This is a genomic window from Caulobacter segnis (assembly GCF_031454995.1).
GTDB classification, from domain to species: domain Bacteria; phylum Pseudomonadota; class Alphaproteobacteria; order Caulobacterales; family Caulobacteraceae; genus Caulobacter; species Caulobacter segnis_E.
In genome coordinates this window covers 55,387-111,093 of the sequence record NZ_JAVDRV010000009.1, presented here as the reverse complement: position 1 = coordinate 111,093, position 55,707 = coordinate 55,387, and the positions used below count along the sequence as shown (strand labels likewise).

Below are 55,707 nucleotides of genomic sequence, written 5' to 3'. Positions count from 1 at the left end.
CGGGCGGTCGGCGGCCGCAAGGGCGCCAAGGTCCACCCCGCCACCCGCTCGTTCCAGGGTCTGCGCATCGCGGTCAACGACGAGCTGGGCGAACTGGAGGCGGGTCTGGTCGCCGCCGAGCGCGTGCTGAAGCCTGGCGGTCGTCTGGTCGTGGTGACCTTCCACTCGCTGGAAGACCGTATCGTCAAGGCGTTCCTGGCCGAGCGCGCCGGCCGCACGCCCGGCGGTTCGCGCCACGCGCCGCCGGTGCAGGCGGGCGCCCAGCCCAGCTTCCAACTGATCTCGAACAAGGCGATCGCGCCGGGCGAGGCCGAACTGGCCGCCAATCCGCGCGCCCGCTCGTCCAAGCTGCGCGCGGCCGTGCGCACGGAAGCCCCCGTCTGGGAGGCCGCCGCATGAGCTTCATGGAGCTCTTCAATCGGCGGGTGCGTGGCTTCCGGGTCGTCGAGGTCGTGGGCCTGGGCCTGCTCTTGACCCTGGTCACCAGCGTCTATCTGGCCAAGACCTTCGCCGGCCGCGAGCGCCAGGAGATCGCCCGCATCCAGCAGGAGATCGACGACGAAGCCGTGCGCAAGCGCCTGCTCGAGGCCGAGGTCGCCCACCTGGAGCAGCCGCGCCGCATCGAGCAGCTGGCGCGGATGATGCAGTTGCAGCCGATCGCGCCCGATCGCGAGATCACCGAGGACGCCCTGATCGACGTGGCGCGTCGCCGCGAGCTGCCCCGCGCGCCGGTCACGGCCGCGCCCGAGGCGACCGACGTGATGGCCGCCGACGCGCCCGAGCCGCTGCCGGAAGACGCGCCGCCGCCGCCGCCCTCTTCGGGAGGCCCGCGATGAGCCTGTCGAACCTCGGGCCGGGCGGCTTCCATTCTCCCGCCTGGCGGTGGTTGATCGAGCGTGTCTGGCGCCTGGAGCACGCCTTCGAGCGATCGCGCGCCGCCGCCAAGCCGCAGGACGACACGCGCATCCGCATCTTCCTGGTGATGGTGTTCTTTGGCCTGTGCTTCGTGGGCGTGGCGCTGGGCGCCGGCTGGTCGGCGTTGTTCTCGAACGCCGGGCGCGGCAACGGTTACGCTCAGGGCACGGAAGGCGCGCGTGGCGATCTGGTCGACCGCAACGGCAAGCTGCTGGCCGTCGACCTGGCCCACTACGCGCTCTATGTCGACCCGCGCGAGGTCTGGGACGCCAAGGAAACGCGCCGCGCGCTGGGCAAGGCTCTCCCGCAAGTGCCGGCCAAGCGCCTGGACAAGATCGTGTTCGGCGACCACCGCACCTTCGTCGTCGGCGGCCTGACCCCCGACGAGAAGGACGCCATCTTCAACCTCGGCCTGCCGGGGATCTCATTCGAGGAACAGGAACGGCGGATGTATCCGCTGGGGCCGACGGCCGCGCACCTGGTCGGCTTCGTCGATAGTGGCGGCAAGGGGCTGGCCGGCGCCGAGCGCGCCCTGGACGATCCGATCCGCAAGGCCATGGGCGGCGAGGGCGGTCCGGTCCAGTTGTCGATCGATGTCCGCGTCCAGGCCGCGCTCGAGGACGAGCTGCGCAAGGCCGCCGCCGAGTTCACGCCCAAGGGGGCGGTGGGCCTGGTGACCAATGTCCATACCGGCGAGATCCTGGGCCTGGCCAGCCTGCCCGACTACGACGCCAACAAGGCTGGGCAGGCCACGGATGACCAGCGCCTGAACCGCGCCGCCGCCTCGGTTTACGAGATGGGCTCGACCTTCAAGGCGTTCACGGTCGCGATCGGTCTGGACACCGGCGTGGCGACGCCCGCCTCGACCTTCGACGCGCGCGAGCCCTACAAGCTGGGCTATCGCACGATCCACGACTACCACGCGGCCAAGGCCATTCTGAATCTGGTGGAGGTCTTCCAGCACTCGTCGAACATCGGCACCGCCATGCTGGCCGAACGGGTGGGCGGCGAGCGCCTGTCGCAATACTTCGCGGCCCTGGGCCTAACCAAGCCGGCCAAGGTCGAACTGATGGAGTCGGCGCGGCCCCTGACCCCCCGCAAGTGGGACATGGACGCCGTCGCCTCCACCTCGTTCGGCCACGGCATCAATGTCAGCCCTCTGGCCCTGGCCCAGGCGATGGGCGCGCTGCTGAACGGCGGCAAGATGCTGCCGCTGACCATCAGGAAGATGCCGGACGGCGTGCGCCCGGAAGGGACGCGCGTGCTTTCGGAGAACACCTCGGCCGAGATGCTGAAGATCATGCGCGCCAACGTCATTCCGGGCGAGGGCGGCAGCGGCGGCAAGGCCGACGTGCCCGGCCTGTCGGTCGGCGGCAAGACCGGCACCGGCGAGAAGTACGACCCGTCCATCCGCGGCTACAACCACCAGCGCCAGGTCTCGTCGTTCGCGGCGGTGTTCCCGACCGAGGGCCCGCTGGAGGCCGACCGCTACTTCGTGCTGATCCTGATGGACGAGCCGCACGGCACGGCCGCTTCTTTCGGCTTCTCGACCGGCGGCTGGGTGGGCGCGCCGGCGGCCGGCAAGGTGATCGAGCGCATCGCGCCGTTCCTCGGCGTGCGCAGGAAGCAAGACCTGGTGACCCTCGCCGCTCCCCCCAAGAACGCCGCTCCGGAGGCGGGCCTATGACCAAGCGTTTGTCCGAACTGTTCAACCGCCCCTTCGCCAACGACCCGGTGATCGCCGGCGTCACCGCCGACAGCCGCAAGGTCACGGCCGGCTGGCTGTTCGCCGCCCTGCCGGGGACCAAGGTCGACGGCCGCGACTTCGCCGAGGGCGCGGTGGCCAAGGGCGCCGCCGCCATCCTGGCCCCCGAGGGCGGTCTCGAAGGCTTGGGCGTTCCGGTGGTGCGCTCGGAAGACGCCCGTCGCGCCTACGCCTTGGCCTCGGCGGCCTTCTGGGGCAAGCAGCCGGACATGTGCGTCGCCGTCACCGGCACCAACGGCAAGACCTCGGTCGCCGGCTTCTGCCGCCAGATCTTCGCCCAACTGGGCCACAAGGCCGCCAGCATGGGCACGCTGGGCGTCGTGGTCAGCGAAGCGGGCCAGCCCGACCAGCAACTGACCCCGCCGGGCCTGACCACGCCGGACGCCGGCGACGTCGCCGAGATGATCGCGCGCCTGGCCGACATGGGCGTCACCCACCTGGCCCTGGAGGCCAGCTCGCACGGCGTCGACCAGCGCCGCGTCGATGGGGTCAAGCTGCGCGCCGCCGGCTTCACCAACTTCACCCAGGATCACCTCGACTATCACGGCTCGATGGAGGCCTATCGCGCCGCCAAGCTACGCCTGTTCGACACGCTTACCCCCGCGGGAGCGATGGCCGTGCTGAACGCCGACAGCGAGGCCTTCCCGACCTTCGCCTCGGCCGCCGTGACCTCGGGCCAGAGCGTGTTCTCGGTCGGCGAAGACGGGCAGGGCCTGCGCCTGCTGTCGCGCACGCCGACCCCGGCCGGCCAGGATCTGGTGGTCGAGACGGGCGGCCAGACCTATGAGATCCGCCTGCCGCTGGCCGGCGCCTTCCAGGCCTCGAACGTGCTGGTCGCGGCGGGCCTGTGCGTGGCCGCCGGCGAGGACGTCGGCAAGGTTCTGAAGGCGCTGGAAAATCTCGAAGGCGCCGCCGGTCGCCTGCAGCGCGTCGGGCGCGGTCCCAAGGGCGGCGAGGCCTATGTCGACTACGCCCATACGCCGGATGGCCTGCAAACGGTGCTGGAGGCCTTGCGTCCGCACACGCGCGGCAAGCTGATCGCCGTCTTCGGCGCGGGCGGCGATCGCGACCGGGGCAAGCGGCCCCTGATGGGCGCGATCGGCGCGAAGCTCGCGGACATCGCCATCGTCACAGACGACAATCCGCGCTCGGAAGACCCCGCCTCGATCCGCGCCGCCATTCTCGAGGCCGCCCCGGGCGCGCGCGAGATTGGCGACCGCCGCGCCGCCATCCGCGCCGCCGTCGAGCTGCTGGCCGACGGCGACGTGCTGGTCGTCGCCGGCAAGGGCCACGAGCAGGGCCAGATCGTCGCCGGCGTGGTCCATCCGTTCGACGACGTGGCCGAGACCCTCGCGGCCCTGGAGGGCGTTGATGCGTAACGCCCTCTGGACCGCTGACGAGATCGCCCAGGCGGTCGGCGGCCAGGTCGCCGGCGACTTCGCCGCGACCGGCGTCTCGATCGACACCCGCTCGGTGGAGCAGGGCGACCTGTTCGTGCCGCTGGTCGGCGCGCGCGACGGTCATGACTTCGTCCCGCAAGCCGTGGCCAATGGCGCGGCCGGCGTCCTGGCCGCCAAGCCGGTGGACGCCCCGGCGGTGATGGTCGCCGACACCTTCAAGGCGCTGGAAGCCCTGGGCGTCGCCGCTCGCGAGCGCGCGCCCCGGTGCAAGCGCGGCGCGGTGACCGGCTCGGTCGGCAAGACCAGCGTCACCCGCGCGGTCGAGGCCGGCCTGCGCCTGGCCGGCAAGGCCCACGCCTCGGTGAAGAGCTACAACAACCACATCGGCGTGCCGCTGACCCTGGCGCGGATGCCGCGCGACACCGAGCGGGCGGTGTTCGAGATCGGCATGAACCACGCGGACGAGATCGTCCCGCTGTCGGGCTTCGTCCAGCCGCACGCGGTGGCGATCACCACCGTCGGCCCGGTGCACATCGAGAACTTCCCGGACGGCGAGGCGGGCGTCGCTCGCGCCAAGGCCGAGATCTTCGCGGGCCTCCGGCCGGGCGGGATCGCGGTGCTGAACGCCGACAACCGCTGGTTCGACTATCTGAAGGGCGAGGCCGAGAAGGTCGGGGCGAGCGTCTGGAGCTTCGGCGAGGCCGCCGGCGCGACCGCGCGGCTGACGGGCTTCTCCGTCGAAGGCGAGGGGGCCACGGTCTCCGTTGATCTGCGCGGCGAGGCGCTGAGCTTCCCGATCCGCCAGACCGGCGTCCACTGGGGCCCCAACAGCCTGTGCGTGCTGCTGATGCTGGAAGCGCTGGACGTGCCGCGCGAGACCGCCCTGGCGGCGTTGGCGGCCTTCGCCCCGATCGAGGGGCGCGGCGCCGAAAAGACCGTCCGCATCGGCGGCGGCGCCTTCACCCTGGTCGACGAGAGCTACAACGCCAATCCGGTCTCGATGCAGGCCGCCTTGAAGACGCTGGGCGCGCGCAAGGTCGCCGGTCGAAGGATCGTGGCGCTGACCGACATGCTCGAATTAGGCGAGGACTCCGCCCGGTTTCACGCCGAGCTTGCGGAGCCCATCGCGGCTGCAAACGTTGACATGGTTTTTCTCGCGGGCGTCCACATGAAATCGCTGTGGGAGGCGCTTCCGCCGACTCGGCGGGGCGGTTACGCGATGGTTACCGAAGAGTTAATGGCGAAGCTGGCGGGGGCGATCCGGCCCGGCGACGTGGTGATGGTGAAGGGGTCGAACGGCTCCAGGGCAGGGCTTCTGGCTCAGGCCTTGGCGACGCTCGATCTTGAGGAACGGGTCTGATGTTGTACTTCCTGTATGAATGGCTGGCGCGCTCGCAAGAGCACGTGCCCATGCTTAACCTGTTGAAGTACCTGACCTTCCGGTCCGGCATGGCCATGCTGACGGCCTATATCGTCGCCGTGGCGATGGGTTCGCGCTTCATCCGCTGGATGAAGACCAAGCAGGGCAAGGGCCAGCCGATCCGCACCGACGGCATCGCCCGTCACGTCACCGAAAAGGCCGGCACGCCCACCATGGGCGGCTTCATGATCCTGGCCGGCCTGTTCGTCGGCGCCCTGCTGTGGGCCGACCTGCGCAACGTCCACGTCTGGGTCGTGCTGCTGGTCACCGGCAGCTACGGCTTGCTGGGCTTCATGGACGACTACGCCAAGGTCACCAAGCAGACCACGGCCGGCCTCTCCAGCGTCCAGAAGCTGATTGCCCAGTTCATCGTCGCCATCGCCGCCACCGTGATCCTGATCCTGTTCGCGCCGAAGTCGCCGATGACGCCGGGCATGGAGACCAGTGTGGTCTTCCCGATCTTCAAGGCGCTGGTGATCAATCTGGGCTGGTTCTACGTGGCCTTCGCCGCGATCACGATCGCCGGCTTTTCCAATGCGGTAAACCTGACGGATGGGCTCGATGGCCTGGCCATCGTGCCGGTAATGTTCGCCGCCTCGACCTTCGGCCTGATCGCCTACCTCGTCGGCAACTACAAGTTCGCCGACTATCTGAACCTGCACTTCGCGCCGGGCGTCGGCGAGCTGGCGGTGCTGTGCGGCGCGATCATCGGCGGAGGCATGGGCTTCCTCTGGTACAACGCCCCGCCGGCCAAGATCTTCATGGGCGACACCGGCTCGCTGGCCCTGGGCGGCGCCCTGGGCGCGATCGCCGTCTGCGCCAAGCACGAGCTGGTTCTGGGCATCGTCGGCGGTCTGTTCGTGGCCGAGGCGCTGAGCGTCATGATCCAGGTCGCCTACTTCAAGAAGACCGGCAAGCGGGTCTTCTTGATGGCGCCGATCCACCACCACTTCGAGAAGCTGGGCTGGGCCGAGTCCACCGTCGTGATCCGCTTCTGGATCGTGTCGATGATTCTGGCCTTCGTCGGCCTCGCCACCCTGAAGCTACGGTAGGGGAGGCGCGTCGATGATCCCGGTCCGTGGTTTCGAGGGCAAGACCGTCGCGGTGTTCGGCCTGGGCCGCACCGGGCTCACGGCGGCGCGCGCCCTGATCGCGGGCGGGGCCAAGGTCGCCCTCTGGGACGAGAAGGTCGCCAGCCGCGAGGCCGCCGCCGCCGAGGGCTTCCCGGTCGTCGACCTCGAGGCCGCCGACTGGCGCCAGTTCGATGCGCTGATGCTGTCGCCGGGCGTGCCCCTGACCCATCCCAAGCCCCATTGGACCGTCCAGAAGGCCAAGGCCGCCGGCGTCGAGATCCTGGGCGATATCGAGCTGTTCGCCCGCACGGTCGCCGCCGCGCCGGTCCACAAGCGCCCGAAGATCATCGCCATCACCGGCACCAACGGCAAGTCGACGACCACCGCCCTGATCGGCCACCTGTGCGCCTCGGCCGGCCGCGACACGCGGGTCGGCGGCAATATCGGCCAGGGCGTGCTGGGCCTGGAGGACATGCACGGCGGCGCGGTCTACGTGCTGGAGCTGTCGTCCTATCAGCTGGACCTGACCTCCAGCCTGCATCCCGACGCGGTGGTGCTGCTGAACATCTCGCCCGACCACCTGGACCGCCATGGCGGCATGGACGGCTACATCGCCGCCAAGCGCCGGATCTTCCTGAACCAGGGCAAGGGCGACACGGCGATCATCGGGGTCGATGATCCCTGGTGCCAGCAGATCTGCACCGAGATCACCGCCGCCAACCGCCGCACCATCTGGCCGATCAGCGCCGGCAAGGCCATGGGCCGGGGCGTCTACGCCCTGCAGGGTGTGCTGTACGACGCCACAGGAGAGCGGGTGGTCGAGGTCGCCGACCTCTTGCGCGCCCGCAGCCTGCCGGGCCGCCACAACTGGCAGAACGCGGCCGCCGCCTACGCCGCCGCGCGGGCGATCGGCATTCCGATGCAGGACGCCGTCGACGGGCTGATGACCTTCCCGGGCCTGGCGCACCGGATGGAGACGGTCGGCAAGATCGGCAAGGTCCGCTTCGTCAACGACAGCAAGGCCACCAACGCCGACGCCGCGCGCCAGGCGATGTCCAGCTATCCGAAGTTCTATTGGATCGCCGGCGGCGTCGCCAAGGCTGGCGGCATCGACGACCTGAAGGACCTCTTCCCGCGCGTCGCCAAGGCCTATCTGATCGGCGAGGCGGCCGAGCCGTTCTCCTGGACCCTGGCCGGCAAGGCCGAGGTCGCGATGAGCGGCACGCTGGAGAGGGCGGTCCAACAGGCCTATGCCGACGCCGCCGCCAGCGGTGAGGAGGCAATCGTCCTGCTTTCGCCCGCCTGCGCTTCGTTCGACCAGTTCAGCGACTTCGAGGCGCGGGGCGAGGCGTTCCGCGCCGCCGTCAATGGCCTGGTCGGCGGCGGCAAGGCCGCCGTGGCCTAGACGATCATGAGCGAGCCGGCGGAGACGACCAACCCCGACCCCGCCGCCGCATCCCATCCTTGGCGCCGGGTCCTCCGCGTCGCCCTGACCGAGCGAGCCACCTTCCGCGACGCCCGCCGTCACGCCTTGCCGTGGCTGGCCTGGCTGCGCCGCCGCACCCGCTCGTCGGAGCTCTGGCTGATCGCGGTGGCCACGGTCGTGGGCATGACCGCCGGCGCCCTGGCGGTGCTGCAGGCCAAGCTCGCGCACGGAACCCAGGTCTGGCTGTTCGCCTTCGATCCCGACGAGCGCCTGTCGGCTCAGGCCATGGTCGAGCCTTGGAGGTTGCTGGCCATTCCGCTGGGCGGCCTGCTGCTGGGCTTGTTCACCGCGCTCGTCCTGCGCTTCCGCCCCAGTCCCGCCGTCGACCCCGTGGAGGCCAACGCCCTGCACGGCGGGCGGCTATCGATCCGCGACAGCGCCTTTATCTGCGGCCAGACCCTGATCTCCAACGGCTGCGGCGCCTCGGTGGGCTTGGAGGCCGCCTACGCCCAGGCCGGCGGGGCGGCGGCGTCGTGGGTGGGCCAGAAGCTCAGTCTGCGACGGGGCGACCTGCGGATCCTGGTCGGCGCCGGGGCGGGCGCGGCCATCGCCGCGGCGTTCGGCGCGCCACTGACCGGCGCCTTCTATGCGTTCGAGATCGTCATTGGCGCCTACACCGTCGCCAACATCGCGCCCGTCGCGGCCGCCGCCCTGGCCGGCGTGCTGGTCGCCAAGGCGCTGGGCTCCACGCCCTATCTGATCAAGACCTCGGTCGTGACCATCTCGTCCTGGACCGACTACCTGCTCTACGGGCTGCTGGGCCTGGTCGCGGCGCTGTTCGGCGTGGCGCTGATGCGGGCCGTGGCGGTCGCCGACCGTTGGGTCGCCAAGGCCGCGCCGCCGCGCTGGGCCCGGCCGGCGATCGGCGGTCTCGCGCTGGCCGCCATGGCCATGGTCACGCCCCAGACCTTGTCCGGTGGTCACGGCGCGCTGCATCTGGATCTCAATGGCGACCTGCCGCTGAAGCTTCTCCTGGTCCTGATCCTGATGAAATCGGTGGCCTCGATCATCTCGCTGAGTTTCGGCTTCCGGGGCGGCCTGTTCTTCGCGGCCCTGTTCCTGGGCGCGCTGATGGGACAGTCGTTCTCGGACCTCGTGAGCGTGGTGGCCGGGGAGGGGCGGCTGGATCCGATCGCCGCCTCGCTGGTCGGCATGGGCGCGCTGGGCGTGGCCATCGTCGGCGGACCTTTCACCATGTCGTTCCTGGTGCTGGAGGCCACGGGCGACTTCACGATCACCGCCGCCACCCTGGCCGCCTCGCTGATCGCCAGCGCCGTGGTGCGCGAGACCTTCGGCTATTCGTTCTCGACCTGGCGGCTGCACCTGCGCGGCGAGACCATCCGCAGCGCTCACGACGTGTCGTGGATGAGAAACCTGACCGCCGGCAAGATGATGCGCCGCGACGTCAAGACCGTCCCCGCCGCCACCAGCCTGGCCGAGTTCCGCCGCCGCTTCCCCCTGGGCTCGACCAAGCGCGCCGTTCTGACCGGCGAGACCGGCCGCTACGCCGGGATCGTCGCCACGGCCGCCGTCTACGCCCAGCCGCCCGAGAGCGAGGCGCCGCTCGCGTCGCTGGCCGCCAACGCCGACGTCGCCCTGACGCCCGAGCTGTCGATCAAGGCGATCATGACCGCCTTCGACGAGACCGGCGCCGACGAACTGGCCGTGGTGGACGAAGGCGGCGAGGTCATCGGCCTGATCACCGAAGCCCACGTCACGCGGCGCTATGCGGAAGAGCTGGAGAAGGCGCGGCGGGAGCTGACGGGGGACACGGGGTAGGGGGCGGCTTGCGACCCTAGGCGGCCACTAAGGCGTTCCGTTTTTTCCGAGCGGGGCCTCCGCGAGAGCATAAAGAACGTGTGCTTGCCTAATCGGTCACCCGGTTCGAGAACTACGTCATGATGGTCTCGATTTCACCAGCCGACGGAAAATCCGCGAGCGTTGTTCAAGATTTATGTGCGGAGAGTATGACGCCTCAAGCTGCGAGTGACTTCAGACGGTTTGGTCCCATCACGCAAATCAGCGGGACTGTCCTGCTGATTTTGCTAGCGTTGCTCTTCAGTGCGATCCTGTTCAGCTTGTTCGGCACCACCCGGCTTTCCATGGTTTTCCTTGGCGCTGTTCTTCTAGCAGCGCTGGCGTTTGGGGCCCGATCCGGGCTGTTTGGCGCCATCTTGGCGTTCGCTTGCTACAACTTCACTTTGACTGAACCCCGTTTCACTTTCGAGTTCGCCGGACCGGAAGATGTGCTGACTCTAGCCCTGTTTTTGGTCGTGGCGCTGACGACCGGGGGCTTGGCCGGGCGCGTCCGGGAAAGTGAGCGCATCGAGCGTGAACGAGCCGACCAGTTGGCCGCCCTGCTGGAAGCCAGTCAGGCCCAGACCGCGACCGACGAGCCGGAACAGATCCTGGCCGACCTTCAGCAGAGATTGGCGACCGTCACCTGCGGCCCCGTCGTTGTTTGCCTGCCGGGCGGAGACAGACCCTCCGAGGAGATGGATGATGTCGCGTGGCGTGGGCTGATCGACAGCGAGAGCGGCCCCGCGACAACCCGGCGAAGCGGACCATGGCGTGCGCGTCGGCTCGGATCGAGCCCCGATGCGCCGGTGGCCGCATGGCGCTCTGCCGACCCAGCGGATCCGCGAACCGAGGCGCTTTGCAAGGTGCTCGTCGATCTGGCCGCGGTCTCGCTGGAGCGCGCCCGGCTGAGCCAGATCAGGAGCCGCACCGAGGCTGACCGCCAAGCCGCCGCCCTCAGGGACGCGGTTCTGGCCTCGCTGTCGCACGACCTGCGCACGCCCCTGGCGTCAATCCTCGCCTCAAGCACCAGCTTGCGGGACTACGATGACCGCTTCGATCCGGCGACGCGACAGGGGCTGGTCGCGGACATCATCGGGGAGACCGACCGGCTCAATCGCTACGTCGGCAATCTGCTGAACCTGACCCGCATCCAGGCGGGAGCGCTGCGGCCGACTGTATCGCCGGTCAACCTCGCCGATCTGCTCGACCAAGCCGCTCACCGCGCCGGGCGGCCCACACTGGGCATTGCGGGATCGGCCGGGAAGACCGTCATGGTCGAGGCCGATCCGCTGTTGCTGGAACAAGTTCTGTTCAACGTCATCGACAACGCCCTCACCCATGCCGGTGCGGACGCGCACATCGACGTCGACGTCGCGACGGATGGTCGTCAGGTTGATTTGTCGATCATTGATAACGGACCCGGCGTGCCGCTCGAGGACACGGCGCGCATCTTCGAAACCTTCATGCAGGCGAGACCGACGGACGGTCGCCGTGGAGCAGGTATCGGGCTGTCGGTCGCTCGGGGCTTCATGAAGGCGATGGGCGGCGGGATTTCCGCCGGGCCGCGCGAGGACGGCGCCTCGGGACTGGTTGTCACCCTGCGGCTGAAGGGAAGCGTAGCCGATGCCTAGGCTGGTTCTCATCGAAGACGAGCCCGCGATCATCCGATCCTTGTCACCCGCTCTGTCGGCCGAGAATTGGTCGGTGTCCGGCTGCGAAAGGGGCGCGGAAGGATTAAGGCTGATCGCCCAGGAGGGCTGCGACGTCGTCCTGCTGGACCTCGGATTGCCCGACATGGATGGCAAGGAGGTCATCGCACGGCTGCGCGAGTGGTCCGAGGTCCCGATCATTGTCCTGAGCGCGCGCCATCAGGAGACGGAAAAGATCGCCGCGCTCGATCTCGGCGCCGACGATTTCGTCAACAAGCCCTTCGCCGTGGGCGAGCTGATGGCGCGGCTGCGGGCGGTGATGCGAGGGAGGGAACGGCGGTTCCTGTCCCAGTCCAGCTTCAACCTGGGGCCTCTGTCGATCGACTTTCTGACGCGGACCGTCCGGATCGAGGACCAAGAGATACACCTGACCAAGCGCGAGTACGACTTGGTCCGGACGCTGGCGCTACACGTCGGCCTGATCGTCACCCACCGTCAGCTGGCGGATTCGGTCTGGGGCCCGGGGATGAATGTCGAGCAGCAGGCTATCCGGGTCCTGGTCGCCCAGACGCGGCAGAAGCTGGAGCACGACCCGTCCCGGCCTCGATTGATCCTGACCGAGCAGGGGCTCGGCTATCGGCTGCGCGATCCGTCAGACTGACCCCGCGCGTTGCTTGGAGGTCTCGTCGCGGGCCTACGCCGATGCCGACGTGCTGGTGTTTGGGACGATGTAGCGCGCGTTCTCCTCGCGGATCTTCGCGGCCGCGTCGTCGTAGAAGAAGGGCAGGAAGGCGTAGCGGGTTCCCCTCGTGACCGGCGTGGCCTCATGTAGCAGCGAACAGGAGAAGATCACCGCGCCGCCCGTGGGGGGGCGGTATGTGCGCCGCCCGAACTCGGCGAAGCGCAGGTCCCCGCCCTCGAACTCCTCGGCGTTCAGGTTGATCGAGCAGGCGAAACGGCGATGGGCCGTGCCCTTCGACGTGTTGTCGCGGTGCGCCCGGAAGTAGCCGCCGTCCTGGGCGGAGTAGCAGGCTACGATATAGCGCTCCATGCGCGTGGCCTTGAATGAGAAGGCGCGCTCGATTTCGGGCAGCAGGTTGTGAAAGACGCGGTTCTGAATGGTCTTTTGCAGCGTCTCGTCGGTAATGGTCGCGTCCCGGCGCTTTTTGAAGGTGTCGAGCACCCCTACCGTCATGCCGTTGATCTCGCGCATCACGCCCGACGGGTCTCCGCCGTCGGCTCGGTAGTAGTCGATCAGGGTCCGGCAAAGCTCCGGCTCGAACACCCGGGGCACGATCAAGACTGGGGCGTGGATCGGCACGCCGGCGTAGTTTTCCGCTGGACCCGCCACGCGCAGACGATCGAAGATCGGCTGGCTTTTCTCCAGCGGCGCGGCCAGGACGACCCGCAGCGACGGGTCCAGCAGAAACCAGTGACCCAGCGTCCCGCCTCCGGGGGCGCGCACCCCGAACCGATCCGCGATGGAACCGTCGGGGTCGTGGAAATGACGAATGCCGGGCAGCTCGGGCTCCAACGCCAGAAAGGCCGCCTCGTCCCGGGTCACGGTGAAAGCGACGCGATTCTCGTCGTCGAGCAGGTCGCGTTCCGCGCGCAGCGTCCGGAGCGCGGCCGCCGCCCGATCCGGCGCCTCCGGCAGGAAGAGCATGACCGTATACAATCCCCCGAGGCTGCCGAACGAGAAGTCCGGACGCGCGTGGGTGACGGCCTGGAAGAACTCAGGCCGCCGACCTGGAAGTAGAGGCGAAGTGAGGCGGGTCATGGGATGGTGCAGTAGCCGTCACCCCGCGCTCGCCACAAACGTAAGAAAAGTATAAGGACAGCCCAAGCCACATGCTGTCGAGGCTTTGGGTCTGCCGGTTCGGCTTTGTCCGCCATCCACCCATGGAAGACATCGAAAAGGTCCGTTGTTCCCGCCTCCATGGCGGGCGTAACGGGACAAGGGCGGGCCGGGCCTCGATCCGCCCAGCTCCTCACCCCAGCGGCATGAACGCATCCGCCTTGTCCAAGGCCGACAGGGGCGCGTCGATCGAGCAGCGCAGGCCGTCGGGGCGGTAGTCCACCGACACCGTGCCGGCCAGCTCCCCCGGCAGGGCGGCCTCGACGATCCGCGAACCGAAGCCTCGGCGTTCGGGCTGGCGCACGGGCGGGCCGCCGCGCTCGCGCCATTCGATATGCAGATGATCCTCGGGCTCGATCGTCCAGGTAACGTCCACATGGCCCGCGGCCGCCGACAGAGCGCCGTACTTCAGGGCGTTGATCGCCAGCTCGTGGAAGGCCAGGGCCATGACCACGGCCGTCTTGGGCGAGACCTTTAGGTCGGGGCCGGCCACGGTCAGCTGGCTCGGGTTCGAGCGGTAGGGGATCACCGAGCCGTCGACGATCTGGCGCAGGCTGGCGGCGGACCAGTTCTGGTCGGTCAGCACGTTGTGGGTGGCGGCGATCGCCATCAGCCGGCCCTCCAGCGCGTCGCGCACGGCGCTCTCGACGCCGGCGTTGCGCAGGGACTGCTGGGTGATCGACTGGATGGTGGCCAGGGTGTTCTTGACCCGGTGGTTCAGCTCGTTGACCAGCAACTGGCGATGGCGCTCGGCCAGGCGCGCGCTGGTCACGTCGCGCGAGGTCGCCAGGACGCGTACGACCCTGCCGTCCACCAGAATGGGCGAGACCGTGGTCTCCCACCATCGCGGCGCGCCCTTGGCGGTCGGGTTGTAGGCGCGGAAGGCCACCGCGCGGCCCTCTAGCGCGGCCTGGAGCGCCGTCTCGACCGCGGCGCGACTTTCCACGTGCCACATGTCCGGCCAGTAGCGATCACGGTTGTGGGCCTCGAAGTCGTCGATTTCCAGTAGCTGCTTGCCGCGGGTGTTCATGTATTCGATGCGACCGGCGGGGCTAATGACGCGAATGCAATCCTGGCTGGCCTCGACGACGCTCAGGAAATACGCGCCGACGCCTTCGAGAACCGTTTCGTCAGAGCCGCCGTCCGCCACAGATCGCTCCCCCATGGGGGCATGATTACCTAGCCGTGTGGGAATTCAAGCGAAGCCTTGTCCGGATGTTCTCCGGAGCAAGGCCCCACCCTCTAGGCGTCGCCGTTGGAAGCGTCCTCGTCATTGGCCGGCGGTCGCTTGGCGGCCGCCTTCTCCGCGGCCTTGGCGGCCTTCTGACGCTCGCGCTCCTTGCGCTCGAAGTCGTAGTTCGGTTTGCGGGCCATGGATCAACGCGCCTTGCGAGCGGCGTAGCGCGCGTCGCGCTTGGCCTTGGCCTCGGCGGCGGACAGAGCCTTGCGCTCCTTGCGCTCGCCACGCTTGGCCGCCAGGGCGTCCGCGGCGAGAGCATCGGCGGTGTCGACCAGCGCCTGGGCGGCGTCCGCCACGGCCTGACGGTGCGACGCCCTGGCTTCGGCGCGGTCCCGCCGGACCTGGCTGAGTTCCGCGGCGCGCAGGGCGGCCCTTTCCTCGAAGCGTGGATCGACGCTGGCCTCGCGCGGCTTGAACTTGGCCAGAAGCGCCGCCTTGGCCTCGGCGGCGGTTTTCTGTCGCTGCGTGTGACCGATGTCTTGTGATGAGAACATGGATTCTTTCGTGAAAAACGACGCGGACGCGCCGATCGCATAATCTATCGGGGAGGAAATTCGATCCGCGAAGCCAGATAAATGGGCGCGGATCAATTTCGAAATCACGGCTATATGCCGCCCAATTGTGGCCAACTATCCCGGTAATGGCAAGATTTTTTGAGTTTTATTTTTGCTTGTCGCGAATTTTGTCCTAAATACTCTTCTTAAATCGAGGAATTTACATGGGTATGATCAAGGTTGCGAAAGCGCCTCGTACGGGGCTCGGCGCCCTGGGACTGTCGGGCGAGGAGCAGCCGGTGGCGTTCTCGATCCTGTTCGCGGACGGGCAGACCGCCAAGAAGGGCGGCAAGGGTAGCGTGGTGGCCGAGCCAGACCTTCTGCGACGCGCCTTTCGCGCCGGAGAGTGCCGGCTGACCCTCGATGACGGTTTGGTGCTGCGGGTGGCGGTAATCGCCCATACCGAGGGCGGCGACACGGCCTATTTCGAATTGCGCTGACGGGCTAGATTGCGCGCGCTTTTCCACGGTCTCGCCGTGGTCAAGCAAGGTTTGATTAACCCTGCGCCCCGACTCTCCGCCCATGGCCTCCAACGCGACACACGCCTTCGCCCGCACCGACCGCACCGCGATCGGCCTGTGGTGGTGGACGACGGATCGCTGGCTGCTGGGGGCGACCGCCATCCTGGCGACGCTGGGCATGCTGCTGTCGTTCGCCTCGAGCCCGGCGGCGGCGCAGCGCATCGGCATCGAGGACCAGTTCCACTTCGCGCTGCGCATGTGCTTCTTCGCCAGCGCCTCGACCGTGCTGATGCTGGTGGTGTCGATGCTGTCGCCCAAGGGCATCCGGCGCGCGGCCTTCTTCATCTATATCGGCGCGATCGCGATCATGATCGCCCTGCCGTTCATCGGCCATAACGCCAAGGGCGCCACGCGCTGGCTGCAGTTCGGCGGCTTCACCCTGCAGCCCTCCGAGTTCATGAAGCCGGCCTTGATCGTGCTGGTCTCGTGGATGTTCTCCGAGGGCCAGAAGGGCGAGGGGGTGCCGGGCGTCTCGATCGCCTTCCTGCTCTATTTCATCGCCGTGGCCCTGCTGCTGGTGCAGCCGGACGTGGGCCAGACCGTCCTGATCACGGTCGCGTTCGGCGCGGCCTTCTGGATGGCCGGCGTGCCGATCTCTTGGATCATGGGACTGGGCGGGGTCGCGATCGCGGGCCTGTGCTCGACCTATTTCCTGTTCGACCACGTCCATGCGCGGGTGCAGAAGTTCCTCAGCCCCGACCAGGCCGACACCCACCAGATCACCCGCGCCGCCGAGGCCATCCGCGCCGGCGGTCTGTTCGGCCGGGGGCCGGGCGAGGGGGTGATGAAGCGCCACGTGCCCGACCTGCACACCGACTTCATCTATTCGGTCGCCGCCGAGGAGTACGGCTTGGTGTTTTCCTGGGCCCTGATCGCGCTGTTCGCCTTCGTCGTGGTGCGCGGCCTTTACAAGGCCATGAAGCTGAACGATCCGTTCGAACAGGTCGCGGCTGCCGGCCTTTTCGTCCTTTTGGGTCAGCAGGCCATCATCAATATCGCGGTGAACTTGAACATGATCCCGACCAAGGGCATGACGCTGCCGTTCATCAGTTACGGGGGCTCTTCGATGCTCGCGATGGGTTTGACGCTGGGCATGGCCCTGGCCTTGGTTCGCAAGCGCCCCGGCGCCTACGGTATGACGGGCGAGCTCGCCCAGCAGAGCGCCTACGCCTGATATGAGCAAGCTGGCTGTCGTCGCCGCCGGAGGAACCGGCGGACACCTGTTTCCCGCCCAGGCCCTGGCCGAGGCGCTGGCCGCGCGCGGCTGGCGGATCGTGCTGGCCACCGACGAGCGCGGCGCGCTCTACGCCGACAAGTTCCCGGCCCAAGAGCGCCTGGCTCTGTCGGCCGCCACCGCCAAGGCCAACGATCCGCTGGGCATGGTCAAGGCCGGTTTCGTCGTGCTGCAAGGCGTGCTGGAGGCGCGGGCGGCGTTCAAGCGGCTGGATCCCGCCGTGGTCGTGGGCTTTGGCGGCTACCCCGCCTTGCCCGCCCTGCTGGGCGCGCTGAGCCAGGGCCGCCGCACCGTTATTCATGAACAGAACGCCGTGCTGGGCCGGGTTAACCGCTTCCTGGCGCCGCGGGTCGACGAGGTCGCCTGCGCCTTCCCGATCCTGGAGATGGCCAAGCCGGCCGTGAAGGCCCGCGCGCACGTGGTCGGCAACCCGGTTCGTCCGCCCGTGCGCGAGCTCTACGACACGCCGTATCTGCCGCCGGAAGTGCAGCTGCGCGTCCTGGTCACCGGCGGCAGCCAAGGCGCGCGTCTGCTGTCCGAACTGATCCCAGAGGCCGTGGCCAAGCTGCCCGAGGACCTGCGCTCGCGCCTGAAGGTGTTCCAGCAGGCCCGTCCCGAGAGCATGGAGCAGGCTCGCAAGACCTATCGCAACGCCATGGTCGACTGCGAGGTCGCGCCGTTCTTCCGCGACATGGCCGGCTATCTGCGCCAGTCGCACCTGGTGATCGGCCGTTCGGGCGCCTCGACCTGCACCGAGCTGGCGGTCGCGGGCCGGCCCTCGATCCTGGTGCCGCTGAAGATCGCCGCCGACGACCATCAGCGCTTCAACGCCAAGCTCCTGGAAGAGGCGGGCGGCGCGGCCGTGTGTCTCGAGGACGAGCTGACGGTCGACGCCATGGCCGGCGCCTTGAACGCCCTACTGAAGGATCCGGAGCGTCTGGGGCGGATGGCGGCCGGCGCGCGCTCGGTGGCCAAGCCCGACGCCGCCCAGGCGCTCGCGGATCTCGTGGAAAGGACGGCCCGCTAAACGCGTGGCCGTCCGCGTCGCGGCTTAAGCTTAATGTCCGCGCGCCATTCACTATGTTCGCGAACAATTAACCGCGATGCTTGGCCGTTCATTAGCTCTTCTCTGCGACAAAGCGCCCATCAGTTTGGTTCGCCGCACACAAGGGATGGGCGTCTTATGAAATTCTCTATCGCGATCGCGGCGGGTCTCGCCGGCAGCTTCTTCGTCGCTCAGGCCGCTTCGGCCGCCGGCGGCTTCGAAGACCAAATGGGCCGCTGCCTGCAGCAATTCGCCAACACCCGCGACGCGGCCCAGGTGATGCTGGAATGCAACGCCGTGGACGGCAAGCTGTCGGACTGCAAGGTCGTCGACAACAGCGCTGGCGGCAAGGGCTTCGACAAGGCCGCCATGTGCATCGCCGAAAAGCTGCCGATGGGCGCCAAGACCGGCACCGTGAAGGTCCCGTTCCGCTTCCCGGGCGGCGCGTAAGCCTCGCTTAGGTTTCGCGACAAAACAGCCCCCGCCGGTCCGCCGGCGGGGGCTTTTTCGTGTTCAGGGCTCGGCGCCGGTGTCGATCAGCGGCCGGCCGCTCTACTCTGGGCCACCATGGCCTTAGCGGTTGCTCGATCCTTGGCGATATTTCCGCTGGGAAGCTGAACCTTACCGCAAACGACATCCGCGACGCGGGAGGTCATTGTGCGCTCGCGCACGGGTTTGGTTGGCTCCTCTTCAGTCCAAAGGACTTCCTCGCCAGCGGCATTGTATTGTGACGAGCCAAGGCTTTGATAGTTCTGCGCGTCACAATCGAAGCGCTGCGCTTCGGCTTCTTCAGTGATGGTTGGACCGCCTTCAAGGACGCGCGGTGGATCGAAAACTCGATAGACGAGAACCACAGCGCCATGGCTATCCCTCGCCATGTTGTCGAGGCTGATCATTACCGCGCCCATTTGATTGGTGGCGACGAGTAGCATACGTCCTTCGGGCAACTTTACCGCCCCTCTGTCGATGGGCGCGGAAAAGGCGCTTCCGGCTTGGCCAATCATCAGGCCTAGGCTGAGGAAGGCCGTTGCTAGACGCCGCACGGAACGCTCCTATTTTTGCTGCTCACGGCTCAGCGCCGCTCTCGATGAGTGGACGCCCGGTAGCTACAGCTAGCGCTACGCTAGTTGAGACCGGTATGGTTGCATAGGGCCGCCAGCCGTCGCAGACCACCTTGGCGACGGCCTCGTCCGCGCTGCCCGCTGGCAGGGGCTGGGCCGGACGCTGGTCGCCGGTCAGCGGGCCCTCGCGGCCGCCGGCCCGGATGCTGGAAAAGCCCGCGTGGGCGATGGCGCGGGCGTCGCAGTCGATGACCTCGTGACGCCAGCCGCCCCAGAATTCCTCCGCCCCCGCCTTGAAGCCGCCCTCGGCGACCTGCAGCACGCGAAGCTTGGCCACGCGGCCCGTCCACTGGACGCCGCCCATGTCGACAAACACGGCGAAGCGGCCGACGTCGGCCAGCCGCAGCTCAAGCGGGGCTGGCGGGGAGGCTGTTTGGGCCATCGCCGGCCCCGTCCACAAAGTGATGGCCAACAGGGCGTTTCGCGCCGCGCGGAATTGGTCTAATCGGCTCGTCATGATCCAGCGTCGACGCCCCGTCCCCTTCGAACTCGGCCCCGTGCACTTCATCGGCATCGGCGGCATTGGCATGTCCGGCATCGCCGAGATCATGCTGCGTATCGGCTACACCGTTCAGGGCAGCGACGCCAAGGCCAGCGCCAACACCGAACGGCTCGAGAAGCTCGGCGCGCGCATCTTCATCGGCCATGACGCCGCTCACGTCGAGGGCGCCTCGGCCATCGTCTATTCGACGGCCGTGAAGGCCGATAACCCGGAAATGGTCGCCGGCCGCGACAAGCGCCTGCCGCTGGTGCGCCGCGCCGAGATGCTTGCCGAGCTAATGCGCCTGCAGTTCTCGATCGCGGTGGGCGGCACGCACGGCAAGACCACCACCACCTCGATGGTCGCCACCCTGCTGGACGCCGGCGGCATGGACCCCACCGTCGTCAACGGCGGCATCATCAACGCCTACGGCACCAACGCCAAGGTCGGCGAGGGCGACTGGATCGTCGTCGAGGCCGACGAAAGCGACGGCTCGTTCCTGCGCCTGAAGTCGACGGTGGCGATCGTCACCAACATCGACGCCGAGCACCTGGATCACTGGGGCGACTTCGACGCGGTGAAGAAGGGCTTTCAGGACTTCATCCAGAACATCCCGTTCTACGGTTTCGCGGCCGTCTGCACCGACCACCCGGAAGTGCAGGCCCTGACCTCGCGGATCGAGAACCGTCGCCTGGTCACCTACGGCACCAACCCGCAGGCCGAGGTGCGGGTCTCGAACATCGAGATGGGCCCGGACGGCGCCAAGTTCGACATCGTGGTCTCGCCGCGCGACGGCGAGGTCGTCCGCTATGACGGCCTGAAGATGCCGATGGCCGGCCACCACAACGTGCTGAACGCCGCGGCCGCCGTCGCCGTGGCGCGCGAGCTGGGCGTCGACGCCGCCTCGATCGCCAAGGGCCTGGCCGGCTTTGGCGGGGTCAAGCGCCGCTTCACCACGACCGGCGTCGCGAACGGGATCCGCGTGGTCGACGATTACGGCCACCACCCGGTCGAGATCGCCGCCGTGCTGAAGGCCGCCCGCGCCGTGTCGACCGGCAAGGTGATCGCCGTGGTCCAGCCGCACCGCTACACCCGCCTGCGCGACCTGATGACCGAGTTCAGCTCGTGCTTCAACGACGCCGACACGGTGATCGTGGCCGACGTCTATACCGCCGGCGAGCAGCCGATCGAGGGTGTCAATCGCGACGCCCTGGTCGAAGGCCTCAAGAAGTTCGGCCACCGCCGGGCCTTGCCGCTGGAAAGCCCGACGGCCCTGCCGCGCCTGATCGCCGCCGAGGCGACGAGCGGCGACCTCGTCGTGCTGCTGGGCGCCGGCGACATCACCACCTGGGCCTACGCTTTGCCGGGCCAGCTGGAAGCTTTGACGAAGTGAGCTGGAAGACCGATCTCCCGACCGTCCGCGGCAAGCTGCTGATCGACGAGCCGCTGGCGCCGTTCACCTGGTTCCGCGTCGGCGGTCCGGCCGACGTCGTGTTCCTGCCGGCCGACGAGCAGGACCTGTCGGACTTCCTGAAGGCGCTGGATCCCAGCGTGCCGGTGATGGCGATCGGCGTCGGCTCGAACCTGCTGGTCCGCGACGGCGGCGTCGACGGCGTGATCATCCGCCTGGGCAAGGGTTTCAACACGGTCGAGCCCCTGGGCGACAACCGCATCAAGGCCGGCAGCGCCGTGCCCGACGCCATCCTGGCTCGCAAGGCGGCGGAAGCCGGGATCGCGGGACTGGAGTTCTACGCCGGCATTCCCGGCACGATCGGCGGGGCGGTGATCATGAACGCCGGCTGCTACGGCTCCGAGACCGTCAACGTGGTCAAGTCGGTCCGGGTCATGGACTGCGGCGGCGTCGTGCGCGAGCTCTCGGTCGAGGATCTCCATTACACCTACCGCCACAGCGCCCTGCAGGACGGCGAGACGGTGATCGTGCTGGACGCGATCTTCGAGGGGACCGCCGACGCGCCCGAGGCGATCAAGGCCCGCATGGCCGAGATCACCGCCCGCCGCGAGACCACCCAGCCGATCCGCGAAAGGACCGGCGGCTCGACCTTCAAGAACCCGCCGGGCCACTCGTCCTGGAAGCTGGTCGACGAGGCCGGCTGGCGCGGCAAGCCGTTTGGCGGCGCGATGTTCTCGCCGCTGCACAGCAACTTCCTGATCAACACCGGCGAGGCGACGGCGGCGGACCTGGAAGGCCTCGGCGAGGCCGTCCGCGCCGACGTCAAGGCCAAGACCGGCGTCCAGCTGGACTGGGAAATCAAGCGGATCGGGCGCGCGGGGTAGGGCATTCTCCTTCTCTCCTCCCCCATCGGGGGAGGGGGACCCGCGAACGCGGGTGGAGGGGGCTCTGCGCGGCGGGGATACATCCTGTGGTCTGCGGGACGCGCGCTATTCTGATCTGACGGGGGCGTCGCCGGTTCGGCTGGCCCCTCCACCGCCGTTCGGCGGTCCCCCTCCCCCGGAGGGGGAGGAGAGCCGGATTACGAGCGTTCGCGGCGCTCTATGATCCGCGTATCCGGAATCGAACCGAACGATTTCAATCACTTCTCACTTTTACACGCCGCTCTGTGATCCGCGTTGAATCCCCCGCCATACTCTTCCTCACCCGATGGCTTGGAAGGGACGTCCGGCCGGCGATCGTGACGGCTGTCGGGGGTGGTCGAGCGGGATCAAGGTTCGGGCTGAAATCGCCCGGACGGTCCGGGGACCGGGTCGCCAGCCCGGCCCGCCCGCCGGGGGCCTCTTTCGGAAGCGGGTTAAAACCCCGCGCGTCGAAGGCTCACCGGATAACGACTGCGCGGAGCGTTCGAGCTTCGTCGAAACGGTACAAACTCAAACCCTACTCCGGGCGTCGCCCGGGCGCTCCGCATCCCCTTCCATCCCTTCAGCGGGCCACCCGCGTGAAGCGGCGATGTCGCGCGCCTGCCCAGTTCCTGGCCAAGCCGCCGCTTTCGCGCCCGCCACCCCATTGCTGACTCCCCGCGGCGTGAACCGGTGCTATGACTTCCGCGTCATTGGGGAGAGTTCTTGCTTATGTATCGTCGCTTGCTGGCCGCTTCGGCCGTTTTCGCCCTCCTGTCGGGCGCCGCCCACGCTCAAGACGTCCGCACCGCCGAAGCGCTGCGCGACAAGGCGCTGCTGGACCGCACCGCCTGGGACATCACCGAGGACCTGACCACCAGCATCGGCCCGCGCGTCGTGGGCTCGCCGGCCATGGAGCGCGCCAAGGACTGGGGCGTGGCCAAGTTCAAGGCGCTGGGCTTCACCAACATCAAGGTCGAGGAATTCGCCAAGCCGTCGTGGACGCGTGGCGAGGAGAGCGCCCAGCTGGTCGCCCCCTATCCGATGAAGCTGGACATCGTGGGCCTGGGCCGCACCGTGCCGACCCCGCCCGCCGGGATCGAGGCCGAGGTCGCCCTGTTCCGCACCTATGCCGAGATGATCGCCGCCCCCGAGGGCGCGCTGAAGGGCAAGATCGCCGTGATCACCCAGCCGATGGTCCGCGCCCAGGACGGCTCGGGCTATGGCGTGGCGGGCATCTCCCGCCGCTTGGGCCCGACCGAGGCCGCCAAGCGCGGCGCGGTCGCCTTGCTGATCCGTTCGGTCTCGACCTCCGACTCCACCGTGCCGCACACCGGCGTCACTGGCTTTGGCGAGGGCGTGGTCACCATCCCGGCCGCCGCCATCGGGGTGCCCGAGGCCGAGCAACTGGAGCGCCTGGCCAAGAAGGGGCCGCTGCGCATCAAGCTGAAGTTGGCCTCGACCACCGATCCCAACGACGTGGCCTGGAACATCTCGGGCGACATCAAGGGCTCGGAAAAGCCGGACGAGGTGATCGTCATCGGCGGCCACCTGGACAGCTGGGACGTCGGCACCGGCGCGCTCGACGACGCCACCGGCATCGGCATCACCACGGCCGCCGCCAAGCTGATCGGCGACCTGCCCAAGCATCCCAAGCGCACGATCCGCGTCGTCATGTGGGGCTCCGAAGAAAGCGGCGGTTCGTCCGACGCCTACATCGCCGCGCACAAGGACGAGGTCTCCAAGATCGTCCTGGCGGGCGAGAGCGACAGCGGCGCCGACCGGATCTATGCCCTGAACCTGCCGGCCGGCGCGACCAGCCACCCGCTGGCGACGACGGCGGCGAACGTGCTGGCGCCGCTCAAGATCTACGTGAGCCGTCAGCCCGCCACCCATGGCGGCGCCGATATCGCGGGGCTGGAGCAGGCCGGGGTTCCGTCCTTCGCGCTGGAGCAGGACGCCAGCCGCTACTTCGACTACCACCACACCGCCGACGACACGCTGAACAAGGTCGATCCGCTGCAGCTGGCCCAGAACGTCGCCGCCTGGACCAGCCTGATCTATCTGGTCGCCGACAGCGACATCGACTTCCGCGCGCTGAAGCCGGCGGCGGCTTCGGCGGCGCACTAAGGCAAAGTCACCTTCGCCAAACATCGGAAAATACAGTGTCATCCCGGACGGCCCGCAGGGTCGATCCGGGACCCAGGGGCCAAGCGCTATGTGGCGGCCCCTGGGTCCCGGCTCTCCGTTTCACTGCGGCCGGGATGACACGGCTTTGTTGCGCGTCTTGCGGTTGGCAGGCGCGTCCGGGCTGACTAGGAGTGGCTGAACGCCACAGCCTTCCAAAGAGTCTCCCGCCAAATGACCCAGCAGCCCCTCTCTGGCCGCCATATCGCCGTCCTGCTGGGCGGGCCCTCGTCGGAACGCAAGGTCAGCCTGGTCTCGGGCGCCGAATGCGCCGACGCGCTGGAACGGCTGGGAGCCAAGGTCACGCGGATCGACGCGGGCCCCGACATCGCCCAGGTGCTGACGGCGGCCAAGCCGGACCTCGTCTTCAACGCCCTGCACGGCGAATGGGGCGAGGACGGCTGCGTCCAGGGCGTGCTGGAAACGCTGAAGCTGCCCTACACCCACTCCGGCGTCCTGGCCTCCGCGCTCGCCATGGACAAGGCCAAGGCCAAGGCCGTGCTGGCGGCGGCCGGCGTCGTCGTGCCCGGCGGCGGCCTCTTCAACCGCCACGACGTGGCCCGCGACCATGTCCTGCCGCCGCCCTACGTGGTCAAGCCGAACGCCGAGGGCTCCTCGGTCGGCGTGTTCATCGTCAAGGAAGGCGCCAACCGTCCTCCGGAAGACGTCGGCGCGCCGTCGTGGACCTTCGGCGAGGAGGTCATGGTCGAGCCGTACATCCGCGGCCTGGAGCTGGCGGTCGCCGTGATGGGTGAGGCGAAAGGTCCCAGAGCCCTCGCGGTCACCGATATTCGTGCATCCACAGGTTTTTATGACTACGAGGCCAAGTACTCCGAAGGGGGCTCGATCCACGTCCTGCCGGCCCCAATCCCCGATGGCGTAAGGGATCGCGCCATGCGGATGGCCGAGTTGGCCCACACCGCTCTTGGTTGTCGAAGTGTGACCCGGTCCGATCTTCGTTATGACGACATTAACGACATTCTGGTCCTTCTAGAGGTCAATACGCAGCCCGGCATGACTCCGACCTCGCTCGCTCCCGAGCAGGCCGCCCACGTCGGGATTCCGTTTGATCAGTTGGTTCTATGGATCGTGGAGGACGCTTATGCCCGCCGTAACGCGGGGGGGACCGCCTAAGCCTAGGCGACCCCGGGCCGAAGCGCCCGCAAGTCCGAGCAAGGGTCGGGCCGCGCCGCGAGGCGCGCAGCCGGCCGCCAAGCTGCACGCCGCCAAGGGCGTGGGCCTATCGCCCACGGTCGCCCTGAGCGTCGCGGGCGCGGCCTTGGGTCTCGGATTGGTGGTGATGTTGGCCACGGGGCACCGCGCCGAGCGTATCGGCGCGGCGATGGCTCATGGCGTCGACGGCGCGTTCGCGTCCGCCGGGTTCAAGCTGAAGACGGTCCACATCCGGGGAGCGTCCTCGGCGGCCCAGGCGGATATCCTGAAGGCTTCCGGCCTTTATCTCGACCAGCCGACGCTGGGCATGGACCTGGCTGGCGTGCGCGCTCGGCTCCAGGGCGTGGGCTGGGTCAAGGACGTCCAGGTCGTGCGGATGCTGCCCGACACCGTGCTGATCTCCGTCCAGGAGCGGCCGGCGCTGGCGGTCTGGCAGAACCAGGGCCGGATGAAGGTGATCGACGCCGAGGGGCGGGTGATCAGCGAAGCCGACCCCGCCCGTTTCCCCCAGTTGCCGCTGGTGGTGGGGCAGGGCGCCGACCAGGCCGCGGGCCTGATCTTGCCGGCGGTGGCCTCGCGTCCCCGCCTGCGTGATCGGCTCGAGGCGCTGGTGCGGGTGGACGACCGTCGCTGGGATCTTCGATTGAAGGACGGCTCGCTAATTCAGCTGCCGGCCATTGACGAAGAATCCGCGTTGATTCAATTGGATCAGCTCGACCAGCGGCAGAGAATCCTGGACATGGGTTTCGCGCGGATCGATCTGCGCGACCCCGAAATGGTGGCTGTGAGACCTCGCGACGCGGCGCTGCCTGGGCAGCCCGCGGCCGGCGGGGCGTAGTGGAATTGATGGGCTGAGGTGACGATAGCGATGTCGCGAATGGAGGACCGGAAACAGGCTCGCGAGGGCCTGAAGGCGACGCTTGTGCGCCAGCCCGCCATCGCGGCCGTCGATCTGGGCGCGTCCAAGGTGACGTGCTTCATCATGAAGCCTGACGGGGTCCACCGCGAGAACCGCACACTGACGACCTCGGGCGTCGGCTACGTCCAGTCGCGCGGCGTGCGCGGCGGCGCGATCGTCAATCTGGACGAAGCCGCGCAGGCGATCGCTCAAGCCGTCGAGCGCGCCGAGACCGTGGCCGGCGTCAACGTCCAGGGCGTCAGCGTCTGCACGGCCGGCGGCCAGCTGGCCAGCCACCGCGTCCACGCCCAGGTCTCGCTGGGCGCCCGTCCGATCTCGGACGGCGACCTGTCGCGCGCCATCGCCTCGGCCCTGGCTCAGGTGCGTATTCCCGGCCGCAAGCCGATCCACCTCTTGCCGATCGCCTGGTCGGTCGACGGCCAGCGCGGCATTCGCGACCCGCGCGCCATGTTCGGCCGTTCGCTGGGGCTCGAGCTCCTGGTCGTCTCGGTCAACGAGAACATCTTCCACACCCTGGCCCACTGTGTCGAACGCGCTCACCTGAGCTTCGAGGGCGTTGTCGCCGCGCCGTTCGCCTCGGCCCTGGCGGCCCTGGAAGAGGACGAGATGGACCTCGGCGCCGTCTGCATCGACATGGGCGGCGGCTCGACCTCGGTGGCCGTGTTCAACAACGGCGCGCTCTGCCATGTCGACAGCCTGGCCGTCGGCGGCGGACATGTCACGCAGGACATCGCCCGCGGCCTGCAGACCTCGGTGATCGGCGCCGAGCGCATCAAGACCTTGCACGGCAGCGCCATCGCCTCGGCCAACGAGGACCGCGAGATGATCGAGGCGCCGCCGCGCGGCGACGATCCGGGCGCGGGTCCGGTGATCGCGCCGCGCTCTCTGCTGAAGGGCATCATCCAGCCCCGCGTCGAGGAGACGTTGGAGCTGCTGCGCGAACGCCTGAAGGCTTCCGGCGCGCCGGTCGAACCGGGCGCGGGCATCGTGCTGACGGGCGGCGCCAGCCAACTGGCCGGCGTGCGGGAAGTGGCCGTGCGGGTCTTCGATCGCCCCGTGCGCCTGGGCCGTCCGCGTAGGGTTCCTCATTTGGCCGACGCCGCTTCGGGCCCCGCCTTCTGCGCCGCCGCTGGCACGCTGCACCGCACCGCCTTCGGTCCGCGCGAGGCCGTGTCCTCGAAGGCCTTGGCTGGCGGCGTCGCTCGCAAGCGTCCCCTGGATCCCAACGCCAGCCCGATCTCGCGCGCCGCCGCTTGGTTGCGCGACAACCTCTAGACTGGGGCGCGACCGCGGTCTCGAACCTTAAGCGTGATTAACTGTACTGTTTAACTTTAAAGGCCCCTCCGAGCATCTCGGATGGGCCTTTTTGCTGCTCTAAACGCCTTATATTCATGAGATGAGGCGGTCAGCGTCGTTCGGTCGCACTCGGCTGTGGATAGTTGTAGAGCCCTTGGTTCCCTTGGGTTTTCTGTTGATAGACCACAATTTATCCCACGGCCGCGCTCGACCAGACCCCGACTCAGATTATGCAGTTAACCGCCGATTAACGATGGTGGTTGTTCTGTTAACACGATCGTCGAGGCGCTCCCCGGCGATTGGTGTCGCCGAGGTCTAATTTGACGATTTCGGCGTAAGGACGCGAGGGTCCCATGGCTATTTCTCTTTCCGCGCCGCGTACGACCGAGCTGAAGCCGCGCATCGTGGTCTTTGGTGTTGGCGGCGCTGGCGGCAACGCCGTGAACAACATGATCGAGGCTGGCCTCGAGGGTGTCGAGTTCGTGGTGGCCAACACCGACGCGCAGCAGCTGCAATTCGCCAAAACCGATCGGCGGATCCAGCTGGGCGTGCAAGTGACCCAAGGCCTGGGCGCCGGCGCGCACCCGGAAGTGGGCATGAGCGCCGCGGAAGAGTCCTTCCCCGAGATCGGCGAGCACCTCGACGGCGCGCACATGGTGTTCATCACCGCCGGCATGGGCGGCGGCACCGGCACCGGCGCGGCCCCGATCATCGCCAAGTGCGCCCGTGAGCGCGGCATCCTGACCGTCGGCGTCGTGACCAAGCCCTTCCACTTCGAAGGCCGTCACCGCATGCGCCTGGCCGACAGCGGCATTCAGGAACTGCAGCGTTACGTCGACACCCTCATCGTCATTCCGAACCAAAACCTGTTCCGCGTCGCTAACGAGCGCACGACTTTCGCCGAAGCCTTCGGCATGGCCGACCAGGTGCTGCACTCGGGCGTCCGCTCGATCACCGACCTGATGGTCCTGCCGGGCCTGATCAACCTCGACTTCGCCGACGTCCGCACGGTCATGACCGAGATGGGCAAGGCGATGATGGGCACCGGCGAGGGCACCGGCGAAGACCGCGCCCTGATGGCCGCTCAGAACGCCATCGCCAACCCGCTGCTGGACGAAGTCTCGCTGAAGGGCGCCAAGGCCGTGCTGGTCAACGTGACCGGCGGCATGGATATGACCCTGCTGGAAGTCGACGAGGCCGCCAACGCGATCTCGGACCAGGTCGATCCGGAAGCCAACATCATCTTCGGCGCGGCCTTCGACCCGTCGCTGGAAGGCGTGATCCGCGTGTCGGTGGTCGCCACCGGCATGGACGGTGCCTCGATCGCCCAGATCGAGCCCAAGCCGGTCACCCGCAACACCACCACCCAGCCGCTGATCGCCGACACCACCCGTCCGGCGCCCCAGCCTGAACCGGCGCGTCCGACCGCCCGCTACGAAGCGGCGCGTCCGGCCGAGCGTCCGTCCACGGCGTTCTCTTCGGCCTTCGCCCAGGCTCCGGAACCCGCTCAGGCTCCCGAGCCCGAGATCGTCATGTCGGCGCCGCAAGCCGAACCGGAAGCCGAGCTCTACTACGACGAACCGGTCGCCGAGGAGCCTCGTGTCGCCCAGCCGGCCGCTCGCCAGGTGAACCGCATCGTCGACCCGCTGGTCGACGAGGTCGCCGAAGAGCCGCTGTTCCCGGAGAGCAACTTCTACGAAGAGCGTCGTCCGCAAAAGCAAGGCGGCTGGCTCTCGATGTTCGGCGGTGGTCGCCAGCGCTATGAGCAACAGGCTTCGGCCCCGCAGCCTCAAGCGCGCGCCACCCAGAGCGTTCGCCCGCAGCTGGCGCCGATGGAAACGCCTCAAGCCGACGACGGCGAGGACTTGGAAATCCCGTCCTTCCTGCGCCGCCTGGCCAACTGAAAAGCGGACCCCAAACGGGGACCCAAATGACGAAGCGCCCCGGAGGAAACTCCGGGGCGTTTTGCGTTTCAGAGTTCGGAATGCAAAGTGTTATAAGATAACATTTCCGATTGAGGCGGCCCTCGAGAAGCGCTAGTTGTGTTACATTGTAACGCATGAGGCGCGCGTGACCGTCCAAGCTTCCAGGCCTTCGGGCCGTATCGACCGGCGTCTTCCCGTGACCGTGCTCTCGGGCTTCCTCGGCGCGGGCAAGACCACGCTTCTGAACCATGTCCTGGCCAACCGCGAAGGCAAGAAGGTCGCGGTCATCGTCAACGACATGAGCGAGGTGAACATCGACGCGGCGCTAGTCGCCGAGGGCGGGGCAGACCTGTCTCGCACCGACGAGACCTTGGTGGAGATGTCGAACGGCTGCATCTGCTGCACCCTGCGCGACGACCTGCTCAAGGAGGTGCGCCGCCTGGCCGCCGAGCGCCGCTTCGACTACCTGCTGATCGAGTCCACGGGCGTTTCCGAGCCCATGCCGGTCGCCGCGACCTTCGATTTCCGCGACGAGGCCGACCAGAGCCTGTCGGACGTGGCGCGCCTGGACACGATGGTCACCGTGGTCGACGCCTTCAACTTCCTCCGGGACTACGGCTCGCGCGACAGCCTGGCCGATCGCGGCGAAACGGCGGGGGAGGGCGACGAGCGCACGGTCGTTGATTTGCTGGTCGAGCAGATCGAATTCGCCGACGTCATCGTGCTGAACAAGACCGACCTGGTGTCGGCCCAGGACCTGGGGCGGCTAGAGGCGATCATCGCCACCTTCAATCCGCAAGCACGGATCGTCCGTTCCGAGCGTGGCGCGGTGGCGCTGGACGACGTGCTGGACACCGGCCTGTTCGACCCCGTCCGGGCCGAGGGCGCGGCGGGCTGGCAGAGGGCGCTGATGGGCGAGGTGCTTCCCGAGACCGAGGAGTACGGGATCAGCCACTTCGTCTATCGCGCGTCCAAGCCCTTCCATCCCGAGAAGCTGAAGGCCTGGCTGGACAGCGAATGGCCGGGCGTGATCCGGTCCAAGGGCTTCATGTGGCTGGCCACCCGCCACGATCGTGTCGGCGGCTGGAGCCAGGCCGGCGCGGTCACGCAGTTCGGCCCGCATGGCCGCTGGTGGGCCAGCGCGCCCGAAGCGTACTGGCCCGAAGACCCCGCTTGGCGCGCGGCGATCCAGAAGGTCTGGAAGCCCGCTCATGGCGACCGCCGCCAGGAGATCGTGCTGATCGGCCAGAACATGGACCGCGAGGCCCTGACCCGGGGCTTCGACGCCTGCCTGTTGTCCGATCTTCAGTTCGGCTTCGGCCCCAAGGCCTGGACCAAGCTGCCGGACCCGTTTCCGGCATGGGGATGAGGCCGGACGAAGACGTGGCCGATGACGACTTCCACGAGCCTTCGGCGGACTGGGTGGCGCGGCGGTTTGGCGTCAGCCTGGAGGAGGCCGAGTGGGTGCTGGTGCTCTACCGGTTCCAGGCGCTGTATCCGGAGGGGCCAGAGCCTGGGCGCTTCTATTGCGAGATTCTCTGACGCGGCCGCCTAGGCCTCGATCTCGACGGTGAAGCGGGCGTGATCGCCAGCGGTCAGGCCCGCCCGTCGGCGCACGTCCGCCTTCAGCGGCAGGAGAAAGCTTCCTGACCGCGAGTCCGGAAAGACCGATGTGTTCCAGCGGACCGGTCCGGCTTCGGCTTGAACCCGTATGGAGCCGAACCCCGTCCGCCTCCCACACAGAGCGCGCAGACCCATCGCGGCGTCGGCGGGAAGGGTCACGAAGAACCAGGCGCCGGCGCCGCCGCTCGCGGCCCAGACCTTGGCGTCGAACTCGTATCGCATGCGGGGGTCTCCGTTGATCCGTCGAAGACCATGGCGCGCGCCGCGCCTCGGCGTGTCAGGAACCCCTAGTCGATCTTCACGAACGGCGTTGAACCGCCGGTGACCTTGGGCAGTTCGCCGTTCCACTTCTCGATCGCCAGCTGCTGGAGGACCTGCGGGTTGGCGCGCAGCGCCTCGCCCTTGATGCGGATGGCCTCGGCCTCGCCGCGCGCCTTGGCGATCGCGGCGTTGGCGAGCGCGGTTTCCTTGGCCTCCAGCGCCTTGGCGGCCAGGGCTTCCTGCTCAAGCTGGGTCTTGGCCTGCATCTGCTGGATGATGGCGTTCGGATAACGGATCGAGCCGATCCAATCGAGCTGGCTGATATTGACCCCGTGCCGGGCCCACTTGCCGGCGACGCGGGCGTAGGCCTTCTGGATCACCATCTGGCGACCGCCGCTGTAGAGCGTTTCCACCCCGACCTTCTCGGCCTCGGCCGCCACGGCCGAGCGTACGTCGTTGCGGATCGGTCCATCCAGCAACTGGTCGAAGGACAGGCGATAGGTCTGATACAGGTTCGGGGCCGAGGCCGGATTGACCTGCAGGGTCACCGAGATGTCCGCCGTCATCGGCAGGCCGGTGTTGTCCGAGAAGGTGATCTCCTCGTTCTCGTTGCCGCGCTCATCGGCCTCGCGCGTGTAGCTGTAGGTGCGCTGGATCACTGGATATTGGATGATCCGTTCGCCGATACCGCGCAGGTACCAGCGGGCGGGCAGGGGCTCGGGCGCGACCCCGGCCGAGGCGCCGAGCGTGCGGATCTTGACCCCGACATTGCCGGGTTCGACCGTCGTGCTTTGAGTGACGACCGCGCACGAGCCCAGGAGCAACAGCAGGACTCCCGCCGTCCAGACCATGGCCTGCCGCGCGCCCATCTGTAACGGAGACTTCGACGGTTTGCTGGGCGGAAGGGCGAAAGGGCTGTCGGGCATGCGGCATCCTCGCGTGACGTCTTGCGCTCAATGGTAGAGCGGCAAGCGGGGCCGCGCGCAAGGCGTCTCTCCCCAGGGGCGGCTAAATCGGCTAGTTCGTCACTTTATGCCAATCCTGGCGGGAAAGCGGTCACGATGAAGCTCACGCGCGCCGATCGGAAGATCCTTCAGATCCTGCAGGAGGACGGCAAGATCTCGAACGTCGACCTGGCCGAGCGGGTGGGGCTGTCGCCCAGCCCCTGCCTGCGACGGGTCAAGCAGTTGGAGGCCTCGGGCCTGATCAGCGGCTATGTGGCGTTGCTGGACCGGCGCAAGGCCAAGCTGGACGTGCTGGCCTATGTCGAAGTGCAGGTGGACCGTCACAGCGAGGAGGCGGCCGAGGCTTTCAAGCAGGCGGTGTTGCGCGAGCCCGAGGTGGTCGGCTGCTATGTCATGACCGGCGGCTACGACTATTTGCTGAAGGTCGCCGTGCCCAACCTCGACGCCTATGCCGACTTCACGATGAAGCGCCTCTTGAAGATGCCGGCGGTGAAGGACATCCGCTCCTCGTTCGTGCTCGACACGCTGAAGGATTCCACGGCCCTGCCGCTCGACTATCTAGACTGATCACTTTGATGAAGATCAAGCGGCATGATTGGCATGATGTGACCTGAACCAGGTCCGATTGGGTCATGATTGCCACGTTCTGACTTCGGCTTCGCGATAAGCTGCCGCTTCTCATTGTTTGGAGCGGCCGCATGTTGGTTCTGGATCGCAAGCCCGTCAGCCCGGCTCTCGCCTCTCCGATGCGACCGGCGCTGGATAGCGTTCAGGCCTATCGCTCCGGCATGACCCTGGCCGAGGCCGGGCGTCGCACCGGGCGCTCGCGGTTCTCCAAGCTTGCCAGCAACGAGAACCTGTTGGGCGCCAGCCCTAAGGTCGCCGCCGCCGTGGCGGCCGCCATCGCCGAGCCCGAGCTCTATCCGGACCCCTATTGCGAGACGCTGCGCGCCGCGATCGGCGGACGGCTGGGCGTCGATCCCGCACGCGTCGTGGTCTCTCCGGGTTCCGAAGCCCTGATCGACTATCTGTTCCGCGCGGTGCTGCACCCGGGCGACACGCTGCTGATGTCTAGCCCGACCTTCCCGGCCTACGACATCTTCGCTCGTTGCGCCGAGGCCAAGATCGTCGACGTGCCGCGCCTGGCCAACTTCGACCTCGACGTGCCGGCCTTCAAGGCGGCCGCGGCGCTGGGGCCCAAACTGCTGGTCCTGTGCACGCCGAACAATCCGACCGGGAACGCCCTGACGGCTTCGGACATCGAAGAGATCCTGTCGGTTACGCCCCGCTCTACCCTGGTCTTCGTCGACGAGGCCTATCGTGAGTACCACGAGGCCTTCGACACCTTCGCCCTGCTGGACGCCTGGGGCGGTCCGTGGGTCTCTGCCCGCACCTTCTCCAAGGCCTATGGTCTGGCCGGCATGCGGGTGGGCTACGGGATCGCCTCGTCGGCCGAGCTGGTCGGTTATCTCGACCGCCTACGGCCGGCCTTCAACGTCACCGCCGTCAGCCAGGCCGCCGCCTTGGCCGCCTGGGACGACCAGGCGCATCTGGCTCGCACCGTCGCCCTGACCATCGCCGAGCGCGGCCGCATCGAGGCGGCTCTGGACGATCTGGGCGTCGAGCACACGCGCGGCGAGGCCAACTTCGTCTTCCTGCGCGCCCCTGCTGGCCCCGACGCGACCGCCGCGCGTTTGTTGCAGGAAGGCCTGATCATCCGCCCGACGCCGGTCGCCGGTGGCTGGGTCCGGATCACCATCGGCCGCCCGGCCGACAACGACGCCCTGATCGCCGCCCTGCCGGCGGCGCTGGCGAAATAAGAATTCTCTAGGGAGAGAGCCGCCCATGACCCTCGTCACCGACCAGAACCCCCTGGGCCTCGACGGCTTCGAATTCGTCGAGTTCACCAGCCCCGATCCGGCCGCCATGAAGGCCCTGATCGAGCAACTGGGCTTCGTCGCCGCCAGCCAGCATCCGACCAAGGCCGCGACCCGCTACAAGCAGGGCCGTATCAACCTGATCGTCAACGAAGAGCCGGCCGGCCAGGTCGCGGACTTCCGCGCCGAGCACGGCCCGTCGGCCAACGGCATGGCCTTCCGCGTCGAGGACGCCGAGGCCGCCTATGCCGAGGCTATCAAGCGCGGCGCCAAGCCGGCCGACGCCAGCCGCTCGCTGCTGGGCGAGGGCGCCAAGGTGCTGGAAGGCATCGGCGGCTCCTTGCTCTATCTGGTCGACCGCTACGGCGACGCCGGCACGATCTATGACAGCTGGGAGCAGGTTCCGGGCGCGGCCCTGGCCGAGGCCAAGAACAATGTCGGCCTCGACCTGCTGGACCACCTGACCCACAACGTGAAGCGTGGCCAGATGCGCACCTGGTCGACCTTCTACAATCAGGTCTTCGGCTTCGAGGAGCAGAAGTACTTCGACATCAAGGGCCAGGCGACCGGCCTGTTCAGCCAGGCGATGATCGCGCCCGACAAGGCCATCCGCATTCCGCTGAACGAGAGCCAGGACGACAAGAGCCAGATCGAGGAGTTCATCCGCCAGTACAACGGCGAGGGCATCCAGCACCTGGCCCTGACCACCGACAATATCTACGACACCGTCGAGAAGCTGCGCGCCCGGGGCGTGAAGCTGCAGGACACGATCGAGACCTACTACGAGCTGGTCGACAAGCGCGTGCCCGGCCACGGCGAGGACCTGGAGCGCCTGCGCAAGAACCGCATCCTGATCGACGGCGCGGTCGGCGAAGAGGGCCTGTTGCTGCAGATTTTCACCGAAAACCTGTTCGGCCCGATCTTCTTCGAGATCATCCAGCGCAAGGGCAATGAGGGCTTCGGCAACGGCAACTTCCAGGCGCTGTTCGAGAGCATCGAGCTGGATCAGATCCGGCGCGGGGTCATCACGGTCGAGGCTTGATCCAAGCCTAACCTTGCGTGTCATCCCGGCCGTAGCGCAGCGAAGAGCCGGGACCCAGGGGCGATCGCAGTGTGCCGGCTCCTGGGTCCCGGATCGGCCTTGCAGGCCGTCCGGGATGACACTGTAATTGTGCTCAAGAAATTGAGAGGGGCGTCGATGGACCTCCGCTACCAAACCGGCTTCGGCTCCTACTTCGAGACAGAGGCGCATCCCGGCGCCCTGCCGGTGGGCCAGAACTCGCCGCAGAAGGTTCCCTTCGGCCTCTATGCGGAGCAGCTGTCGGGCTCGGCCTTCACCGCGCCGCGCCACGAAAACCGCCGGAGCTGGCTATACCGCCTGCGGCCGAGCGCCGGCCACGGGCCTTACGCGCCCTATGCGCAGGACAAGCTGGTCTCGGCCTTCGGCGGGCCGGTGACGCCCAACCGGCTGCGTTGGGACCCGCTGGAGATCCCGGCGCAGCCGACGGACTTCGTCGACGGCCTTGTGACGCTGGCCGGGAACGGCGACGCCGCGACGCTGTCGGGCATCGGCGTGCACATCTATCTGGCCAACGCCTCGATGCGGAACCGGGTGTTCTACGACGCGGACGGCGAGCTGCTGATCGTGCCGCAGCAGGGCGTTCTGACCCTGGTCACCGAGTTTGGCGTCCTGACCGCCGGTCCCGGCCACATCGCGGTGATCCCGCGCGGCGTGCGGTTTCGGGTCGAGGTCGAGGGGCCTTCGCGTGGCTATGTCTGCGAGAACTACGGCGCGGCCTTCCGCCTGCCGGAGCTGGGGCCGATCGGCGCCAATGGCCTGGCCAATCCGCGCGACTTTGAGACACCCGTGGCGGTCTTCGAGGACGTCGACACGCCGACGGAGGTGATCCAGAAGTTCCAGGGCGCGCTGTGGGCGGCCGAATGGGACCACAGCCCGCTGGACGTCGTGGCCTGGCACGGCAATCTCGCGCCGTACCGCTACGACCTGTCGCGGTTCAACACGATCAACACGGTCAGCTTCGACCATCCCGATCCGTCGATCTTCACCGTGCTGACCTCGCCCAGCGACACGCCAGGCGTGGCCAACTGCGACTTCGTGATCTTCCCGCCGCGCTGGATGGTGGCCGAGCACACCTTCCGCCCGCCCTGGTTCCACCGCAACGTGATGAGCGAGTTCATGGGGCTGGTGGACGGCGCCTACGACGCTAAGGAAGGCGGCTTCGTGCCGGGCGGCGCGTCCCTGCACAACTGCATGAGCGACCATGGCCCCGACGTCGCCAGCCACCGTAAGGCCACGGAAGCCGAGCTGGCGCCGCACAAGATCGACGGGACCCTGGCCTTCATGTTCGAGAGCCGCTGGGTGATCCGGCCGACCAAGTTCGCGCTGGAGACTTCGGCGCTTCAGGACGACTATGACGCCTGCTGGTCGGGCTTCCCCAAGGCTCGCTTGCCGTAACAACAACAAGAAGGAAGCGCCAATGAAGCTCGCGTCTCTCAAGGGCGGCCGCGATGGCCGGCTGGTGGTGGTGTCCAACGACCTGGCCTGGTTCACCGACGCGGGCACGGTCGCGCCGACGCTGCAGGCCGCGCTCGACGATTGGGAGCGTTGCGAGCCGATGCTGCGCGGCCTGGCCGAAAGCCTCGAGCACGGCGCGGTGCCGCGCGAGCGCTTCCACGAGCACGACGCGGCCAGCCCCCTGCCGCGCGCCTATCAGTGGGTGGACGGCTCGGCCTATGTGAACCACGTCCAGCTGGTGCGAAAAGCGCGCGGGGCCGAAATGCCCGAGACCTTCTGGACCGATCCGCTGATGTATCAGGGCGCTTCGGACGGCTTCCTGGCGCCCCGCGATCCAATACCGCTCGCCGACGCCAGCTGGGGCTGCGACCTGGAAGGCGAGATCGCGGTGATCACCGGCGACGTGCCGCTGGGCGCCAGCCGCGAGGAGGCCCTGGCCGCCATTCGCCTGGTGATGCTCTGCAACGACGTCTCCCTGCGCAACCTGATCCCGGCCGAGTTGGCCAAGGGCTTCGGCTTCCTTCAATCCAAGCCCGCCAGCGCCTTCTCGCCGGTGGCGGTGACCCCCGGCGCGCTGGGCGAGGCCTGGAAGGACGGCAAGCTGCACGGCGCCCTGCTGGTCGAGCTGGACGGCAAGGACTTCGGTCGCGCCGACGCCGGCGTCGACATGACCTTCGACTTCGGGACCCTGGTGGCCCACGCGGCCAAGACGCGTCCGCTGTGCGCCGGCACGATCGTCGGCTCGGGCACGGTCAGCAATCGCGACGCCGACGGCGGCCCCGGCAAGCCGATCGGCGAAGGCGGCCTGGGCTATTCGTGCCTGGCCGAGTTGCGCACCGTCGAAACGATCGTGCATGGCGCGCCCAAGACGCCGTTCCTGCTGGGGGGCGACACGGTCCGCATCGAGATGAAGGACGCCAAGGGGCACTCGATCTTCGGCGCCATCGAGCAGACGGTCGAGCGGATTTGACGGACGAGACGGCGACCGCCGACGCCTCGGTTTCCGGGGGGCGGATCTGGGAGACGCGGGCCGGGATCAATCTCGGCCCCCTCGATCTGATCCCCGACGGCGGCGCGCGCAACTACGTCCTGCGGATCGGCGAGAAGCGCTTTCACGGCTTCGTGGTGCGAAGAGGCGAGGCGGTGTTCGGCTATGTCGACCGCTGCCCGCACGCGGGCCTGCCCCTTGCTCAGGAGCTTGACCGCTATCTGACCCCGGACGGCGCGCTGATCGCCTGCTTGTGGCACGGGGCCGTATTCACGGTGGAGGAGGGCGCCTGCGTCGGCGGGCCGTGCGTGGGGGCGAAGCTGTCTCCGTGGCCCGTCGAGGCGCGCGACGGACGGATCCATACCGCTTAGGGCGTGTCAGGGATCAGGATCTCGCCTGGTGGATTTCCCGACGCCGGCGCCATCGAGGGATTGCCGGGATAGTGTTCGCCATTGAACCGCAGGCGGGCCTCGCGCGGCTTGGCGCCGCCGCCCGAGACGAAGACGCCGATATCTCGCCAACCTCGCGTCCCGCTCGCCAGGCGCCGGATCGGCGCCTGGGCCACGCTGGCGCGCAGCACCACCCGATAGCCAGCCCCTTTCGGGGAGAGGACATAGAGGTTGCAGCCGCCGCTCCCGCACGTCTCTCGTCCGGTGGCGTAGACAAAGACCTCAAGCGCCTTGTCGCCGTTCAGGTCCGCTTGCGCGCTGGCATAGGTCTCCGCCCGCAGAACATCCCGGATATAGGCGCGGGCGGCGGCGGGGAGCGGCGGCGAAGCTGACGAGAGGAGCGCGATGGCGGCCAGGGCGATCATGGAGCGCATGATAGGCCGCTGGAGGCGCCGGCCAAGAGCGGCGTTCGCCGGGACAAAAAAGAACGGCCGCCTCCCAGGAGGAGAAGGCGGCCGAGTCATTGGGAGGAAACGCCCTAAAGGGCTGAATTCCATATAGCCGCTTGAAACGGCCGCGACAACGTTGTCAGGAAAATTATTTCGCGTAGCGGTGAAATCCGTCGCCCGCGCTTTTCGCGGGGCGACGGCGCCCTGGCGACTACTTCTTCTTCGCCGCCTGGACCTCGATCTCGACCAGCATGCCGTCCTGCACGAGGGCGGTGATCTGGCTGGTGATGCGGGACGGCTTGTTGGGCTGGGTCGCGGTGCCGAAGTAGGTCTTGTAGCCCTCCATCATGCCGGCGAAGTCCATCTTGCCGCCCTTGGCGGGATCGCCGACCAGCAGGACGCGCATCATCACGACATCGGCCATGGTGGCGCCCTGGCTCTTCAGGGCGGTTTCGATGCGGCCCAGCACGCCCAGGGTCTGGGTCTTGGTGTCGCCGAACTTGGCCACGCCCGTGGCTTTGTCGTCGATGACCGGCGGGGTCATGCCCGAGACGTAGATGGTGTCAAAGCCGGCCGGCACGGTGACGACGCTGGCGATCGGCGACTTGGGGTCGCCGCCGCGCACGATTTCCTGGGCGTTCGCCGCGCCGGCGAGAGCGCAGGCGGCGAGGGCGAGGGTGATGAGGCGTTTCATGGTTTCTTCCCTGGATTGAGTGTTGAGGATCAGTGGGCTTGGAGGCCGCGGGCCTTGGCTTCGGCCCTGGCCGCGGCGCGGGCGGCGGAGACTTCGGCGGCTTTGACGCCCGGCGCCTTGTTGCTCCAGGACGAGCGAACATAGGTCAGGATGGCCGCCAGATCAGCGTCCGAGAGGTCATCCTTGAAGGCGGGCATGCCCGCGCGGCCGTTCAGCACCGTGGTGATCACCACCTTGGGCGGGCCCTTCACGAGCGGCGCGCCGTCCAGGGGCGGGAAGGCGCCCTTGACGCCCTTGCCGTTGGCCTGGTGGCAGGCCGAGCAGTTGTCCATGAACAGGGACTTGCCGTCGGCGGACGCGATCGCCGGAGCGGCGAGGCCGCCGACGAGCGCCAGGGCGGCGAGACGATAGGCGAAAGTCATGCGTTTCCCCGGTACTTCTTAAGCTTGCTGGACGCGGGCGTGGATCTTGGCGATCTGCTGCCAAGCCGACTCGATGGCGCCGGCCTGCCACCCGCCTAGGTAGCTCATGTGCTCGCCGGCCAGATAGAGGCGGCCGTCTGGCTCGCAGAGCACCGGATAGGCCTCCTTGCGTCCGGTCGGGCTCCATTCGGCCCAGCCGCCAAGATTGTGCTCCGCCAGGTGCCAGCAGAAGGAAAAGGCGTTCTCGTAGTTCTCGGCGTATTCGGGGAAGACCTTCTGGCCCGCCGCGACGGCGTAGGCCGCGCGGTCGGCCGGGCTCTTGGCGCTGATCCGGGCCGCCTCGCCGCCGAACATGTAGAAGCCCAGCAGCACGCCTTTCTGACCCTGCCAGCCGTAGGAGGGGAGGGTGATCGAGTTGATGGGCATGTCGGTATAGACGTGGCCGCCGTAGATGTGGTGCTTCTCCTCCCAGAAGCGCGACTTCATCTGCAGGCCGATCTTGTTGACCGGCGCGTAGGCGACGCCCGCCATCGCCGCCTTGAATGGCGCTGAGGCGTCCAGGTCGATCTGCTTCAGCACGCTGAGCGGGATGGTGCACAGGCAGTAGTCGGCGGTGACCTCGCCGGTCTTGCCGTCGGCCCCCTTGAACGAGACCGTCACGCCGCTGGGCGACTGCTTGATCTTCTCGACCACGGTCGAGTAGCGGATCATCGACCCGACGTGCTTCTCGAAGCCCTTGGCGATCTGGTCCATGCCGCCGATCGGCTGCAGCATGGTGCGCTGCTGCTCGTAGCCGGTGACCGAGCTGAGGACGCGCCAGGCGTTGCTGTCGAGCACGTCCTTGAAGGCGAACGGCGGCAGTTCCTTGCCGGGGCCGGGATCGACGCCCGCGCCCGGGTGCACCGAGAAGCCGCGGCCTTCGGTGCCCTTGTAGGTCAGGTCCGACTTCGACAGGCGGCCTTCGTTCACGAGGTAGGCGATGAATTTCTCGCGATCCAGCCCCGAGAGCGGCGCGTCCAGTTGCCCCTGGCTGGCCGCCTTGGCGACCACCTCGGCGGTGTAGCCTCGGATGTCGGCGGCGATCTCGCCCTTTCGCACGGGCTTGCCGGCCAGCGGTCCCGTCGCCTTTTCGAAGTAGACGTAAGACGCGTCGTTGTCGTTGACGAAGCTCTCCAGCGGGACGCCGAACGTCTTGGTGTAGTGCAGGGTCGAGCGGTGGTGGTACGGGATCCGCCAGGGGCCGTGGTTGATGTAGTGGCCTTCGTCGAACTCGCAGGTCTGGGTGTTGCCGATCAGGTCGGTGTGCTTGAAGCCCTTGCGCGCGGTCTGGCAGCGGCCGCCGGCGAACGAACGCGCCTCCAGCACCTGCACCTGATAGCCGGCCTTGCTGAGCTCGTAGGCCGCGGTCATGCCCGCCAGGCCCGCGCCCAGGATCACGACCTTGGTGTTCTTGGCGCCGCCGGTCAGCTCGGGCGGCAGTTCGGTGGCCGAGGCCTGGGAGAAGCCGAGGGCTTCCATGCCCGACAGAACCAGAGACATACCGCCGACGGCGGCCAGGCTTTCGAAGAAACGCCGACGCGTGAGAACGCCACTCGCCGGTACTGAATCCAATCCGCTCATCAATCCCCGCCCTTGTTGTTGGCCCGACATCGACGAGACGTCCGGCGCCGCCGCGGCAACCTCGCGCCGCGACAGGCCGTATCTCGAAATCCCGCCCCGCCGACGTGCAATCCGTTTTCAGTCGAGACGTGGACTGACATCTTGGACGCCTGACCATTGGGCGCCTAAAGCAGGCTTTGAGCGATCGGTGAGCGAGGCTGAAAGATCGCCAGGGACTCGCCGAATCCTTGTTTTTCTGGCGCGTTCGCACGCTCATGGGAGTCTCATGACCTTGGCCGCCAAACCCCTTCGTCTGCGTCTCGCCCGCTCCGAGGACATGCCGGTTCTGTCGGCGCTGATGGATAGGGCGATCGGCGAATTGCTGCCCGCCTTCCTGCCGCCCGAGGGCGTCACGGCGTCCTACGAGGTGATGGGCCTCGACACCCAACTGATCGCCGACGGGACCTATTTCGTGGTGGAGGACGGCGAGGAAATCGCGGGTTGCGGCGGTTGGAGCCGTCGCGCCACCCTGTTCGGCGGCGACCACTCCGCCGGTCGCGACGCGGCGTTGCTGGATCCCGCCACGGACGCGGCAAGGGTGCGGGCGATGTACACCCATCCCGATCACACGCGGAAGGGCGTTGGTCGGATGATCCTCGAGGCCTGCGAGAACGCGGCACGAAGCGAGGGTTTCGCGCGGGCCGAGATGGCCGCGACCATGGGCGGCGCGCCGCTGTATCGCGCTTGCGGCTATCACGACATCGAGCCGTTCGAGGCCGCGACGTCCAGCGGCTATCGGGTGCCTTTGATCCGGATGGGCAAGGCGCTGTAGGCCTCCATGCAAAAGGGGCGGATCTTTCGATCCGCCCCTTCGCGTCCTGGCGCAGGCTCTCGTCTAGAACGAGAAGGTCAGGCGACCATAGTAGTAGCCGCCGTTGATGCCGTAGGGCGAGAACGACGGATATTGGGTGACGCAACCGCCGCCGCTGGCGACGCAGGCGGCCTGATAGGCGGCCGTGAACTTGTCCGGATACTTGTTGAACAGGTTGTTGGCCCCGATCGCGGCGACGACGCCCATCGGGAACTTGTAGGAGAGTTCCGCGTCGGTGATCGCCGTGGCGCTGGCCACGTTGTTCTGCAGCGGACCCGTGCCGGGGTCGGACAGGGCGGAAGCCTTGCCGTAGAAGGTCTCGGTCACGTTTAGGGTCAGCTTGCCGTACGAATAGAGACCGTTCAGCCCGACCTTGTACTTCGGCGCGGCCTTCTCGAGCAGCGAGGCGGCGTTGCCGGCGAACAGGACCTGGCCGGTCGGGAAGGCGGTGGAGGTGACGCCCAGGGCGGCCGGGGCGGCCTTGACCTTGGTGATCTTGGTCTTGTTGACGTTGCCGCTCAGCGTCCAGTCGATCCGCCCGTAGTCGCCCAGGTCGGTCGGGTACGAGACCACCACGTCCAGGCCGCGGGTGCGGGTGTCGAGGCCGTTCGAGAAGATGTTGATGCCGGTGCTGGTCACCGTGCTGTCCAGCACGTTGCCGTTGGCGGCGATCGCGGCGTTGACGTTCGGGTTGACGACCACGCCGTTGCGAATGCCGTAGACCGCGCTGGAACCGAAGATCCGGTTCTTCAACTTGATCTGGTAGGCGTCGATCGTGGCCGTCAGCTTGGGCAGCGGGTGAGCCACGATCCCCAGGCTGAAGTTGGTCGACTTCTCGGGCTTCAGCTCGTCGATGCCCAAGAGGCGAGCGGCGCTGGAGTTCGGGGCCAACTGAACGAAGGCGCTGGTCGGCGAGACGTTGGTGGCCGAGTAGAACGACTCCGCCAGGGTCGGGGCGCGGAAGCCGGTCGAGACCGTGCCGCGTACGGCGAACATCTCGTTGAAGTCGTAGCGGCTGGTCAGCTTGGCGACGGTGGTGTCGCCAAAGTCGCTGAACTTCTCGTAGCGCAGGGCCGCGTCGACCTTCCAGGCCTCGACCGGCGAGGCGGCGACGTCGGTATAGACGGCCCAGCTGGTGCGCGAGTGGCCGCCGGCGTCGGTCTTCGAGAAGCCCGGATACGACTGCGAGCCTTCCTTGTAGGTCGAGGCCGCGTCGCCGGCGCCGATGCGGTAGGTGTCGCGGCGCTGCTCGTAGCCGAAGGCCACGTCCAGAGGCGCGGACAGGCCGACGTCGAAGCCGCGACGGACGTCCAGGTTGTTGGTCCACTGCGTGGTGCGCCAGCTGCCGGCGTGGAACGAGGTCGGGGTGAAGCCCTTGGACGTCAGGGTCGAGGTGTCGGCGTAGAGGCTGGCGTTGGCCGAGTCCTCGACGCGGACCTCGATGTCGTCCTTGCCGTAGGTCGACGACAGGTCGACGTCCCAGCCGGCCACCTTGCCGGATACGCCCAAGGTCAGGCCGTAGTCGTCCTCGATAATGCGCTCGCGGGGGCTGAAGCCCAGCGGGAAGGGCCGGTCGGCCGCGCCCTGCTTGCCCTGCACGCGGTTATAGCGGCGATAGTTTTCGTAGGCCGAGGCGTCCTTGTGCCCATAAGTGCCGAACGAATAGACCTCGAAGTCCCCCGGCAAATCCGCGCCGGCGTTGAAGGCCAAGTTCTGCATCCGGTACTCGGCGTCGCCCGAGATCAGGTTCAGGTTCGGATAGCCCGGGATCTTGCTTTCGATCGCGTTATGGGCTGCCGAGTAGCTGGGGCTGGCGGGGTTGAACACGCGCTGATCGGGCAGGCCGCGGTTGGAGAAGCCGTGGTACTTGGCCTCGACCGTGATGTTCAGATAGCTGCTCTCGGTCGGCGACATGCCGATATTGACCGAGCCGCCGGCTGTCTTGCCGCCGCCATCGAAGTACTCGCCGCCGGTGGCCGAGATCGAGCCGCCCGAGCTGTTCTTCTTCAGGATGATGTTGACGACGCCGGCGATGGCGTCGGTGCCGTACTGGGCGGCCGCGCCGTCGGTCAGCACTTCGATGCGGCCAATGCCGGCCATCGGAATGAAGCCGAGGTCCGCGGCGGCGGCGCCTTGGTAGACGCCCGAGAGGACCGCCAGGTTGCCGGTGGTGTGGCGGCGCTTGCCGTTGACCAGCACCAGGGCCTGGTTAGGCGACAGGCCGCGCAGGCGGGCCGACAGGGTCAGGTTGGCGGTGTCGCCGCCAAAGGCCTGCGCGTTGAACGACGGCACCAGATTGGCCAGGCCCAGGCGTAGGTCCACCTGGCCGGTGCGCTCAAGCGTGGAGGTGTCGACGACTTGGACGGGGGCGGGGCTGTCGATGACACGCAAGCCCGTCTGGCGCGTGCCGGTGACGATGATTTGGTCGACCTCGGTCTGGTCGGGCGGCGTGGCCGCGGCGTCGGCCGCGAAAGCCTGTGCAGAGTATCCCATAGTAACCGACAAAGCGGAAATGCCCGCCAACAGTGCGGGTTTAAAACGTCGATTCATAAACTACCCCCTCATTCTATTTATTGATGCGCCTAGATTCCCTTCTCCATGGCGTTTTTCTCCCGACGATTATGTTTTTTGACGCGGGCACTGAAAATCATCGGCAACTGGCCGATCTATTCATTGGGGGGAGAAGTTTCGGCGTTCGGCAATGCGGGGGCGGTCGGAAAGCGCGATAACCGCGCCGGCGCCCAATGGGCGCCGTTTTGCGCGGCGGTCGGTCTCGGATTTTAGGCAGAACGTCGTTTTTGTTCGTGGTCGGAAATCACGCGGAGCGTGTGCGATGGGTCGTGCTCACGCGCAAAGGCGCATCGGTTCGGCCATTTCATCGGTCTCTTCGGTCTCGAAGAGATCGAAGGCCTCTTCCCAGGCGGTGAGGCGGGAATCGCGCAATTCGGCGTCGTCGGTGACCCGCACGATCTGGTCCTCGCGATCGTTCCACACCAGGCCAATGTCGGTGACCCGCTCGGCGTCCCGGCCCAGCAACAGGAAGATGTCGGCCTTGGCGGCGCGTTCGTGGCTGATCCGGCGCAGGGTGCGACCGCCGCCCAGGTCGCGATGGATGTCGGCATAGTCGAGCACGGCCGAGATCATGGCGGCGTTGACGGGGGCGATGGCCCAGGGGGAACAGGCGAAGCGCGACATCAAGGGCTCCTCTCCAATCTCGATGTTCGAAGATTGTTCGCGCGCTGCGACAGAAACGGTCGTATAAGCTCTCGCCATGCGACACGAGAAAGCGACCCGCCTGTTGGACTTGGCCCGGATGCTGGCTGGATCCGCGGAAGGGATGACCCTGGATGAGATGGCCCAGGCCCTGGATGTAGGCCGCCGGACCGCGGAGCGGATGCGGGACGCCGTCTGGGCGGCATTTCCGCAGATGGAGGCGATCGACGATCCGCCAACCAAGCGATTCCGCATTCCCTCCGGCCTGGACGGCGTGTTTCAAACCCCGACGGCCGAAGAGCTGGCCGCCCTGCGCTCGGCGGCCGACAACTACAAGGCGTCCGGCGCCGACACGCGCGCGGCTTCTCTCTATGCTCTGGAGGCCAAGCTGCTGGCCGCCTTGCGCGGCTCCGCGCGCCGACGGGTCGCGCCGGACGTCGAGGCCCTGGTACAGGCCGAGACCATCGCCGTTCACGCCGGTCCGCGGCCGTTCGAGGACGCGGCGGTGCTGTCGACCATCCGCAATGCGATCAAGGGGCTACAGGCCCTGTCGTTCCGCTACGAAGGCGGCAGCACGCCGGGGCGAACGCGCGAGGTGACGCCCCTGGGCGTCCTGTTCGGCCGCAGCAACTATCTGGTGGCGATGGAGGGCAAGGGCGGCAAGCCGCGGTCGTGGCGGCTGGACCGGATGAGCGACCTGACGCTGCTCGACAAGCCGGCGTCGCCGCCCGAGGATTTCTCGCTGCAGGCCTTCGCCGACGAGAGTTTCGGCATCTATCACGACGAGATCCAGGACGTGGTTCTTCGCATCAAGAAGAGCCGCGCCGAGGACGCGCTGCGCTGGCGCTTCCACGCGACTCAGCGAGTGACGCGGGAGGCCGAAGGCTCTGTGTTGGTCACCTTCCGCGCCGGCGGCATGCGCGAGCTTTCCTGGCACCTCTTCACCTGGGGCGGCGACATCGAGATCGTTGGGCCACCGGTCCTGAAGGACATGATGGTCCAGGAGCTGCGCGAGGCTGGCCGCGCGCACGGGGCGTGGTAGGGACGGGGATGAACTACCGCCACGCCTTTCACGCCGGCAATTTCGCCGACCTGCACAAGCACACGATCCTGCTGGCCATTCTCTCGGCCTTGCAGGCGGAAAGCGACGCGCTGGCGGTTATCGACACCCATGCCGGCGCGGGCGCCTATGATCTTTCCGGCGAGATGGCGCGACGCTCGGGCGAGGCCCAGGCGGGGATCTTCCGTCTGAAGGCGGCGAGCGACGCGCCGGCGGTGTTCGGGCCCCTGCTGGCGGCGGTCCTCAAGATCAACAGCGGCCAGGAGGGCGATCTCTATCCGGGCTCGCCGCTGCTGATCGCGCGCGCGCTCCGCAAGACCGATCGCTACGCCGGCTGCGAACTGCGGCCCGACGACATGAGCTTGCTCGCCAAGACGCTGGCGCCCTACGCCAACGCTCAGGCCCTGGAAGCCGACGGCTACGCCACCGCCGCCGGCCAGGCGGGCAGGGGCGGGCGGGCCTTCGTGCTCATCGACCCGCCGTTCGAGCGCCCGGACGACTATGCGCGGATCGTGGAGACCACGCGCGCCGTTCTCAAGCGCGCGCCAGACGCGGTTCTCGCGATCTGGCTGCCGCTCAAGGACCTCGAGACGTTCGACGCCTTCCTGCGCGCGATGGAAACCGTCACCCCAAATAGCGTAGGGGGGGGCTTGCTAGTCGCCGAGCTTCGTCTCCGGCCTCTCACGGACCCGATGAAGATGAACGGCAGCGCGATGGTGATGGTCGGGGCGCCCACGGGTGTCGAGGCGGCGGCGGCCGAGGCTGGCGACTGGATCGCCGCGCGGCTTGGCGAGCCTGGCGGCCGCTCGCGCGTCTGGCGGGCCTGACTTGAGGCTCAAGGCGGCCCCCAGCTTGGCTGAAGCCCTGCCGGTCTGGCTCAAGATTGGCCTGCTGGGCTTTGGCGGCCCCGCCGGCCAGATCGCCCTTCTGCATAAAGAGATCGTCGAGACCCGCGACTGGGTCGACGAGGATGAGTTCGCGCGGGCCCTGAGCTTCTGCATGCTTCTGCCCGGCCCCGAGGCTCAGCAGCTGGCGACCTGGCTGGGCTGGCGGCTGCACGGAATCCGCGGCGGCGTTGCGGCGGGGTTGCTGTTTGTCCTGCCGGGTCTCCTGGTGATGCTGGGCCTATCGGCCCTGTACGTCGCGCACGGGCGTTCGGACTGGGCCGCGCCGGTGCTGCTGGGGCTGAAGGCGGCGGTGGTCGCGCTGGTGCTGCAAGCCCTGCTGAAGATCGGCAAGCGCGCTGTGAAGGACGGGCTGACGGCCTTCGTCTGCGGCGCGGCCTTCATGCTGCTGGCCTTCACGACCATCCCGTTTCCGTTGGTGGTCCTAGGCGCGGGCGTGCTGGGCTGGCTTGTGGCCAAGGACGAGGCCGAACCGATCGCCGCGCCCGCGACGCCAGCGAAGGGGCAGGGGCGCGTGGCGCTGACATGCCTGGCGCTGTGGCTCGCGCCGATTGGCCTAGCCTGGCTGCTGGCGCCGGGCTCGACCTTGGCTTGGATGGGCCTGACGTTTGGCGGTCTGGCGGCGATCAGCTTCGGCGGCGCCTATGCGGCCTTGGCCTATCTGGGGCAGGCGGCGTCCGCGTTCGGCTGGCTGACGGCGACCCAGATGCTGGATGGCCTGGGACTGGCCGAGACGACGCCGGGCCCGCTGATCCTGGTGTTCGTCTTCGTCGGCTTCGTCGGCGCCTTCCAAACCGCCGCGCCGGACTGGGCCTGGCTCTTGGCCGTGCTGGGCGGGTTGATGGCGGCTTGGACCACCTTCGCGCCGTCGTTCTTGTGGATATTCGCGGGCGGACCGCTGTTCGAGCGCTGGGGGCGTCGCGCGCGCCCGTCTCGCGCCCTGGCCCTGATCTCGGCGGCCGCTGTCGGGGTGATCGGCCAATTGGCGCTATGGTTCACCCTGCACCTGCTGTTTCGCTCGGGCCAAACGCTTGAGGCCGGGCCTCTACGGGTCTTGCTGCCGGATCCGGGAAGCCTCGACCTCGCCGCCCTTGGGCTGACGGCGCTCGCGCTCATGCTGGCCAGCCGCCTGCCAATGCTGGCGATGATCGCGGCCCTGATCGTCGCCAGCGTGCTGCTGAAAGCCGCCGGCCTGGGTTAATATAACATAATTATTTTCGCGCTTGCGAACGAGAATTCCGTGTTATGCTGCGACGCACAAAATCGCGGTAGCCAGGAGCGCCCCCATGGTTTCCTCGTCCTCTTTCGTCCCTGAGTTCAAAGCCGACAAGATCGAGCCCGACCTGGCCCCCCGCTTCGTGGTCGGCGCGGCTTCGCCCCTATGGTTGATGTTTGGCGGCGCCGCCGCCGCCGGAGCGGCCTACTGGTGGTGGGCGTCGCGTTGGCGCGAGGCCGTGAACCTGGAAGCTGTCCTGGCCCTGACGCCGGAGCCCGTCGCTCCGGCCGCGGAGGCCGAGGAGACTCTACTGACCACGCCGGAGCCGGTGGCGGAAGCCGTGGCCGAGGCGGTCGAGACGGCGGAGGTCTTGCTGGACGCCGTCGAGGAGACCGTCGACACGATGGCCGAAGCGTCAAACGCTTTGATCGAGGCCGCCAACGACGCGACGCTGAACGTGGTCGACGTGACCGCCGAAGCCGTGGTCGAGCTCGAGGCGGAAGCCGAGCCGCCGATCTCCGAAGCCCTGGCCGCCGAAGCTCCGCCCGCCGAACCTCTCGCCGCTGAATCCGCGCCGGACGCGACCTTGGCGGAGATGGAGGCCGTGTCCGAGGCGCTGGTCGCCGGCGCCGACGACCTGACGCGCCTGGTCGGCGTGGGGCCCAAGCTGGCGGCGTCGCTGGCGGAACTGGGTGTCACGACCTTCGGTCAGATCGCGGCTTGGACCCCCGAGGAACTGGCCGATATCGACCTGAAGCTGGGCCTGAAGGGCCGCGCCGAACGCGACGCCTGGATCGCTCAGGCCAAGCGCTTCGCCGCCGCCGTTGAAGCCGCCGCCGTCTAGTCCAAGGTCGGCCGCCGCCGCTCCATCACCAGGATCGGCGACCCCCTGTAGCTGGCGTGGGTCTTCACGCGGAAGCCGACCTTGGTCGCCAGCGCGATCGAGGGCGCGTTCTCCACATTGATGATGCAGGGCACGACCGGCGGCGCGAGGGCCTCGTCGATCCAGGCCAGGCCGGCTCGCACGGCCTCGGCGCCAAAGCCTTGGCCATGCGACCAGGCCGCCAATACCCAACCCATCTCCGGCAGGTCGTGGAGGCTGGGCTCAAGTTCGCGCCGCAGGTCCGCGAAGCCGACCTCGCCGACATAGCGTCCGGTCGAGGTCTCGCGCACGGCCCAGTAGCCGTAGCCCAGCACTTCCCAAAGACCGCGCGCTCGCATCAGGCGCGTCCAGCTCTCCTCCTCGGTGAACGGTCGACCTCCGACATGGCGGGTCACCAGAGGATCGGCCCACATGGCGCGGCTCTCCTCGAAATCGGGCAGGGTCGGCGGTGAGAGGGTCAGGCGCGCGGTGGTCAGTGTCGGAGCGGGCATCGGCGTGGGGTTTGCGGAAAGGATGCGCCGCAAGCTACACGGACAAGTTCTCCAGGAAAGACCCCATGACCTCGCCCGCCGACGCGATCGCCGCCCGCCGCAAGCTGACCAACAAGCTGATCGCCGCCAAGGACGCCGCGCGCCTGAGGCCCTTCTTCGATCCACGCGTCACGCTGATCGCGGGCGACGGCTCGCTGCTGCTGGGCGCCGAGGACGTCCTGGCGGCGTTCGCGGGTCAGTTCGCCGAAAGGGGTTTCGTCGCCTATGTCCGCGCGACCGAGGACATCGCGTTGAACGCGGACGGGACACGCGCCGCCGAGCGCGGCCGTTGGGTCGGCTCCTGGAAGGACGCGCCCGAGCAGTCGGGGACCTATCTGGCCACCTGGAAGAAGGTGACGGGGCAGTGGGTGATCGAGAACGAGCTGTTCGTGACGCTGGCGTGACCAGCGAGGCTGGACGCAGCGGCATGACTCGGAATTAATTTCGCCACTTTGGGCGGCGGCCTTACGCCTTCGTCCTCCAAATAGGTTCCGGGGAGGAAGAGCCATGCTCAATCGCCGTCAGATGATGTTCGCCTCCGCCGCCGCGGGTTTCGCCGCGACCGGCGGTCTGCCGTCCATGGCCCTGGCCCGCGAGGGCGAGGTCGCCAAGCTGAACGCCCTGTTCGACGAGGCCATGGCGCTGCAGCTGCGCCAGTCTCCCGAGACGGCCACCGGTCTTGGCCTCGATAGCGGCGACCTGGCCTGGACCAAGGGGCTGCTGAGCGACCGCTCGTTCAGCGCCATCGAGGCCGGCGCGGCCACCACCAGCAAGCAACTGGCCGCCCTGCGCGCGATCGACCGCCGCGCTCTCAACGGCATGGACGCGGTGAACTACGACACGGTCGAGTTCGTGCTGTCCGTCCAGGACGAGGGCAACAAGAAGTTCACCTACGCCGGCGGCGGCTCTGGCGCGCCTTACGTGCTGAGCCAGCTGACCGGCAGCTACCAGTACATGCCGGACTTCCTCGACACCCAGCACAGCATCGAGACCAAGGCCGACGCCGACGCCTACCTGTCGCGGATGGAGGGTTTCGCGCGCCTGATGGACCAGGAGACGGCGATCGCCAAGCGCGACATCGCCGACGGCGTGATCCCGCCGGACTTCATCATCGACAAGGCCCTGATCCAGATGCGGGCCTTCGCGGGCACGCCCACCGCCGAAGCGCCGTTGGTCAAGTCGATCGCGCGCCGGACCAAGGACAAGAATATCGCCGGCGACTGGGCGGCCGAGGCCTCGAAGATCTACGAGAACTCCGTCCTGCCGGCGCTGAAGCGCCAGATCGCGCTGATGGAGAGCATCCGTCCCAAGGCCACGCACGACGCGGGCGTTTGGCGGCTGAAGAATGGCGCGGACTACTACGCCCTGTCGCTGAAGAACTACACGACGGCGACCCTGACCCCCGACGAGATCCACCAGTTGGGTCTCGACATGGTCAAGTCCATCGAGGCCGAGGCCGACAAGCTGTTCAAGAAGATCGGCATGTCGAAGGGCACGGTCGGCGACCGGATGCGCAAGCTGGGCGAGGACTTCTATCCGAACACCGACGAGGCCAAGGAACAGCTGATCCGGGACCTCAACGAAAAGGCCAAGTGGATCGAAAAGCAGCTGCCGGCCTATTTCGGCCAGCTGCCCAAGGCGCCGCTGGAAATCCGCCGCGTGCCCAAGGCCATCGAGGCCGGCGCGCCGGGCGGCTACTACAACTCGCCCTCGCTGGATGGAAAGCGCCCGGGGATCTACTGGATCAACCTGCGCGACACCAAGGAGCAGGCCAAGTACACCCTGACCACGCTGACGGTGCACGAAGGCGTTCCGGGCCACCACCTGCAGCTGTCGCTGTCCAACGAGGCCAAGGGCCTGCCCATGATCCGCAAGATCATCGGCTTCTCGGGCTATGCCGAGGGCTGGGCGCTCTATTCGGAGCAACTGGCCGTCGAGATGGGCATCTACAAGAACGACCCGCGCGGCCAGATCGGCATGCTGCACGACGCCCTGTTCCGCGCCGTGCGCCTGGTGGTCGACACCGGCATGCACCACAAGAAGTGGAGCCGCGAGCAGGCCATCAAGTACATGGCCGAGACGATGGGCGACGAGGAAAGCGGCGCGACCACCGAGATCGAGCGCTACGTCGTGTGGCCGGGCCAGGCCTGCAGCTACATGATCGGCAAGATCGTCTTCCTGCGCGCTCGCGCCAAGGCCCAGAAGGCGTTGGGCAAGACGTTCGACATCCGCGAGTTCCACGACGCGGCCCTGCTGTCGGGCATGACGCCGCTGACCGTGCTGGAGCGTGTCGTCGACAACTACATCGTCGCCAAGGGCGGCAAGGCCTAGGACAATCCGGCGCTCCTCCTCCTTTGGGGGAGGAGCGTTCTTCTATCCCCAGCTCTCCGACGCGCCGGCGCGTCGCGCCACGGCGCGGACGGGCGTGCTGATCCGCAAGGCTGGAGCGGGCTTCTCGGCGGCCTTGCCGTAGAGCCAACCCTGGGCGAAGTCGACGCCGGCGCTCCGGACGATATCCTCGACTTCAGGCGTCTCGACCATCTCGGCCACGGTGCGGATCTTCAGATCCCGGCACATCTGCACCAGGTGGCGGACCATGGCCCCGTCGCGGCTGTTGTCGGCCAGTTCGCGGACATAGCGTCCGTCGATCTTCACGATGTCCAGGTTCAGCTGCTGCAGGTAGGCGAACGAGGCCGAACCGGCCCCGAAGTCGTCCAGGCACACCATCGAGCCCATCGAGCGCAGCGCCTGGATGTTCTGGTTGGCGTAGGGCAGATCGTCGATCGCCGAGGTCTCGGTGATCTCGAAGATGAGGCGGCCCTTGACCTCGTCGAAGCGGGCCAACAGGCGATCGATATGGTCGACAAAGGTCTCGCTGACGATCGTGCGCCCCGAGATGTTCACCGCCAGCTTCAGCTTGCCTTCGTAGTCCTTGGCCAGGCGCTTGATCACCTGTTCCACCACGACCTTGTCGAGCTCCTCGATCAGGTCGAACTCCTCGGCCATGCGGATCATGGCGAAGGGGCTGGCGCCATCCTCGAAGCGCACCAGCGCCTCGTGGTGATGGGCCTGTCCCGTCGCGAGCGTCACCACCGGCTGGAAGGCCAGGTTGAAGCGGCGCTGGGTGATGACCGCGCTCAGGGCTCCGGCCTGGGCCAGGGTGCGCTTGACCGAGCGGTTCATCGCGTCGGTGAGATTGGCGGGCGGGCCATCCTTCAGCCCAGCGCGCAGGAAGTCGTCCAGCGCGTAACGCAGGGCCCGCAGAGCGCGCGACGGCGGCGCGCTATTTTCCAGCGGCACGACGTGGGCGGTGGCCTCGGCGCTGACGATCCGGCTCAGGCGCTTCAGCATGTTGTCGGATTGATCGTCGCGCGACCGCACGAGCGCGAAACGGTCCTGCGACAGGTGCGTGGCGGCCGAGCCGCCGTGGGACTCCGCCCGCATCGCGCCGGCGACCCGGACATCCAGCTCGGCGGCTTCGCTGGGGGAGAGGCCGTCGCGCATGGCGCCCAGCCCGGCGAACTCGATCATCGCCAGCTCCAGCTCCATGCCGGTAGCCCGCGCGGCCTCGAAGAGGCCCTTGGCGATATCGTCGAACGACTCGCGTGGCTGCAGTTCTCCGGGCTTCAGCGCCGGGGCGGAAGCCTGGGCGACGGTCACCGCGCAGGAGATGCGGCCCTCGTTCTCGGGGAGCGCGCGCAGGATGACCCCGACATGCCGCGTATCATCATCGGCCAGGCGCAGGACGATGGGGCCGCGACGCTGGCCGTCTTCCGCGGACGCCAGCACCGCGTCCATCAGGGGGCGGTCATCGGGATGGAAGAGACTCGTCCAGGACGCGCCCATCAACGCGGACTCGCTTCTGCCCATGATCCGTTGGGCCGCGCCCAACACGAGGCGCACTTGGCCTTCGCGCAATTCCACGAGGAGATCGGCGCTGGCGAAGGCGAGGCCCAACAGGCGACGTGGATCGATCGACAAAAGCGGCCTTCTCCAAGACTGTCCCGGAGGCTTCCACAATTGGCTTAAGGAGCGGTTGCCAACCCAGGGTTTAGGCGCTCGGTTCCAGCCCATTTTTCGCGCCGACGGATCGCTACGTCAGAAACGGACGTTTCCCCAAGAGAACATCTTGCGAACCTAGAACAAAGGCGGTACGCATTAAGGGTGTTCCACAGGTCGTTGTGACAGGGCGCTGTAAGCGCCGGGCGACCCACCGGAATCATGGGATAGAGGGCGGACCAACAATGACCAGTCAGGCGGCTTTGAAACTCGTGGCCAAGGAAGAAGGCGATAAGCAACGCGCGCTAGAGGCGGCTCTCGCCCAGATCGACCGCGCGTTCGGCAAGGGCTCGGTGATGAAGCTGGGCGAAAAGGGCAAGGTCGAGATGGAGTCTGTCTCCACCGGCTCGCTCGGCCTGGACATCGCGCTCGGCATTGGCGGCCTGCCCAAGGGGCGGATCATCGAGGTCTATGGCCCGGAAAGCTCGGGCAAGACCACCCTGGCCCTGCACGTCGTGGCCGAGGTCCAGAAGGCCGGCGGCACCGCCGCCTTCGTCGATGCCGAGCACGCGCTGGACCCGTCCTATGCGCACAAGCTTGGCGTCAACCTCGATAGCCTGCTGGTGTCGCAGCCCGACAACGGCGAGCAGGCGCTGGAGATCACCGACACCCTGGTGCGTTCGGGCGCTGTCGACATCGTCGTGATCGACTCGGTGGCGGCGCTGACGCCCAAGGCCGAAATCGAAGGCGAGATGGGCGACAGCCTGCCGGGTCTGCAGGCCCGCCTGATGAGCCAGGCGCTGCGCAAGCTGACCGCCTCGATCAACAAGGCCAACACCATCGTCATCTTCATCAACCAGATCCGTCACAAGATCGGGGTGATGTACGGCAGCCCGGAGACGACCACGGGCGGCAACGCGCTGAAGTTCTACGCCTCGGTGCGCCTGGACATCCGCCGCACCGGCTCGGTGAAGGTCCGGGACGAGATCATCGGCAACAACGTCCGCGTGAAGGTCGTGAAGAACAAGGTGGCCCCGCCGTTCCGCGAGGTCGAGTTCGACATCATGTACGGCGAGGGCATCTCCAAGCTTGGCGAGGTGATCGACCTGGGCGTCAAGGCCGGCATCATCGAGAAGGCCGGCTCGTGGTTCTCGTACGGCAGCCAGCGCATCGGCCAAGGCCGCGATAACGTCCGCGAGTTCCTGAAGAACAATCCGGACATCGCTGGCGGCATCGAAGCGGCCGTCCGCAAGTCGTCGCAGAAGATCGAGGAAGAGCTTCTGGTCGGCGGTCCGGAGGAGGGCGACGAGGAGTAGTCCTCGCCTTCCAGGGTTTCGCGGCCCTCGCTAACAGCCTCGGGCGGTCCCCGCCTTCAACACGCCCGCGGCGCCACCGCCGCGACGGCCGCGATCAGGCCGCCTGGACCCCATGCCAGGCGGCCTACTCTTTTGGGCGTTGGACGTCGCAAAGATCAGACCCCTCTCCCAGAGGGAGAGGGCGGGGCCCGCCGCGAAGCGGTGGGTGGGTGAGGGGTTATGTGGTCTGATGGCGTGTCGGCGCTTCACCCAATGCTGGGCTTCCTCGCCGGCCTTTCTCGCCGAGAAAGGGAGCGTCACCTAACGACCCATTGGCGTCAGCTTTCGACCCGTTGCGGACGTCACCGTGTTCCGCAATGCTGGGTCGAGCTTGGATTGAAGGTCGCCATGCGTGTGCCGCGCTCTGCCGGATAGTCGGATGGATTTTGGTCTGTCCACTTATCGTGGCGGCGGTTGCTCTGCCTTTCGTCGCAATCGCGATAGTCGTTTTGGATCTCTGGATCGGGTCAAGCACGACCGTCTATTCCGTGTCACGA

54 protein-coding genes and 3 pseudogenes (1 of these 57 only partly in view) are annotated in these 55,707 nt (G+C 67.7%); 39 read left to right on the top strand and 18 right to left on the bottom strand.

Going from position 1 to position 55,707, the window contains the following annotated elements:
- The 10 genes from rsmH to J2728_RS21655 form a co-directional block, all read left to right on the top strand.
- On the top strand, positions 1 to 399 hold the final stretch of the coding sequence (gene rsmH / locus J2728_RS21700; protein WP_310002271.1) for a 16S rRNA (cytosine(1402)-N(4))-methyltransferase RsmH. It extends 537 nt beyond the left edge of the window; the window shows 399 of its 936 coding nt (coding positions 538-936); its start codon lies beyond the left edge, outside the window; its stop codon occupies positions 397 to 399.
- Positions 396 to 836, top strand: coding sequence for a cell division protein FtsL (ftsL, locus tag J2728_RS21695; RefSeq protein WP_310002270.1), 441 nt, complete (start codon positions 396 to 398; stop codon positions 834 to 836). Before rsmH ends, ftsL begins: the two co-directional genes overlap by 4 nt.
- Positions 833 to 2,602, top strand: coding sequence for a peptidoglycan D,D-transpeptidase FtsI family protein (locus tag J2728_RS21690; RefSeq protein ID WP_310002269.1), 1,770 nt, complete (start codon positions 833 to 835; stop codon positions 2,600 to 2,602). The genes ftsL and J2728_RS21690 overlap by 4 nt, the downstream gene beginning before the upstream one ends.
- Positions 2,599 to 4,059 carry a UDP-N-acetylmuramoyl-L-alanyl-D-glutamate--2,6-diaminopimelate ligase gene (locus J2728_RS21685; protein WP_310002267.1) on the top strand — a complete coding sequence of 487 codons (1,461 nt, stop codon included), beginning with the start codon at positions 2,599 to 2,601 and terminating at the stop codon, positions 4,057 to 4,059. Before J2728_RS21690 ends, J2728_RS21685 begins: the two co-directional genes overlap by 4 nt.
- Positions 4,052 to 5,440: a UDP-N-acetylmuramoyl-tripeptide--D-alanyl-D-alanine ligase gene (locus J2728_RS21680; RefSeq protein ID WP_310002266.1), complete on the top strand. Its 1,389-nt coding sequence runs from the start codon at positions 4,052 to 4,054 to the stop codon at positions 5,438 to 5,440. Before J2728_RS21685 ends, J2728_RS21680 begins: the two co-directional genes overlap by 8 nt.
- Positions 5,440 to 6,552 carry a phospho-N-acetylmuramoyl-pentapeptide-transferase gene (mraY, locus tag J2728_RS21675; RefSeq protein WP_310002264.1) on the top strand — a complete coding sequence of 371 codons (1,113 nt, stop codon included), beginning with the start codon at positions 5,440 to 5,442 and terminating at the stop codon, positions 6,550 to 6,552. Before J2728_RS21680 ends, mraY begins: the two co-directional genes overlap by 1 nt.
- A 13-nt stretch (positions 6,553 to 6,565) precedes the next feature.
- Entirely contained in the window at positions 6,566 to 7,978 is a 1,413-nt protein-coding gene (gene murD / locus J2728_RS21670; RefSeq protein ID WP_310002263.1) for a UDP-N-acetylmuramoyl-L-alanine--D-glutamate ligase, read from the top strand.
- Between the two features lie 6 nt (positions 7,979 to 7,984).
- Positions 7,985 to 9,838 (top strand): chloride channel protein, encoded by a 1,854-nt coding sequence (locus tag J2728_RS21665; protein ID WP_310002262.1) that lies wholly within the window; start codon positions 7,985 to 7,987, stop codon positions 9,836 to 9,838.
- A 119-nt stretch (positions 9,839 to 9,957) separates the two neighbouring features.
- On the top strand, positions 9,958 to 11,490 hold the full coding sequence (locus J2728_RS21660; protein ID WP_310002261.1) for a sensor histidine kinase: 1,533 nt from the start codon (positions 9,958 to 9,960) through the stop codon (positions 11,488 to 11,490).
- Positions 11,483 to 12,169: a response regulator transcription factor gene (locus tag J2728_RS21655; RefSeq protein ID WP_310002260.1), complete on the top strand. Its 687-nt coding sequence runs from the start codon at positions 11,483 to 11,485 to the stop codon at positions 12,167 to 12,169. Before J2728_RS21660 ends, J2728_RS21655 begins: the two co-directional genes overlap by 8 nt.
- Positions 12,170 to 12,202: 33 nt before the next feature.
- Here the strand turns inward: J2728_RS21655 and J2728_RS21650 are convergent, their stop codons facing one another.
- The 4 genes from J2728_RS21650 to J2728_RS21635 form a co-directional block, all read right to left on the bottom strand.
- On the bottom strand, positions 12,203 to 13,288 hold the full coding sequence (locus tag J2728_RS21650; RefSeq protein ID WP_310002259.1) for a 2OG-Fe(II) oxygenase: 1,086 nt from the start codon (positions 13,286 to 13,288) through the stop codon (positions 12,203 to 12,205).
- 211 nt (positions 13,289 to 13,499) lie between these two features.
- On the bottom strand, positions 13,500 to 14,516 hold the full coding sequence (locus J2728_RS21645) for a sensor histidine kinase (protein WP_310002257.1): 1,017 nt from the start codon (positions 14,514 to 14,516) through the stop codon (positions 13,500 to 13,502).
- 92 nt (positions 14,517 to 14,608) lie between these two features.
- A complete protein-coding gene (locus J2728_RS21640) occupies positions 14,609 to 14,740 on the bottom strand; it encodes a hypothetical protein (protein ID WP_310002256.1) in 132 nt (43 codons plus the stop codon).
- 3 nt (positions 14,741 to 14,743) lie between these two features.
- On the bottom strand, positions 14,744 to 15,100 hold the full coding sequence (locus tag J2728_RS21635) for a DUF6481 family protein (protein WP_310002254.1): 357 nt from the start codon (positions 15,098 to 15,100) through the stop codon (positions 14,744 to 14,746).
- 224 nt (positions 15,101 to 15,324) lie between these two features.
- Between J2728_RS21635 and J2728_RS21630 the strand changes: the two genes are divergently transcribed.
- The 4 genes from J2728_RS21630 to J2728_RS21615 all read left to right on the top strand — a co-directional run bounded on the left by J2728_RS21630 (position 15,325) and on the right by J2728_RS21615 (position 18,410).
- Complete coding sequence (locus tag J2728_RS21630) at positions 15,325 to 15,600, top strand: hypothetical protein (protein ID WP_310002253.1); 276 nt, start codon at positions 15,325 to 15,327, stop codon at positions 15,598 to 15,600.
- Between the two features lie 82 nt (positions 15,601 to 15,682).
- On the top strand, positions 15,683 to 16,855 hold the full coding sequence (gene ftsW, locus J2728_RS21625; protein WP_310002252.1) for a putative lipid II flippase FtsW: 1,173 nt from the start codon (positions 15,683 to 15,685) through the stop codon (positions 16,853 to 16,855).
- Between the two features lies 1 nt (position 16,856).
- Positions 16,857 to 17,942 (top strand): undecaprenyldiphospho-muramoylpentapeptide beta-N-acetylglucosaminyltransferase, encoded by a 1,086-nt coding sequence (gene murG / locus J2728_RS21620; RefSeq protein WP_310002250.1) that lies wholly within the window; start codon positions 16,857 to 16,859, stop codon positions 17,940 to 17,942.
- A 156-nt stretch (positions 17,943 to 18,098) separates the two neighbouring features.
- Positions 18,099 to 18,410 (top strand): energy transducer TonB, encoded by a 312-nt coding sequence (locus J2728_RS21615; RefSeq protein ID WP_013078310.1) that lies wholly within the window; start codon positions 18,099 to 18,101, stop codon positions 18,408 to 18,410.
- A gap of 86 nt (positions 18,411 to 18,496) precedes the next feature.
- Here the strand turns inward: J2728_RS21615 and J2728_RS21610 are convergent, their stop codons facing one another.
- A complete protein-coding gene (locus J2728_RS21610) occupies positions 18,497 to 19,003 on the bottom strand; it encodes a surface-adhesin E family protein (RefSeq protein WP_310002248.1) in 507 nt (168 codons plus the stop codon).
- A 22-nt stretch (positions 19,004 to 19,025) separates the two neighbouring features.
- A complete protein-coding gene (locus J2728_RS21605) occupies positions 19,026 to 19,538 on the bottom strand; it encodes a hypothetical protein (protein ID WP_310002247.1) in 513 nt (170 codons plus the stop codon).
- Here J2728_RS21605 and murC point away from each other — a divergent pair.
- The gene (gene murC, locus J2728_RS21600; protein WP_310002246.1) at positions 19,537 to 20,955 is read left to right on the top strand and encodes a UDP-N-acetylmuramate--L-alanine ligase; all 1,419 of its coding nucleotides are present in this window, start codon (positions 19,537 to 19,539) and stop codon (positions 20,953 to 20,955) included. The genes J2728_RS21605 and murC overlap by 2 nt on opposite strands.
- Positions 20,952 to 21,857 carry a UDP-N-acetylmuramate dehydrogenase gene (murB, locus tag J2728_RS21595; RefSeq protein WP_310002245.1) on the top strand — a complete coding sequence of 302 codons (906 nt, stop codon included), beginning with the start codon at positions 20,952 to 20,954 and terminating at the stop codon, positions 21,855 to 21,857. The genes murC and murB overlap by 4 nt, the downstream gene beginning before the upstream one ends.
- Here murB and J2728_RS21590 read toward each other — a convergent pair.
- Positions 21,832 to 21,936 carry a hypothetical protein gene (locus J2728_RS21590; RefSeq protein ID WP_310002332.1) on the bottom strand — a complete coding sequence of 35 codons (105 nt, stop codon included), beginning with the start codon at positions 21,934 to 21,936 and terminating at the stop codon, positions 21,832 to 21,834. The two genes, murB and J2728_RS21590, sit on opposite strands and share 26 nt — an antisense overlap.
- Positions 21,937 to 22,601: 665 nt before the next feature.
- On the opposite strand from J2728_RS21590, the gene J2728_RS21585 reads away from it, so the two are divergent.
- The 8 genes and pseudogenes from J2728_RS21585 (at position 22,602) to J2728_RS21550 (ending at position 30,917) form a co-directional block, all read left to right on the top strand.
- On the top strand, positions 22,602 to 24,005 hold the full coding sequence (locus tag J2728_RS21585; protein ID WP_310002244.1) for a M28 family peptidase: 1,404 nt from the start codon (positions 22,602 to 22,604) through the stop codon (positions 24,003 to 24,005).
- Positions 24,006 to 24,040: 35 nt separating this feature from the next.
- A pseudogene (locus tag J2728_RS21580) lies at positions 24,041 to 24,148 on the top strand (hypothetical protein); the annotation flags it as partial.
- An 88-nt stretch (positions 24,149 to 24,236) separates the two neighbouring features.
- Positions 24,237 to 25,196 (top strand): D-alanine--D-alanine ligase, encoded by a 960-nt coding sequence (locus J2728_RS21575; RefSeq protein WP_310002242.1) that lies wholly within the window; start codon positions 24,237 to 24,239, stop codon positions 25,194 to 25,196.
- Positions 25,165 to 26,073 (top strand): cell division protein FtsQ, encoded by a 909-nt coding sequence (gene ftsQ / locus J2728_RS21570; protein ID WP_310002240.1) that lies wholly within the window; start codon positions 25,165 to 25,167, stop codon positions 26,071 to 26,073. The genes J2728_RS21575 and ftsQ overlap by 32 nt, the downstream gene beginning before the upstream one ends.
- A 30-nt stretch (positions 26,074 to 26,103) precedes the next feature.
- Positions 26,104 to 27,429, top strand: coding sequence for a cell division protein FtsA (gene ftsA / locus J2728_RS21565; RefSeq protein WP_310002238.1), 1,326 nt, complete (start codon positions 26,104 to 26,106; stop codon positions 27,427 to 27,429).
- Positions 27,430 to 27,803: 374 nt separating this feature from the next.
- Complete coding sequence (gene ftsZ, locus J2728_RS21560) at positions 27,804 to 29,354, top strand: cell division protein FtsZ (protein ID WP_310002236.1); 1,551 nt, start codon at positions 27,804 to 27,806, stop codon at positions 29,352 to 29,354.
- Positions 29,355 to 29,520: 166 nt separating this feature from the next.
- Positions 29,521 to 30,744 (top strand): zinc metallochaperone GTPase ZigA, encoded by a 1,224-nt coding sequence (zigA, locus tag J2728_RS21555; protein ID WP_310002235.1) that lies wholly within the window; start codon positions 29,521 to 29,523, stop codon positions 30,742 to 30,744.
- 14 nt (positions 30,745 to 30,758) lie between these two features.
- Positions 30,759 to 30,917 carry a hypothetical protein gene (locus tag J2728_RS21550; protein WP_310002234.1) on the top strand — a complete coding sequence of 53 codons (159 nt, stop codon included), beginning with the start codon at positions 30,759 to 30,761 and terminating at the stop codon, positions 30,915 to 30,917.
- Between the two features lie 9 nt (positions 30,918 to 30,926).
- Here the strand turns inward: J2728_RS21550 and J2728_RS21545 are convergent, their stop codons facing one another.
- Both J2728_RS21545 and J2728_RS21540 read right to left on the bottom strand, forming a co-directional pair.
- Positions 30,927 to 31,220, bottom strand: a complete 294-nt coding sequence (locus J2728_RS21545; protein WP_310002233.1) for a DUF1905 domain-containing protein — start codon at positions 31,218 to 31,220, stop codon at positions 30,927 to 30,929.
- Positions 31,221 to 31,285: 65 nt separating this feature from the next.
- Positions 31,286 to 32,185: an SPFH domain-containing protein gene (locus tag J2728_RS21540; RefSeq protein ID WP_310002232.1), complete on the bottom strand. Its 900-nt coding sequence runs from the start codon at positions 32,183 to 32,185 to the stop codon at positions 31,286 to 31,288.
- Positions 32,186 to 32,320: 135 nt separating this feature from the next.
- Between J2728_RS21540 and J2728_RS21535 the strand changes: the two genes are divergently transcribed.
- From J2728_RS21535 to J2728_RS21505, 7 genes and pseudogenes are all read left to right on the top strand, one after another.
- Positions 32,321 to 32,791: an Lrp/AsnC family transcriptional regulator gene (locus J2728_RS21535; protein WP_310002231.1), complete on the top strand. Its 471-nt coding sequence runs from the start codon at positions 32,321 to 32,323 to the stop codon at positions 32,789 to 32,791.
- Between the two features lie 131 nt (positions 32,792 to 32,922).
- Entirely contained in the window at positions 32,923 to 34,044 is a 1,122-nt protein-coding gene (hisC, locus tag J2728_RS21530; RefSeq protein WP_310002230.1) for a histidinol-phosphate transaminase, read from the top strand.
- Between the two features lie 25 nt (positions 34,045 to 34,069).
- Entirely contained in the window at positions 34,070 to 35,143 is a 1,074-nt protein-coding gene (hppD, locus tag J2728_RS21525; RefSeq protein ID WP_310002228.1) for a 4-hydroxyphenylpyruvate dioxygenase, read from the top strand.
- Positions 35,144 to 35,158: 15 nt separating this feature from the next.
- Positions 35,159 to 35,269 (top strand): annotated as a pseudogene (locus tag J2728_RS21520) (hypothetical protein); the annotation flags it as partial.
- A 30-nt stretch (positions 35,270 to 35,299) separates the two neighbouring features.
- On the top strand, positions 35,300 to 36,577 hold the full coding sequence (hmgA, locus tag J2728_RS21515) for a homogentisate 1,2-dioxygenase (RefSeq protein ID WP_310002227.1): 1,278 nt from the start codon (positions 35,300 to 35,302) through the stop codon (positions 36,575 to 36,577).
- A 22-nt stretch (positions 36,578 to 36,599) separates the two neighbouring features.
- Positions 36,600 to 37,607: a fumarylacetoacetate hydrolase family protein gene (locus J2728_RS21510; RefSeq protein ID WP_310002226.1), complete on the top strand. Its 1,008-nt coding sequence runs from the start codon at positions 36,600 to 36,602 to the stop codon at positions 37,605 to 37,607.
- The gene (locus tag J2728_RS21505) at positions 37,604 to 37,996 is read left to right on the top strand and encodes a Rieske (2Fe-2S) protein (protein WP_310002225.1); all 393 of its coding nucleotides are present in this window, start codon (positions 37,604 to 37,606) and stop codon (positions 37,994 to 37,996) included. The genes J2728_RS21510 and J2728_RS21505 overlap by 4 nt, the downstream gene beginning before the upstream one ends.
- Here J2728_RS21505 and J2728_RS21500 read toward each other — a convergent pair.
- From J2728_RS21500 to J2728_RS21485, 4 genes are all read right to left on the bottom strand, one after another.
- A complete protein-coding gene (locus tag J2728_RS21500) occupies positions 37,993 to 38,448 on the bottom strand; it encodes a hypothetical protein (protein WP_310002224.1) in 456 nt (151 codons plus the stop codon). The two genes, J2728_RS21505 and J2728_RS21500, sit on opposite strands and share 4 nt — an antisense overlap.
- 226 nt (positions 38,449 to 38,674) lie before the next feature.
- Positions 38,675 to 39,157 (bottom strand): RidA family protein, encoded by a 483-nt coding sequence (locus J2728_RS21495; RefSeq protein ID WP_310002223.1) that lies wholly within the window; start codon positions 39,155 to 39,157, stop codon positions 38,675 to 38,677.
- 29 nt (positions 39,158 to 39,186) lie between these two features.
- On the bottom strand, positions 39,187 to 39,579 hold the full coding sequence (locus J2728_RS21490; protein ID WP_310002222.1) for a c-type cytochrome: 393 nt from the start codon (positions 39,577 to 39,579) through the stop codon (positions 39,187 to 39,189).
- 18 nt (positions 39,580 to 39,597) lie between these two features.
- Positions 39,598 to 41,199 (bottom strand): flavin monoamine oxidase family protein, encoded by a 1,602-nt coding sequence (locus tag J2728_RS21485; RefSeq protein ID WP_310002221.1) that lies wholly within the window; start codon positions 41,197 to 41,199, stop codon positions 39,598 to 39,600.
- A gap of 265 nt (positions 41,200 to 41,464) precedes the next feature.
- Here J2728_RS21485 and J2728_RS21480 point away from each other — a divergent pair, with 265 nt between their 5' ends.
- Entirely contained in the window at positions 41,465 to 42,010 is a 546-nt protein-coding gene (locus J2728_RS21480; protein WP_310002220.1) for a GNAT family N-acetyltransferase, read from the top strand.
- Between the two features lie 63 nt (positions 42,011 to 42,073).
- Here the strand turns inward: J2728_RS21480 and J2728_RS21475 are convergent, their stop codons facing one another.
- A complete protein-coding gene (locus J2728_RS21475; RefSeq protein WP_310002219.1) occupies positions 42,074 to 44,542 on the bottom strand; it encodes a TonB-dependent receptor plug domain-containing protein in 2,469 nt (822 codons plus the stop codon).
- A gap of 351 nt (positions 44,543 to 44,893) precedes the next feature.
- On the bottom strand, positions 44,894 to 45,244 hold the full coding sequence (locus J2728_RS21470; RefSeq protein ID WP_310002218.1) for a hypothetical protein: 351 nt from the start codon (positions 45,242 to 45,244) through the stop codon (positions 44,894 to 44,896).
- A gap of 76 nt (positions 45,245 to 45,320) precedes the next feature.
- Between J2728_RS21470 and J2728_RS21465 the strand changes: the two genes are divergently transcribed.
- From J2728_RS21465 to phaH, 4 genes are all read left to right on the top strand, one after another.
- Positions 45,321 to 46,304 (top strand): helix-turn-helix transcriptional regulator, encoded by a 984-nt coding sequence (locus J2728_RS21465; protein WP_310002217.1) that lies wholly within the window; start codon positions 45,321 to 45,323, stop codon positions 46,302 to 46,304.
- An 8-nt stretch (positions 46,305 to 46,312) separates the two neighbouring features.
- A complete protein-coding gene (gene rlmJ, locus J2728_RS21460) occupies positions 46,313 to 47,149 on the top strand; it encodes a 23S rRNA (adenine(2030)-N(6))-methyltransferase RlmJ (RefSeq protein ID WP_310002216.1) in 837 nt (278 codons plus the stop codon).
- A gap of 1 nt (position 47,150) precedes the next feature.
- A complete protein-coding gene (gene chrA / locus J2728_RS21455; protein WP_310002215.1) occupies positions 47,151 to 48,428 on the top strand; it encodes a chromate efflux transporter in 1,278 nt (425 codons plus the stop codon).
- An 85-nt stretch (positions 48,429 to 48,513) separates the two neighbouring features.
- Positions 48,514 to 49,287: a phasin PhaH gene (gene phaH, locus J2728_RS21450; RefSeq protein ID WP_310002214.1), complete on the top strand. Its 774-nt coding sequence runs from the start codon at positions 48,514 to 48,516 to the stop codon at positions 49,285 to 49,287.
- On the opposite strand, the gene J2728_RS21445 is transcribed toward phaH, so the two are convergent.
- On the bottom strand, positions 49,284 to 49,817 hold the full coding sequence (locus J2728_RS21445) for a GNAT family N-acetyltransferase (RefSeq protein WP_310002213.1): 534 nt from the start codon (positions 49,815 to 49,817) through the stop codon (positions 49,284 to 49,286). The two genes, phaH and J2728_RS21445, sit on opposite strands and share 4 nt — an antisense overlap.
- 65 nt (positions 49,818 to 49,882) lie before the next feature.
- On the opposite strand from J2728_RS21445, the gene J2728_RS21440 reads away from it, so the two are divergent.
- Both J2728_RS21440 and J2728_RS21435 read left to right on the top strand, forming a co-directional pair.
- Entirely contained in the window at positions 49,883 to 50,260 is a 378-nt protein-coding gene (locus tag J2728_RS21440) for a nuclear transport factor 2 family protein (protein WP_310002212.1), read from the top strand.
- Positions 50,261 to 50,363: 103 nt separating this feature from the next.
- Positions 50,364 to 52,187 (top strand): DUF885 domain-containing protein, encoded by a 1,824-nt coding sequence (locus J2728_RS21435; RefSeq protein ID WP_310002211.1) that lies wholly within the window; start codon positions 50,364 to 50,366, stop codon positions 52,185 to 52,187.
- 42 nt (positions 52,188 to 52,229) lie between these two features.
- Here the strand turns inward: J2728_RS21435 and J2728_RS21430 are convergent, their stop codons facing one another.
- Positions 52,230 to 53,837 carry an EAL domain-containing protein gene (locus J2728_RS21430; RefSeq protein WP_310002210.1) on the bottom strand — a complete coding sequence of 536 codons (1,608 nt, stop codon included), beginning with the start codon at positions 53,835 to 53,837 and terminating at the stop codon, positions 52,230 to 52,232.
- Positions 53,838 to 54,100: 263 nt separating this feature from the next.
- Between J2728_RS21430 and recA the strand changes: the two genes are divergently transcribed.
- Entirely contained in the window at positions 54,101 to 55,171 is a 1,071-nt protein-coding gene (gene recA / locus J2728_RS21425; protein ID WP_310002209.1) for a recombinase RecA, read from the top strand.
- A gap of 158 nt (positions 55,172 to 55,329) precedes the next feature.
- Here the strand turns inward: recA and J2728_RS21420 are convergent.
- A pseudogene (locus tag J2728_RS21420) lies at positions 55,330 to 55,416 on the bottom strand (hypothetical protein); the annotation flags it as partial.
- Positions 55,417 to 55,707 lie beyond the last annotated feature (291 nt).

Coding starts and splice junctions, on each gene's coding strand:
- ftsL (WP_310002270.1), top strand. CDS start 396: ATGAGCTTCATGGAGCTCTTCAATCGGCGGGTGCGTGGCTTCCGGGTC.
- J2728_RS21690 (WP_310002269.1), top strand. CDS start 833: ATGAGCCTGTCGAACCTCGGGCCGGGCGGCTTCCATTCTCCCGCCTGG.
- J2728_RS21685 (WP_310002267.1), top strand. CDS start 2,599: ATGACCAAGCGTTTGTCCGAACTGTTCAACCGCCCCTTCGCCAACGAC.
- J2728_RS21680 (WP_310002266.1), top strand. CDS start 4,052: ATGCGTAACGCCCTCTGGACCGCTGACGAGATCGCCCAGGCGGTCGGC.
- mraY (WP_310002264.1), top strand. CDS start 5,440: ATGTTGTACTTCCTGTATGAATGGCTGGCGCGCTCGCAAGAGCACGTG.
- murD (WP_310002263.1), top strand. CDS start 6,566: ATGATCCCGGTCCGTGGTTTCGAGGGCAAGACCGTCGCGGTGTTCGGC.
- J2728_RS21665 (WP_310002262.1), top strand. CDS start 7,985: ATGAGCGAGCCGGCGGAGACGACCAACCCCGACCCCGCCGCCGCATCC.
- J2728_RS21660 (WP_310002261.1), top strand. CDS start 9,958: ATGATGGTCTCGATTTCACCAGCCGACGGAAAATCCGCGAGCGTTGTT.
- J2728_RS21655 (WP_310002260.1), top strand. CDS start 11,483: ATGCCTAGGCTGGTTCTCATCGAAGACGAGCCCGCGATCATCCGATCC.
- J2728_RS21650 (WP_310002259.1), bottom strand. CDS start 13,288: ATGACCCGCCTCACTTCGCCTCTACTTCCAGGTCGGCGGCCTGAGTTC.
- J2728_RS21640 (WP_310002256.1), bottom strand. CDS start 14,740: ATGGCCCGCAAACCGAACTACGACTTCGAGCGCAAGGAGCGCGAGCGT.
- J2728_RS21635 (WP_310002254.1), bottom strand. CDS start 15,100: ATGTTCTCATCACAAGACATCGGTCACACGCAGCGACAGAAAACCGCC.
- J2728_RS21630 (WP_310002253.1), top strand. CDS start 15,325: ATGGGTATGATCAAGGTTGCGAAAGCGCCTCGTACGGGGCTCGGCGCC.
- ftsW (WP_310002252.1), top strand. CDS start 15,683: ATGGCCTCCAACGCGACACACGCCTTCGCCCGCACCGACCGCACCGCG.
- murG (WP_310002250.1), top strand. CDS start 16,857: ATGAGCAAGCTGGCTGTCGTCGCCGCCGGAGGAACCGGCGGACACCTG.
- J2728_RS21615 (WP_013078310.1), top strand. CDS start 18,099: ATGAAATTCTCTATCGCGATCGCGGCGGGTCTCGCCGGCAGCTTCTTC.
- murC (WP_310002246.1), top strand. CDS start 19,537: ATGATCCAGCGTCGACGCCCCGTCCCCTTCGAACTCGGCCCCGTGCAC.
- J2728_RS21605 (WP_310002247.1), bottom strand. CDS start 19,538: ATGACGAGCCGATTAGACCAATTCCGCGCGGCGCGAAACGCCCTGTTG.
- J2728_RS21575 (WP_310002242.1), top strand. CDS start 24,237: ATGACCCAGCAGCCCCTCTCTGGCCGCCATATCGCCGTCCTGCTGGGC.
- ftsQ (WP_310002240.1), top strand. CDS start 25,165: ATGCCCGCCGTAACGCGGGGGGGACCGCCTAAGCCTAGGCGACCCCGG.
- ftsA (WP_310002238.1), top strand. CDS start 26,104: ATGTCGCGAATGGAGGACCGGAAACAGGCTCGCGAGGGCCTGAAGGCG.
- ftsZ (WP_310002236.1), top strand. CDS start 27,804: ATGGCTATTTCTCTTTCCGCGCCGCGTACGACCGAGCTGAAGCCGCGC.
- J2728_RS21545 (WP_310002233.1), bottom strand. CDS start 31,220: ATGCGATACGAGTTCGACGCCAAGGTCTGGGCCGCGAGCGGCGGCGCC.
- J2728_RS21540 (WP_310002232.1), bottom strand. CDS start 32,185: ATGCCCGACAGCCCTTTCGCCCTTCCGCCCAGCAAACCGTCGAAGTCT.
- J2728_RS21535 (WP_310002231.1), top strand. CDS start 32,321: ATGAAGCTCACGCGCGCCGATCGGAAGATCCTTCAGATCCTGCAGGAG.
- hisC (WP_310002230.1), top strand. CDS start 32,923: ATGTTGGTTCTGGATCGCAAGCCCGTCAGCCCGGCTCTCGCCTCTCCG.
- hppD (WP_310002228.1), top strand. CDS start 34,070: ATGACCCTCGTCACCGACCAGAACCCCCTGGGCCTCGACGGCTTCGAA.
- hmgA (WP_310002227.1), top strand. CDS start 35,300: ATGGACCTCCGCTACCAAACCGGCTTCGGCTCCTACTTCGAGACAGAG.
- J2728_RS21510 (WP_310002226.1), top strand. CDS start 36,600: ATGAAGCTCGCGTCTCTCAAGGGCGGCCGCGATGGCCGGCTGGTGGTG.
- J2728_RS21500 (WP_310002224.1), bottom strand. CDS start 38,448: ATGCGCTCCATGATCGCCCTGGCCGCCATCGCGCTCCTCTCGTCAGCT.
- J2728_RS21495 (WP_310002223.1), bottom strand. CDS start 39,157: ATGAAACGCCTCATCACCCTCGCCCTCGCCGCCTGCGCTCTCGCCGGC.
- J2728_RS21490 (WP_310002222.1), bottom strand. CDS start 39,579: ATGACTTTCGCCTATCGTCTCGCCGCCCTGGCGCTCGTCGGCGGCCTC.
- J2728_RS21485 (WP_310002221.1), bottom strand. CDS start 41,199: ATGAGCGGATTGGATTCAGTACCGGCGAGTGGCGTTCTCACGCGTCGG.
- J2728_RS21480 (WP_310002220.1), top strand. CDS start 41,465: ATGACCTTGGCCGCCAAACCCCTTCGTCTGCGTCTCGCCCGCTCCGAG.
- J2728_RS21475 (WP_310002219.1), bottom strand. CDS start 44,542: ATGGGATACTCTGCACAGGCTTTCGCGGCCGACGCCGCGGCCACGCCG.
- J2728_RS21470 (WP_310002218.1), bottom strand. CDS start 45,244: ATGTCGCGCTTCGCCTGTTCCCCCTGGGCCATCGCCCCCGTCAACGCC.
- J2728_RS21465 (WP_310002217.1), top strand. CDS start 45,321: ATGCGACACGAGAAAGCGACCCGCCTGTTGGACTTGGCCCGGATGCTG.
- rlmJ (WP_310002216.1), top strand. CDS start 46,313: ATGAACTACCGCCACGCCTTTCACGCCGGCAATTTCGCCGACCTGCAC.
- phaH (WP_310002214.1), top strand. CDS start 48,514: ATGGTTTCCTCGTCCTCTTTCGTCCCTGAGTTCAAAGCCGACAAGATC.
- J2728_RS21445 (WP_310002213.1), bottom strand. CDS start 49,817: ATGCCCGCTCCGACACTGACCACCGCGCGCCTGACCCTCTCACCGCCG.
- J2728_RS21440 (WP_310002212.1), top strand. CDS start 49,883: ATGACCTCGCCCGCCGACGCGATCGCCGCCCGCCGCAAGCTGACCAAC.
- J2728_RS21435 (WP_310002211.1), top strand. CDS start 50,364: ATGCTCAATCGCCGTCAGATGATGTTCGCCTCCGCCGCCGCGGGTTTC.
- recA (WP_310002209.1), top strand. CDS start 54,101: ATGACCAGTCAGGCGGCTTTGAAACTCGTGGCCAAGGAAGAAGGCGAT.